The following is a 57,671-nucleotide window of genomic DNA, read 5'->3' as shown; positions in this document are numbered from 1 at the left end:
TCCCCGAAATTTTCCCGGCCATTGTTACGGGCGCTGCCTTGGCGCTGGCCCGCAGCCTCGGAGAATTCGGCACCACGATGACCTTTGCTGGCTCTCTGCCCGGGGTCACCCGGACAATGTCAGTGGCGATCTATCTCGAGCGCGAGATCGACCAAGGGGCTGCCTACATCCTCGCGGCCATTTTGGTGCTGGTCGCCGCTTTTGTCCTGATGCTCGGAAGTCTGCCTGGGCTCTTGCGCAGGCAGGTCGCTGCCCAGGTGTTCCCGACCAACCGTCCTGATGCTCAGCTACTGCGACAACTTACTCAACCCCCGCATGTTTGCGACCTGAGTTTCGGAGGCATCATCCTGTCCTCCGGCAGATTATGCGCGGTGGTGGGCCCGAATGGCTCCGGAAAGTCAACGCTATTGGCCACAGCTGCAGGTCTTGTGCGCGGTGTCGAGGTACACGAAGACAATCGCGCCGTCACACTTAAGGCAGCGCACCAACGCAACAGCGCTCTCGTTACACAGCACCCCAGCCTGCCACGCTCGAGCACGGTGCTTCGCGCTATCACAATGGTGTGCCGCGATAAGGAACGCGCCCGCCACCTGATTCAGGCCGCCGGACTTCAGGAACTCACCAACATTAAGATCAGTGCGCTCTCGGGAGGTCAGGCTGCGCAAGTAGCACTGGTCCGTGCGCTTTCCGCGCGTAAGGCGGTCTTGCTTCTCGACGAGCCCCTTGCCGCACTCGATGTCAAAGCCACCTCTGACTGGCGCGCAGTCATCACCGAGGTGGCACGTGATCGCGCAGTTGCGCTGGTTACTCACGACCCACTGGACGTGGCCACCCTGGCATCTGACGTCGCTGTAGTCAGCCACGGACGAGTGGTTTCGCAACAGACAACAACCTGTGCGATTGAGCAGCCGTCAACGGAGTTCTTCGCCCGCCTGATGGGTAGTTCGCGTCTTATAGGACGCGTCGAGGCTGTTGATCAGACCGCGGCGGATATTCTTGTAGAGGCTCTCCAGATCCGGGGTGTGCACTGCCCTGATGCGTGGACCCCTGGAGACGAGGTCGCCCTTACGGTTCCGGCCTCCAGCATTCGTGTTCGCCCTGCTACCGGCCCCGAAGCCGATGGTCGCGTCGTTGCAACGGAGGCTATTTCCGCTCATCGCGGATACGTGCATGTGGCCGTCGGTAAGCAACGCCTCATCGCGGAGACTTCACTCAGCGATCTGGCCGAGCATTGTGGCCCAGGTAGTTCAGTTTCACTAGACATTAACCCGAGCAGCGTATCGATCTTTTCTTCCCGAAATTCCGCCGAAAGAGTAACGCCATGACATCCCGCTCCCCACAGCCTCCCCGGCCGGCCAGTGAGCTCTTCGAAGAATCGCTGGGCCTAAGCCCCAAGCAACAACTAACCCTGGAAGCCATTCAGAGCTTCCCGCAGGGTGCGCGGGTGTCTGACTTGGCAGAAAAGCTCGGTATGCACGCCAATACGGTGCGCGGTCACCTGGACGAGCTCATTGCCAAGGGAGCGGTGAGTTCAGCACCTGAGTCCACCGGAGGGCGCGGGCGACCCTCCCTCGTGTTCTTCACGCGCGTGCCTGATAACCGAGCTTTGGCCTCGGAATACTCAGCGTTGATCAATATCCTTTCCAACACCCTGTTCGGTGCAAGCGATGATCCGCACGCCCACGATGCGGCGCGTCGCCTAGGCACGGCGTGGGCCGCCGAGATGGCTGCCACGGGGAGGAGCAGCAGTGCGCAGTCGCTGAAGGAGCTCTATGGGCTCCTGCGTGATATGGGTTTTGACCCCTCGGCACCCACAGCTGCAGACCTGCCAGACGGTGAGCCAGACGAGTCCACCTCCACGATCTGCTTGCACGCCTGCCCGTTCGTAGGGCGAGACGGCACGAAGCCGTCGCCATTCGTGTGTTCTATGCACGAAGGATTCCTCAACGAATCGACTCGCTCAGCACTCGAACTGAAGATCACACCCTATTCTGGCGACGGCACCTGCCGGGTCGATGCCCGGCGCCCTGCAGACGAGATCTAATGCCCGCTGGTGGTGGCCTCCACGGATACCGGCCCGGCGATGTCCAGTTCGTGCACCGCGAGCCCGTCCTCTCGAGCCTGGTCAAGAATGCGCTTCTCGATGGGTTCCGTCGACAGCACCATGATGGTTGGCCCGGCGCCCGATAGGTAGGCCGCATAGCCGCGATTGCGCAGTCGGTTGACCCACTCGGCTGTCACGGGCAGCACATCAGCACGGTAGGGCTGGTGCAGACGATCTCGTGTGCCCTCTGCCAGCAGCTCGGGATGATGCTGGAGAGCAACCGTCATGACGGCCACACGAGAAACGTTAAAACGCGCGTCGAGATGCGTCACTTGCTCCGGCAAAACCTTACGCACCGCGTTTGTCGACGCATGGAAATCCGGAACCAGCGCCGTGGCACGGATGCTCGGATGAACATCAATCCCCACAGCCCGGTAAGTGGGCTTGCTTCGCCCGTCCACCGGAATGTCCGTCCAGGAGACGACACCGCCGCCTAGGACGCTGGCTGCCGCGTTGTCGGGATGCCCCTCGAATGCGCTAGCTAGCTGGACAACAGTCTCTGTCGACAGCGGCGAACCGGCCAGGGCATTGGCGGCCACCACTCCCGCAGCAGAGGCTGCTGCTGAGGATCCGAGTCCACGGGACTGCGGAATCGTATTGGTGCAGGTGACTTTCAAGCCGGGCGCGGTCACCCCGGCGGCCTGCAAACCAGAGTGGATTGCACGCACAACCAGGTGCGATCCGTCGCGGGGAAGGTCGTCCGCTCCCTCCCCGAAAATCTCGATTCCTAGGCCGGAGGATGTGACTTCTACCTCGACGGTGTCGTACATGCCCAGGGCCAAGCCAAGGGTGTCAAAACCCGGGCCGAGGTTCGCCGACGAGGCTGGAACGGTGACAGTCACCGCGGTGCCAACGACAAGTTCAGTGCTCATGGGTTCCCACCCTAGCCGTCGAGGCGAATGACGCTGTTGACCTCGCGGACGTCGTCAAGCCCAGAGAGCTCGTCGACGATCGCTTGCAGATCCGCCTCGCGGGCCTGGTGGGTAACCAGGATCAGGCGTGCGTTCTCATGACGCTCCTGCTCCTCCTGGCGCACGGTACGCAGAGAGATTCCATGGGCACTGAAGCGAGCCGCCAGATCGGCGAGCACACCGGTGCGGTCGTTGACCGTCATGTCGATGTGGTAGCGCGTCGGAACCTCACCAAAGTCAGCGACCGGGTAGTTGGCGTAGGTGTTCTCCCCCGGCGCAAGACCACCGTGCACCTTGTTGCGAGCGGCGCCCACCAGGTCGCCCAGAACAGCGGAAGCGGTCGGGGCCCCTCCTGCGCCATTTCCGTAGAACATCAAAGAGCCTGCAGCCTCTGCATCCACATAGATGGCGTTGTAAGACTCGCTCACGCTCGACAGGGGGTGAGAGTTTGGGATGAGCGTGGGGTGGACGCGTGCCGACACAGCTGTTTTCCCCTCAGAATCGGTAATGCGCTCGCAAATTGCCAGCAGCTTGATGGTGTAGCCAGCCTTGGAAGCGGCGGCGATGTCATCCGCGGTGATGTTCGTGATGCCCTCACAGTGGACGTCGTCGAACTTCACTCGGCTGTGGAATCCCAGCGAAGCCATGATCGCTGCCTTCGACGCAGCATCATGCCCCTCCACGTCAGCGGTCGGATCGGCTTCCGCGTATCCCAGGCGGGTGGCTTCCGCCAACGCATCCTCGTAGCTGGCGCCCGTGCTGGTCATGGCATCCAGGATGAAGTTGGTGGTGCCGTTGACGATTCCGGAGATGCGCTGGATTTGGTCTCCGGCGAGAGAACGACGCAGCATTCCCACCACCGGGATGGCCGCAGCAACCGCCGCCTCGAAATAGAGGTCTACGCCGGCTTCGTCGGCAGCTTCTGCGAGCTCATCGGCATGAGCAGCGACCAGGGCCTTGTTCGCCGTAACCACGGATTTCCCGGCCTTCAGCGCAGACAGGACCAGTTCCCGGGGGTAGTCGATTCCACCGATCACCTCGACGACCACGTCTACGTCATCGCGGGTGCACAGAGCGCGAGCATCGTCGGTGAGCAGGTTCGAATCGATGCCCTCGCGAGTCTTAGACAGGTCAGACACCGCGATGCCCTTGATCTCCACCGGACCACCGATGCGGTGGGCGAACTCATCGGCGTTCTCCTGGAGCAGCTGCGCAACAGAAGTACCGACGGTTCCCATGCCCAGAATCGCCACGCCGACTGTCTTGGTGTCGTTTGGATTCAGGTCCGTTACCGTCATGGCACTCCTTGGAAAACTAGCTTCGGGATGATTGCTTGCCACGATAATAGACCGCATGGTTCATTTCCACGAGTGACGAGGTCAATTAAGTTCATCAGCCGGAAGGCGGGGGTTGGAGAACACCTAGTTGAAGGCTTGAAGGAGGACTACCCGTTGCGTGTGGGGATGGTTTTCAGCGTCTCCAAGGTGGGAAGCCCCAACTCTTTGAGGATGGGCTCGGACTCTCTTACCTCGGTCTCAAAATGCTCAAGTCGAGTGAGCTGCTTCTCTGACATTCGCGAAGCTAGAGCTTTGAGCCTCGGATAGCGCCCTGCCAATAGTGTTCCCCAGTAAATCTTGAGGTCCAGTATCTCCTGATTACCGTAGGTAGGCTCTCCCCGATGGAAATCGGCGATGTCGTGCAACTGAGCTTCTAAGAGGTCCAAGTCCATGTCCGCACCGGGCAACCCCTCATCACCGGCATATGTGTCCACACCGGTTTTAATGGTTGCCGGATAGAACCGGCTCAGGGTCAGGGTGTCGCGAGCTTTGACCGGATTGTTCAGCGGCAAGACCTTGGCGCTTGGTTCCCCTAAAAGTTGCTCACGGCTCATGCGAATGAACGTGCCCTCTCCCCCAGCACGCAAGCCGACTCCAAAAGCCTCGAGGTCCTCCGCTTGAACGATCCACCCTAGGTAGCGCGCCCGACGATTGATTTCGAATTCCCGATAACCGTTGAACTCGAAACCGGACGAGGCAATGTACTCGCGAACCCGAGCGACAGCGGCGTCGTCAAGCACAATGTCTTGGTATAGAGGTTTCGACATTTTCTCGTCTCCTAGATCATCTGGATGCGGTCGTAACTACCGGTGTCCTCGAAAAAGCCACCCATGCCATTGCCGATGATGTCGAATCGATTGACCACCTCGATCCGGTCAAGCCACTTGGCGCTGCGAAAACCGGTGGACGTTTCTACTCGCAGACGCACCGGGGCACCATTTTTGATGGGGAGTTCATCGCCGGCGTAGCCCACTGCCAACATCGTTTGCGGTTGCTTCGCTTCAACCATTGGCATGGATTCGTAGTAGTACGAGCCGCTGTAGTTGTCGTCATCGCGGGACATGTTCTGGAAAGAATGCACTACGACATCGGTTGCCCCTTCGAGGGGTTTGACCAGTTCCAAGAGATCCGGGAAGGAAATGCCGTCCCACGCACCGACTGAAGAGAACCCTTGCACACAGTGATGCACGGTGTTCTGGGAGTGCCCTGCAGCAAGCGCCCGCAGCTCAGGCATGGTCAATCGCATCGGACGCTCCACCAAGCCGCCGATTTCGAGGACGTAATCGTCGTCAAAGTCATTGCACATCATCGCTATGTATTCCTCGCTTGCCGGGGGCATTCCGGAAGCGCGGTGCAAGTCTCCCGGGGTCACCTCGTGATCGCGATATGCCTCGTACTGACGCGATGGCATCTTTGAACGCAGGAAACGAGAGAAGGGACGCACGGTAGCGTTGTGGAGCTTCTCGACGACCTTAGGTTTGTACGTGGATGTCAAAGTGGCCCACACGTGGAACGCGACGATCAGGGCGAGACCAGCGGTGAAGATGAGAGCACCTGCCAACTCGTTGTGGGCATGCCCGAACACCATCTTTGAGGTCTCGTGCCCGTACCCGTGCATGACCACCATCAGCACATGAATGACAATAAACGCGACATATGCAAGTAGCCCCAGGAAGTGGACTGTGCGAATAACCTGGCGGCCGCCCATGAGTCGGGAGATGCGGGGGAAGTGCGAGTTAATTGCGGGCGATTGAAATGCACCGGTGACCATCATGATCACCGGCAGAACGAGTACCACGAACCCATAAGACAGCATCTGAACTGCGTTGAATGGGTACCCCTCCATCGCCGGTGGGATCTGAAACGCTAGATAGCTCACCATGTCGTTGAAAGCCTGCGGGAAAACATCCAGATCCGTGGGCACGTAGCGGCGCCATTGGCCGGTGAACAGGAGAAGTGCCCAATAAATAAACATGAGCGCTACCCAGAACATCACCGAGATAAAGTGCCAGTAGCGCCCCTGGCCCAGATCACCGTGACCAGGCAGGGACACGATTGGGCTGTAGTCGTCGTACTCACCGGAAACCGGGTAGTACTTGAGCTTGCGCTTCTTCTTCACGGTGAACTGCGCCCACTGTCCACCAATCGGGGTGTGGACGGAGGTATGCAGCTTAGGAAAAGTTCCCAAGATCTCAATACCAGAGCGAATAAAGAGCGTGATGAACAGAATGTTGACAAAATGTTCCACCCGCAACCACACCGGGTAGCTATTTAAGATCGGTTCCATCATGTGCTCCTAATCGTCAAAGCCCTGGTCGTCGGGGTAAGCCACCAACATCCCGTAGCTCAGAGCCCATCGGATTACTAAGTAGGCAATTGCAGCAAACAGCAGGCTGTTAAAAGTTGCGGCCGTAAAGATCCCATAACCGTTCCACACGAAAGGGGCGGTTCCGAACAAGCTGGCGATGTAAAACACCAAAGCCATGAGTGCAGGAACCATGCCAATCCCCCAGATATCCTTGTGCACAAAGGCGCCAACTACGCAGAAGCCGAATGAGACCGTGGCGATGACGTAAAGCGCGATCGTTCCACCAATAAATGGGGAAATCCCGTCCAAAGCTAATGCAAGGGAACAAGCCCCCAGTGCGGCGATAACGAGCAATGCGATTGCTTTGGTGGTGCGGGGCAGGTTGATACGGATGTAGCGAAAGAAGGGGGCTCGTTTGCGCCCCTTCTTGATGTGAAGTTTGACGTCGTGGATGTTGTTATCGACGCCAACAGGCGTGCTCGCCATGATTCGACGATTCCTCCAGTCGTTCGGATGCATGATTGACAGGACCCGAGCCGACCGGAGAATTCGCCTCAATCCTGTACAAAGACAATGTAAGCAGCAGCATCCCACAAAGCAAGAAAAACCTTGACTCACCTGCAAATTCTGTTCATACGAACAGTATGTTTATTTGGTCAAGCGAACAGTAGTTGATTGGTATTTTCATGCCCTAACATCCAGAAATGAGCCCATCGGATATGGACGCCGGAGAGTCCTACAGCGATGGACGAGATACCACCCTCCTCGCAGAAAGGACCACGTCAGCATGTCTGCAATGGTCATTTTCGGTTTAATTGCATCCGCGGCGCTGCTTTTCGCGTTCGCCATGCTCAACCTCGGGAAATGGAGCGCTGATTCCTACCCGTATCAGATCTTGAACTTCCTCGGTGCGGGCTTCCTCGCCGCATCTGCCTTCGCCCCGTTTAATGCCGGCGTCTTTTGGACGGAACTCATTTGGTCGCTTATTGGCCTTTATGGCGTCATCAAGATTTACCGCAATCGGCGCACCAGCGGCGCGGTTAAGTAAGGAGACGATTTAGGAATGGAACTCGCATACGAGATCGGAATTGTCTCCGGCGTACTCTTCGTTGTCGCCTTTGGACTCATGAATTTCGGAGTGATCAAGGCTGAATCAGTGCTCTATCAAGTGCTCAACCTTTTCGGAGCTCTCGGCTTCACCTACACCGCCATTCAACCTTTCAATCCAGGTTTGTTCGTTACTGAGGCCGTGTGGGCGATCGTCGCAGCGTTTGGTCTGTACAAGATTTTCACCCGCAAGAACGGGCCAGAGCGAAACCTCGCCTAGTATTGGGGCATATGGCCCCGCACAAGTCGTTGCGTCAGATGCTTATCGACGCCGCCCTCGAGGTGATCTCGGAAGTCGGCGCTGAGCGAGCGACCAACCGTATGATCGCCCAGCGCGCACACACCGCGCTGGGCTCGATCACTTATCACTTTGATTCCAAGGACGACCTCTTATGCGAGGCTTTCACGGAATACACTCGTCGATCTGTCGAAACCATCAATCAGCATTTCGCAGCCGTCGATTCTCTAGAAAGCGCGCGGTCGGCCTTGGTTTCCATGGTGGAGCTGACGATCTCCGACACAATTGTTGGCTCAGAGCTTTATGCATTGGCGCTGCGGCGCCCTCGCTATCGGGCGATTCTTCAAGCATGGTCTAGGAAATGCTGCGACATTATGAGGACCTGCTTTACTGCAGACACCGTGTTTATGGTCGATTCTCTCTACCAAGGCGTAGCGCTCCACCGAAACATTTTTGCCCAGGACTTTCCTACTACCCGGATACGAACCGCAGTAGAGCGACTAACACCGGAGCACTCGTATATCGGCCCTGGGAGCAACGCGCAGCACAATCCGATGTAGTAGGTCTTAGTCTCTGTCCAGCGTTATTTAGACTTCAAGCCGCAGCAAGTCATCCACGGTTTCTCGGCGCAACATAAGCGTCGCTTTGCCGTCTTTCACGCTGACCACGGCGGGCTTGGTGAACATGTTGTAATTCGAGCTCATCGCGTAGCAGTACGCTCCCGTGGCGGGGGTGGCAAAGAGATCGCCGGGGGTGATGTCGTCCGGGTATTCCGCCTCGTTGACCAGGATGTCGCCAGACTCGCAGTGCGCTCCCACCACACGCGAGTCCACGTATTCCCCGTCGCAGAGGCGGTTGACAACGCGTCCGTCATATTCGGCCTCATATAGCGCGGGACGGATGTTGTCGCTCATGCCGCCGTCGACCGCGATATACCGCCGGGTGGCAGTCTCCGAAATCTTGATCGTCTTCACAGCCCCTACGGTGTACAGCGTCACCGTCGTTGGGCCGGCGATAGCACGTCCAGGCTCAACAAACACCTCCGGGACGGGAATATCGAGTTCCTTGGCAAGGTCCTCAACCTCGCGCAGCATGCCATGGGCGAGGGTCTTCACATCCAGTGCACGCTGATCTGCGGTGTAGGCGATGCCGTAGCCACCGCCCAAGTCGAGCTCTGGCAAGTCGACACCCAGCTCGGTGTGGATCCGCTCGTACAGGCCTAGCACTCGCTGGCTGGCCAGCTGGAATCCTGGCATGTCAAAGATTTGGGAACCAATATGAACATGCAGGCCCACCAGTTCGAGGTTCTCGGCTTCTACGGCTGCCTGAACTGCGGCAAAGGCTGCGCCGTCGGCGAGGGAGAAGCCAAACTTTTGGTCCTCGTGGGCGGTGGCGATCAACTCATTGGTGTGAGCTTCCACGCCTGGCTTCACTCGGACCATAACGCGCTGTGTCTTGCCTAGTTCGCGGGCCACCTCATTGAGCAAGTCCAGTTCCCCGGAGTTGTCCAGGACGACGTGCCCAACCTGATGTGTCACGCAGGAGCGGAGGAACTCGCGGGACTTGTTGTTGCCATGCACCGTGATGCGCTCGGCAGGAAAGCCTGCCCGCAGGGCGATGGTGAGCTCGTTGAAGCTAGCGACATCCAGGCTCAAGCCCTCCTCATTGACCCAGCGCGCAATGGTCGAAGTCAAAAAGGCCTTGGAAGCGTAATGCACGCGGCGCGGAGCACCGTAGGCTTCAGCCATATCTCGGCAACGGCTGCGGAAGTCGTCTTCGTCGATAATCATCAGCGGGGTGCCAAACTCTGCGGCCAAGTCCGGAAGCGCTAGACCGGCGATGCTCACCACGCCTGACGCATCACGCGCAGCGTTTCGCGGCCACACATGGGCAGGCAAACCGTTGAAATCCTGGTGATTCATCTTCTTTCTCCTACATCCGCTCCGGAGCGCTAATCCCGATTACGTGCAAAACGTTAGCCATGGCCACTCGCGCCGCCCGGGTGAGTGTCACCCGAGCCGACCACATTTCATCCCACGCCTGGCCCGCCTTGGGCAGAACCTGGCACGAAGCGTAGAAACTCTCCCACGCCTGCGCTAGCTCTTCAGCGTATCGGGTAACCCGATGAACCTCTCCCCTGCGGGTTACTGAAGCGACCACTTCGGGTAGATCGCCGAGCACTCGAAGGAGCTCCTCTTCACAGGGATGAGCGGGCAGCTGATTTCCAACAACGGATCCCTCGTACCCCAATGCGTTCGCGGTACGTTCGACCCAGCTCATTCGCGCATGGCAAAATTGCACCCAGTACAGCGGGTTCTCCGTTGACTGCCGTGACCACCGACGCGTATCGGTCCGCGCCGTCGCTCCGGTTCCTGCGTGCACAAAGCAGTAGCGTGCCCCGTCGATACCGAGTTCCTGGACAAGCTGGGCAAGGGTATCGACGTTCTTTCCCCCAGAAAAAGTCAGTCGCGCGTGATTGAGCTGGTGGGCCTCGATTGTGACGTCGCCACCAGAAGTTGATGTGACCGGGACCCCGAGCTCCCCGAGACTCTCCGCAAATTCCGATGTACCGCGCGGTGAGATGACGTATTTTCGTGAAACCCGAGCCCCCGCAAGCTCCAGAGCTCGGCCCAGGGTGTCGGCTACTACGGCTAACTGAGCAGCCCTTAAGTCCCCTCCCGCATCAGCTGGGCTGACCTCGACACATACCGCATAGGAGTGATCCCGAAATTCGGGGCCTTCCCCGTAGGCAGGCCCAGCCTCAAGAATTTGCTTAACCAGCGCATTGTGGGCCAGCGGAGCAATGCTGATGTTAAGGAAGCCAGGCCCAGCCACTGCAGCCCTGGAAATCTCTTCGCGTGAGTTCAGGCCACTAGCGATCCGCTCCGCCAGTTCTACCGATCGCATGCCAGTGCGCGAGGCGATCTGCATTGCGACGTTGGTGGCGTAGTCGCCGTGTGCGGGATTACGCGGTCGCGTTACGACGACCCTCTTTGGCACAATGCTCGGATCTATCCCCTGGGCGACCAGCACCTGATGAGCAACTCGATGCACCAAGTCAGCAAGGTCGGCAGGGGTCATGGGAAGCAGGTTATTCGATGTTTAGGGGACCATCCAGCCCAAGATCGGCGTGGACTGCAGGAACACCAGGAGACACATAAACGCGAGCAAGCACAGCGAGTACAGCAGTGCCTGACCGGTGATCCGCCCTTCCTCACCCTTGATGTTGGCTGATGCTGCAGCGATGGCCACGGTCTGCGGGGAGATCATCTTGCCGGTCACAGCACCTGCCGAGTTAGCACCCACCAGCAGGTGGGGCTCCACACCAATGCTGTGGGCAGAGGTCGATTGCATCTGAGCAAACAGCGCGCTCGACGACGTAGCCGAGCCCGTCACTGCGGTTCCCAGCCAGCCAGCGATGGGGGAAATAAGCGGGAAGAATCGTCCAGCTCCCGCCAACAGCGCGCCAATGGCGGCAGTCTGCCCCGAGAAGTTCATCACGTACGCCAAGCCCATCACCGCGGCAATGGTGAGGTAGGACAACTTCATTCGGTTCAGCCCGGAGAAGAGTTGCCCAAAACCACGGCCAACGCTCAGAGAACGCTCGCTGGTGCTCGTCGCCGAGTAGACGGCGACAGTGATAAGTCCGCACAGGAACAGAATCGTTCCGGGGTTGGACAGCCAGTTGAAGTTGAACATGGTGGCTGACGAGGGCTGCCCAGAGGCAGTGAGCAGGTTACCGTGCAGACCCGGCCACGGGATCTTGATGTCGGTTGATGCCAGCAGTTTAGGAATGTTGACGCCCACGGTCCACAGCTTGGTGATGGCAAAGGCGACCACGATGAGCAGGTACGGGAATAGTGCGAGCACCGTTCGGCGGGCGTCCAGCTCGTGGGCCGTACCATTCGTTGCAGAAGCAGAAGCCTGATCCTCCGGGGTTGTCGGACCCCAGACGCGCAGGAGAGCCACACCGGCGACGAGCGAGATAAGGCAGGCCACCACGTCGGTCAGCTCATAGGTCATGAAGTTGGAGGCCAGGAACTGGCCACCGCCAAAGGCAACACCGAGCATGAGGGCCATCGGCCAGGTCTGTCGCAATCCACGGAATCCGTCCATGATCAGTGCGAGAACGAAGGGCACAACGAATGCCAGGACGGAGACTTGACGACCAACCGTGGCGGCAAGCAGGTTGGGATCCAGCCCAGCCAGGCCGGCGCCGGTGGTGATGGGAATGGCCATTGCCCCGAACGCCACGGGAGCGGTGTTGGCTACGAAGGTGACCAGAATCGCCTTCATGGGCTTGAGGCCAATGCTGACGAGCATCGCCACGACGATGGCCACGGGGGCACCGAATCCAGCCAAAGCCTCCAGAAGACCTCCGAAGGCAAAGCCGATAAGCATGGCCTGCACACGGACGTCGCCACGCCCGATCTTGGAAAAGATCGTGCGGAGATCCTCAAACCGACCACTAGAAACGGTGAGGTCGTAGATCCACACCGCCATGATGATGATGAACACGATCGGGAACAGGCCGAACGTCACACCTTGCGACAGTGACAGCAGCGTCAGCCCGACGGGCATGGAGAACCCGAAGATGGCGATGACGACGGCAATGGCCGCGGAGATGAGGGCTGCAACATGAGCGGGCAATTTCAGGGCCATGAGCAGCAAGAAGAACGCGGCAAGGGGAAGAATTCCCACTAAAGCACTCAATGCGACGCTGCCAGCTACAGCGTCTGTGGCAGCAGTGAAGGTGGAAGTCACGAAGGGCACCACTTTCTGGGACGAGCAGGAAGCGACGTGCCTCCGGCCGCACTTTTTACACCGCGGCTGGAGTACCTCGCATGGACATCTTGAATCCTATTGCAGAGCACGATTTTCAATGACATCTTTCTTCTCACTCGCAAAGGATTTTCAGGCTCAGCCTCTCCTTGTTTTTGAAACAACTTTGTTTCTTTATTCTTCCTGGTCATCGCGGTTTTGGTCATGCGGTAGGTTGAGAAGTAGAACCCTCACAGGCACCACCTACGTGGGCAAAACCTGTGCAAGGCCCTCTATGAACCACAATCAATTGCTGTGAAATGGAGTGACGATGAAAATCGCACTGTTTTCCACCTGCATCGGTGACGCAATGTTTCCGGATGCATCGAAAGCCACCGCCCTCATTTTGGCGCGCTTAGGCCACGAGGTGGTCTATCCCGAAGGCCAAACGTGCTGCGGGCAGATGCACACCAACTCCGGTTACCAGCGCGAAGCAGCGAAGATCGTGGGCACCTATGTGGATGCCTTTAACGATCCTTCGATCGATGCCATCGTGGCCCCCTCCGGCTCGTGCGTGACCAGCGTGCGTAAGCACAACCCCCACGTCGCCGAGCGTTATGGCCGCGCTGGCCTGGCCGAGGGTGCAAAGGAAGTTGCCGCCAAGACCTACGACCTTCCGGAGTTCCTGGTCGATGTGGAGGGTGTGACCGACGTGGGTGCTTTCTTCCCGCACAAGGTCACCTACCACCCGTCCTGCCACGGCCTGCGCATGCTCGGCCTCGGAGATCGCCCGTACCAGCTGCTGCAGGCAGTCGAGGGTATCGAGCTGCGCGAGCTGGAAAACAAGGAGGAGTGCTGCGGCTTCGGTGGAACGTTCGCGATCAAGAACTCCGAGATGTCTGCGGCGATGGCCGTCGACAAGGCCCGCCACGTGCGGGAAGCGGGCGTCGAGTACCTCACCGGTGGAGATTCCTCGTGCCTGATGAATATCTCTGGCGTCCTTTCTCGTCAGCGATCCGGCGTGCGTGCCGTCCACCTCGCTGAGATCCTGGCCTCCACCAAGGAACACCCCTACTCCCCCGATTCCGCTGCTTACACCAAGGAGGCCTCGCTATGAGCCCGGTAACCCTCGGAACCCCTTCCATGCCACCGCGCGCCCCGCACGAGCCCTCGAACCTGCGCTTTCGCAAGCAGAGCTTTACCAAGTCTGCTCACGAGGAGCTGAACAACGCCACCCAGCGGCACAACCTCAACCACGCGACCACCACGATTCGCGCCAAGCGCGCCAAGGTCGTCTCCGAGCTCGACGACTGGCAGCTGCTGCGCAACGCTGGCTCCGCGATCAAGCAGGACGTCGCGGCCCGTATGCCTGAGCTGCTCGAGCAGTTTGAAGCGGCAGTGACCGCCCGCGGCGGGCACGTGCACTGGGCGCGCGACGCTGCCGAGGCCAACGAAATCGCCCTTAACCTGGTCAAGGAGACCGGCGAGGACGAGGTCTTGAAGATCAAGTCCATGGCCACCCAGGAAATCGCCCTCAACGAATACTTCGCTGAGCACGGCGTCCACGCCATTGAAACGGACCTGGCTGAGCTGATTGTCCAGCTAGGAAAGGACTACCCGTCCCACATCCTCGTTCCGGCGATTCACCGCAACCGCGCTGAAATCCGCGACATCTTCGTCCGCTCCATGCCGAACGTTAGCCCGGATCTTCCCGCCAATCCCCCGGAGTTGGCAGAGGCGTCCCGCCTCTACCTGCGCGAGAAGTTCATGCAGGCCAAGGTGGCTATTTCCGGCGCCAACTTTGGCGTGGCAGAGACCGGAACCATCAGCATCGTCGAATCCGAGGGCAACGGCCGCATGTGCCTGACGATGCCGGAGACCCTGATTACGGTCATGGGAATCGAGAAGCTACTGCCTACCTACCAGGATCTCGAGGTATTCCTCCAGCTTCTGCCGCGCTCCTCCACGGGTGAGCGCATGAACCCCTACACCTCGCTGTGGTCTGGCGTGACCGAGGGCGACGGCCCGAAGAACTTCCACCTGATTCTGCTGGACAATGGTCGCACCGCAGCCCTGTCCAACGAGATCGGTCGCGAGGCCCTCAAGTGCATCCGCTGCTCGGCTTGCCTCAATGTGTGCCCTGTTTACGAGCGCGCCGGTGGTCACGCCTACGGTTCGGTCTACCCTGGCCCGATCGGCGCCATTCTCACCCCGCAGCTCGCAGGCATGGAAGGTGTCGATGACGTCACCGCTTCCCTGCCGTTCGCATCGTCGCTCTGCGGTCGCTGCGATGAGGTCTGCCCGGTCAAGATTCCGATCACCGACGTGCTTCTTGAGATGCGGCACCAGAAGGTCGAGCAGTTCCACCCCAAGCCAGAGGCTTTCCTCATGGGCCCGGTAGGAATGCTTATGGCTAAGCCCCAGCTCTGGGACAAGGCCATGCGCCTGATGTCGCTTGGCCGCGTCATGGGTGGCTTCAACGGAACCATTCAGTCTCTGCCGTTGGCTTTCGGTGGCTGGTCCCGAGCTCGCGATACCCAGATTCCGCCCAAGAAGTCCTTCCGCCAGTGGTTCGAGTCCGACGAGGCCCGCACCCTACTCAACCTGCCGTCCAAGGAGGCCTGACGTGTCCACAGCCAAGGAAGAGATCCTGCGGCGCATTCGTTCCGCGCAGAAGATCTCGCACACCGCAGAGAAGGTGGAGGCACCCCGCGAGTACCACCGCGCTGGATCCGTTTCCGGCCCCGCCCTCATCGAGATGCTGGTCGACCGTCTGGTGGACTACAAGGCGGATGTCCACGAGTGCTCCTCCGCCGAGCTCTCCAACACGCTCGCTGAGGTGTTTACCGAGCGCTCCGTGCAGAACCTGGTCTATGCCCCTGGCATCGACCAGGCGGTTCTGAGCGCATTCGAAGGTCAGGCTCGTGCCGACGATGCGGCGGCCAACCCCCGCGAATTGTCGCTTGTCGACGCCGTGCTCACCGAGTCGCTCGTATCCTGCGCTGAAACCGGCACAATCGTCTTGGAGTCCGGTGACCTGTGCGGCCGCCGTGCACTGACCCTGGTCCCAGACCGCCACGTCTGCATTGTGCGAGCAGATTCCATCGTTCATCGCGTGCCCGAGATGATCGAGCGCATGGACCCCACCAAGCCCAGCACAATGATTTCTGGTCCCTCAGCTACCAGCGACATTGAGCTCTCCCGCGTCGAGGGCGTCCACGGTCCGCGTGACCTGATTGTGGTCATCGTGCGCGACTGATGGTGGTTATTGGCCGGTCAGCCACGCTGGCGTGAATCGCCCGGGGTGTGGCGGGGCCGGTTATTGGTAACCGGGTGCGCGGTGCTATTCTTTCCTTGCACCGCGCGTTTAGCAGGGTGCTAAATGTCTCCGTAGCTCAGAGGATTAGAGCACTGGTTTCCGGTACCAGGGGTCGCAGGTTCGAATCCTGTCGGGGACACAACATGGAAGAAGACCCCGCCCGTTTAGAACCTCGTTCTATCTGGGCGAGGTCTTTTGTAGCTCCGAGAACCGAGACTTGAGGGAACTCTAGGTGCTAAACCTCTAAAGGAATGGGCACAAAGGGCAAGAGATTCCGCTTCAAACCTCTAAAGGGCGTGCCCTTTGGTCCTATTCCTTTAGAGCTTTGATGCCCGGTTCGAGAGCATGCCCCAAAACGGACCCCCCACCTTTTCCGTAGGATGGGCCACAATGTGGGATTTTCCCCATCAACAAACGTAGAAAGGTGCCCCGAATGCTTTTTCTCGCCCGTATGGATGTGACGTTCCCCGATCACCTCACCCCGGAACAGGTGGCGGACTTTCAGGCCAGGGAAAAGGAGTATTCCGGAAACCTTCAGCGCGAAGGCATCATGAAGGGCATTTGGCGCGTGGTCGGCGAATACGCGAACCACTCCATTTACGATGTTCGCGATAACGATCATCTTCATGAGGTGTTGGCGGGTTTCCCCATGTACAAGTACATGAAGATCAAGGTCACCCCGCTAGCCAAGCACCCCAATGTCACCGAGGCAGTGGCCTACTAATTAGTAGTCACGCGGCATGATCAGCCATGCCGCCAGGTAGAGCAGGATCTGCGGTCCTGGCAGCAGCATGGAGCAGAGAAACAGGATGCGCATGAGCGCAACGTCAAAGCCGTAGGTCTCGGCGAATCCGCTGAGCACACCGCCCACCCAGTTCTGGGTGGAGGAACGATGCAGTCGACGCGGTTGCTTCTCCACTGCCGTGAGGTCGTACGCAAGGGTGGAATCGTTGATCGGGTACGTCATGGGAATCAGGTCCTTTTTCTATCCGGCGACTTGCTGACACCTCCAAGTACACCGGAATCCGTGATTTCCCTCATCAGGTAGGGCCCTGAGTTCTCCCCGGATTTTCCTCCCCTAAGGGTTATTCCCCTTTGCCGCACAGCGGACCATCGAAGCCTTCGACCCCAGGCACGTTGTCTACCGCCATCACCGCTTCCAGGTAGGCCTTCAGAACCTTGGCCTGTTCGGGCGTCATTGGATCGAACGCTACCCGACGCACGGATTCCACATGCTCCGGTGCCGCCAACTTCAGGCGTCGCATTCCGTCTTCGGTGAGCTTCACCACCACTCCGCGGGCATCGCCTTCACTGCGGGTCTTGGTCACCAAACCCCGTCGCTCCATGCGGCTGACCTGATGGGAGGTCCGCGAACGATCCCAGTCAAGGGCCGCGCACAGGTCACGCAGGCGCATGTCGCAATCCTGCGATTCTGAGAGACTGACCAGGACGGAGAACTCCGAGGAAGACAGCTCGCTGCCGCGCTGAAGGGTCTCATCCATGACGCGCTCGATTTTGCGCCGGCCCGCCAACATGAGCCGCCAGAGCTGTTGCTCTTCGTCGTTTAGCCATCGGGGTTGCTCAGTCACGGCTTTCTACCCTAGCGCGGACCTACAGGATAAATAAATTTCCCACCTCTGAGCTGCATATACAGCCAGTCCCGTTATTTATTTGAAAATTCTAGTTGACACGTCACCAAATGGCGGTAAGGTGGGTATCACCGACGAGGTCGAAAAGGGACCGCGTCGAGAAGCAACAATAAATCTCAAGGAGAACACAATGACTGAATTCAACGGCACCTACGAGCTGGACCCCACCCACACCCGCATTGGTTTCGTGGCTCGCCACGCAATGATCACCAAGGTGCGCGGTGCCTTCAACGACTGGACCGCTGATATCGCAGTCGACGGCGACAACTCGGCCATCAAGGTTGTAATCAAGACTGACTCCATTGACACCCGCAACGCTGACCGCGATGGCCACGTCAAGGGCGAGGACTTCTTCGACGTGGAGAAGTACCCGGAGATGACCTTCGAGTCCACCTCCGTCGATGTAGACGGCGGCAAGGTCACCGGCGACCTCACTATCAAGGGCGTTACCAAGCCGGTCACCCTCGACGTCGACCTGCTGGGTTCCGAGGTCGACCCGTGGGGCAACACCCGCGTGGGCTTCGACGCTTCTACCAAGATCAACCGCAAGGACTTCGGCATCGACTTCCAGGCTCCCCTGAACTCCGGCGGCGTGCTGGTGTCCGAGGAGATCACCATCGAGATCGAGGGCTCGGCCATCAAGAAGTAACCCCACACTCGCACGAGTGCTAGCCCCGGGTGTCACCTCCCCACGGTGACCCCGGGGTTTTGCTTAGCGATTCTTAGCCTCCGTTATCGCTATCTGCGTCTTGGACTGCAGCCAGTCGAAACGCTTGGGATAACAGGTCAAAACAAAGATCTGTGCCGTAGATCCCATCTTGTTCAGCAGCTGATTCATCACCGTCAGCCTCCGCGGGTCGGTAGAGCCCAACGCATCATCGATGAACACGGGAACGCCCACGGTGTGGTCTTCTGCGTGCTTGGCGACGAGCGACGCTATGGCAAATCTGCTCAACAGCGCCAGTTGCTCCTTGGCACCACCAGAGAGCTTTCCCACAGGCACGGTGATGTCGTCGACGGTGCGGTCAACAATCTGCAACTTGTCATTCAGACCGAACCGCACGTTCGCTCCAAATACGGCCGCGGACAGTCTCTCCAGCTCCTGAACATAGGGCTCGGTATAGCGCGCCCGAGCCGCGTCGCGGTGCTTCCGCAAGACCTCATACAGCCGCTTCGCTGCCTGCGCTCGGCGTTCCACGCTGCGCCACTGCCGGTCCAAGTTTTGAGCTCTGGCCGCGGCCTTCTCGTGCCGTTCGGCAATGTCCCCGGCGATCTCGATAGCAGTCTTGAGCTTCGCCTGATCCATCTCCAGTTCATGGATGCGGTGCTTAATCGACTCCACACGCGCCTGGGTAGCCTCACATGCCGCCTTCTTCTGCTCTGGATCCGCCACGCGCTCAGCTTCCTGTGCTTCCGCCAGGTCTGCTTGAGCTTGATCGCGCGCGGTTTCTTCCTCGACCCGTCGCGCCTCTATGGCCTCATCCGACTCCTTGTCGAGCAAAGCCTGGAGCGCAGAAGTATCTTCCAGCACGCGCTGCTCGCTGGCATCGAAGGTGACTCTTGCCTCTACGTAGGTACGTTCAGCCTGCCGCTCCTCCCATGGCTTGAGCTCAGCTTCTGCGCGCTCGAGAGCCGCTGCGCTTTCAGATTCCGCAGCTTCGGCGGTGCGAACCTGTGCGCGCGCCTCTTCCGGGCTGGTTTCCTGGGCTTGGCTAGCTAGCTGTGGTTCGAGCTCGTCCCACCGTTTACCTAGCAGTTCGTGTTCCCTACGTAAGGTGCTCGATTCACGCCCATTGAGCGTCGAGGCGAGCTCGGAGCGCGTCCGGTCAACCTCTCGCTGCAGGCCTTGGTGCTCGGCATGACGCTGTCGTGCCTGCCCCACGGTCTCCAGCCCCAGCGCGGAAAGCAACTCAGCCAGAGCGGCTTGCGTCTGCTCAGCCTTGCGGTGCGCATCCGCACTTGTTCCCGCGCCCCCATGCATGCGCGCAGTCACCTCACCGATGACCACTTCAACCCCGTCAACGACATCGACCCGGACGGGCTCCTGATGCACCTCTTGGGGCTGCCCATCAATCATGATGCTCACCGGAGTAACCGAACTCAGCGTGAGGTGTGAGGTTGCAGCATCGCGCACGCGCTGGGCTACCTCAGCATCCTGAGCTGCCTGGTCGACCTTGCGCACATCCTCATCAGTGAGAGGCCGATCCGGGATAGCCGCTTGGGCCTCGGCCAATGCCGTCTCTAATGCGTCGACGCGCTCTAGTAACGCGCCGAGCTCATCCCAGCGCACCCGATCATCTACCGCCTCGCGCAGAGCGCGTGACATGCGGCTAGTTTCCTTGCATTCCTCGAACTGGCGTCGGGCTTCTGCGCATTTCTGCGCAAGTTCTTTGCGTCGGCCCTCCTCGCGTTCTTTGGCCTCCGCAGCCTCTGCCAGGGACTTCTCTAACGAGAGCAACTCAGCCTTACGCTCTTCTAGTTGCTCCGCTTGCTGGTGCCGTTGGGCGATTGACGCAGCAGTGGCATCGACGATTGCCTGCTTTTGCTCCAGGTTCCTGGCCGCCTGTTCACGACGTTCCACAGCCTTGATCGCAATCGCCAGAGCCTCGTGCGCTGCAGAGGCTTCCTGCTGAGCCTCGGGAAGCTCTGCGATCTCCTGCGCCAAGGCCTCTTCTGTGCGCACAACCTCCTCTACCTGACGGTCAAGCTGGGCACGTTGGCGCTGCAAGTCCTCCGCTTCTTCCACAGCCTTGTCTCGGTCTTGGAGAACCTTGGTCGCTTGTGTGTTCAGCTGACCAGTTTTTTCTGTGTAAAAGCGGCGAAACTCGCGAAACGCTGCATGATAAAGCGGATCGTCCTCCCCCACGTCTACTGCCTCGTCGCCCTGGTTTTCAGCAAGCGCCCGATCCAACGCGGGGATCCCGACTGCTGCAGCTCCCTCTTCCAGCTGATCCTGCCGCAGAAAGAGTGCCGAGAGAAGATCCTGGTCGACGTTGTTTTCCAGGATCTCTTCTAAGACCCGTTCGGCGTCATCATCGACATAATTTCCTGGCCGTGGGGAATGGACCGTCAGCTCAGCCCCCTTGCGCCGAGCCCAGCGCTTGTGGATGGTGAATTCCGTCTCCCCTACAGTCAACCGAGCTGTAACCTCTGGCCCTTCCGATTTGTGAGTCGGGTTGAGCGGCTTGGTGTTCTTCTCTGCGTTCGACCGATAGGTGTAGTTCAGCACGGCATGCAGCGCATCCAGAATGGTGGACTTGCCCTGCTCGTTCTCACCGTGGATGACCACGACTCCGGTGCCCGGCAACTCGTCGATGGTGAGCGAGTCAACCGCTCGGACATTCTTCAGGGTCAGTGAATGCAGACGCATTGTCTAGGCCTCCTGGGAAAGTCGAAAGAGCAGGTGGGCCGCATCGGTGGCCACGTTATCGTCAGGGTCTTCCAGCAACTCCGCTAGAGCCGACGCCGCGACGCCACCGAGGGCAAGATCGGCAATTTCCTCATCCGTGGGCTCAACGTGGAGATCCATCCGCGATTCTCGCTCATAAAGATTGGCAAAAACGTCTTTGCGCGCATCAATTCCCATTTCTAAGCGCCGCGTCTGTTCGAGAGAAAGTGTGCCTTCCAACGTGTACTTGATCACGGTGCGGGACTTTTCCGGATAGGAATCAAGGCGCGCCAAGAAGGCGTCGATGTCTTCGTCGCTGTATATCGTCTCGGTGGGAGCGGCAAAGGTCCACTCGCCCACCCGATGCTCCGTTACGCTCACCTGCGAATCAGAACCGGGCTCCTTCGTGATGTCCACCTGCAGCACTTGCCCTGAATTGTGCTCGCCGCCACCGCTGTCCTCGGCAAAGTCGGTCACCTCCGGCGAACCCGAGAACCACACTCGGCCCGAGTCACCAACTGGCTGCGCCGAGTGAGTATCCCCTAATGCCAGGTAATCCAGGCGCCGCTGCGCCATGGCCTCTTCCACGTATGCCAGGTCGAACCACCCCGCGATGATCTCGCCGGAGCGCGATTCCGCCTGCCCATGTGCAAGGCCAATGCGAATCTTCTCGCTCGCCCCCAAGGGCTCAAGCGCACGTCGCACCAAATCCCCAGTGGGATGCTTACTGAACCAAGGGGCGCCAACTAGCTCGACGCCCGGGGCAACTTCTCGCACCTCCGAATCGTCAACCACGATCACCCCGTCGAGGTCGCCGGTATGGCGAAATACGCTATCGGCCACCAGCGGATCGTGGTTGCCCGGTAAGAGATAAACGGGGACAGGTAATCGCTTCAGCTCGTCAATAACGCGTTTGATCACGCGTGGTGACAAGGCGTTCGCGTCGAAAACGTCTCCGGCGATAACAACGAACTGCGCGTCCGTCTCGGTGGCAAGCTGTCCGATTCGCCGGATTGCGCGGAGACGAGAATCGTCGAAAAGCGCCTGGCCATCGTCACCGAGGAACCAGCGTGTCATTCCCAACTGCAGGTCAGAGGTATGGAGGAAGGTAATGGAGTGCATGGTTTCTAGTCCTATCAAACGGGCCGGACATTGCTATCCGGGAAATCCACAGCGCGTTCGAACACCCGCAGTTACTTAGTCAGGTGGTGGTACAGGTCCTCGAGGTCACTGACCGCTCGCAGCTGATCGATGCTGGTAAATGAGACCACCCGCATGGCCTTGTGCAAGAGCTCCACATCGGAGTCGTCGAGCGCGGGGGCGACCTTGGGTCGAGGCAACTCAGGCAAGTCCCCGGCTTCCCAGAAACGCTCGCTTCCGGCAGTGCTCGATTCCTGAGCGACGTCCTTGGCATGAACCAGTGCCGCCTGCTCGACCGACTGCATGGTCATTCCCCGCAGATGGAATGCCAGGCTGGGATCCGCATCAATGCGTGAAATCAGGCGGTCTGCAAGCGCGATGGCATGCTTGCACACCCCCGCATGATCCGGACAATCGCAGGCGAAGCGCACATCCTGCGGCTCCGCTGCGAGCAGCAAATCGAGGACCTCATCGTCCACATCACCACGGCGCATCCGTGCCAGGCCATTGTGCGATTCCACGATCGTGCGCGTCAGAGTGCTCAGGTCATCGGCGGTTCGGTACGGCAGGATCAGCGAGGTAGTAAAAGGCGAATTCTGCGAACCCGCTACCCGGGCGTGCGCCGCACCATTCTTGATATCAAGCTCAACGACGTTCCCAGCGCGAGCGTACTGTCGCCCCCGATTGATCCGTCCCTGATCCGCCAGCGCAAGCGTCAGAGTGCTCAACCGGTTTGCCACTGGGCACAGCTGTGTTGCCACTGGTCGGCGCGGAATCTCATCGGCGCTGTTCACGCGCGTGCGTGCGCCAAAGTTGGCATAGATGACGTTGCCCTCACGAGGACGCTTCGTATCTGCCATGGGTTAGAACTCCTCCTCCAGTGGATCGTCGGCAGCGGCCTCGCGCTCGCGATAGCTCATCAGCTCCGCAAGCTGCTCCGGCGCCAGCTCCGTGATCCAGCCTTCTCCTTCACCCACGACTGTGCCCGCCAGCTTGGTCTTGCCATCAAGAATGTCCTGTATGGACTCCTCCAACGTGCCTGCAGTGATCATCTTGTACACCGCAACATTGCGGTCCTGCCCAATGCGAAACGCTCGATCCGTTGCTTGATTCTCAACGGCAGGGTTCCACCAGCGATCCAGGTGGATAACCATGGAGGCTGCCGTCAGGTTCAAACCGGTACCGCCAGCTTTCAGCGAAAGCAACATCGCGCGCGGACCCGCGGAGGATTGGAAGCGGGCAACCATGGCATCGCGGGCAGTCTTGGACACGCCCCCGTGGAGGAAGGGGATGTCTTCTCCCAGGCGGTTATCCAAGTAGGGCTTGAGCAGGGTGCCAAACGCTCGGTATTGGGTGAAAATCAGTACCCGCTGGTCGGTATTGACGGCGACGTCGAGAAGCCTCATCAACTCAGCAACCTTGCCGGAGCGATGGTGGCCGCGTTCGGTCACACTCGAGCCATCGCCCAAGTAGTGCGCGGGGTGATTGCAGATCTGCTTGATGCGCGTGATCGTGGCCAGGACCAGTCCGCGTCGCGACATCCCCTCGCGCTGCTCCAGCTCCTCCTGCACTGACTCGGTCAGGGCCGTGTAAAGGGCGGCCTGTTCGTGGGTCATGTTCACGGTGATGATCTGCTCGGTTTTGTCTGGCAGGTCGTCGATTACTGTGGGGTCGGTCTTGAGCCGGCGCAGGATAAACGGTGAGGTCAGCGCGCGTAGACGCTGTGCCATCTCCTCGTCCTCGCCTCGCTCAATGGCTCGAGCGAAGTGGTTGCGGAAGAAACTGGCTGAGCCCAGCACGCCCGGGTTCACAAAGTCCAAGATCGCGCGCATCTCCGAGAGGCGATTCTCCACCGGGGTACCGGTGAGCGCCAGACGATGCCGTGAGCGCAGTGCTCGCACGCTGCGCGCCGCCTTGGTGGCTGCGTTCTTAATCGCCTGGGCCTCATCGAGCACCACATGGTTGAAGTAATGCCGTGCCAGCGCTTGCGTATCGCGCCCGGCGATCCCATACGAGGTGATGATGAGGTCATGGCTTTTCATTGCCTCATCCAGTTCCTCGCCCTTTAAGCGATCAGCCCCGTGATGGACGAGCACCTTAAGGTCGGGCACGAACCGTTGAGCCTCGCGGGCCCAGTTGCCGACCACCGAGGTGGGAGCCACGACCAACGACGGCTCAACCGCCGGATTCTCCGCCCGCTCGATCGCCAGCATGGTCAAGAACTGCAGGGTCTTTCCCAGGCCCATGTCGTCGGCCAGGATCGCGCCCAGGTTGTTGCTGCTCATCCAATACAGCCAGTCCACGCCCCGGCGCTGGTATTCGCGCAGCTGCGCGTGCACTGTCGGTGGGATCTCCTTGCGAGTCGGCGCGGGAGCTTCGGTCCCCACGCCAAGCAGGCTCTCGTGCCAGGTGGAGCCGGTGAAGGCGACGGGCTCGTCCACGGCCGATTCCAGTGCGATTTCCCGCAATTCCGCCAGGGTGACCTTGCCCAGGTTGTCGGTCTCGTCGGCAAGCTCTTGTTTGAGAGCAGTAACCTTTGCTTCGAGTTCACCCGCGTCAGCCAGCCCCTCGGCACGCGCGTACTGTGCAGCTTCTTCTGCCGCGGCGATCTCGGCCAGCCGATGCGCCTTAGAGGACTTCTCCAGGCGCTCCATGTACTTCTTCACCTTGTTCACGCTGGAGGTATCCGCCAGTACCCACTGCCCGCGTAGGCGAATCAGGCCAGTCTTGGAGCGCACCAGCTCCTTCATTTCCTCGGCCGTGAGCTCAGTTTCCCCCACCGACAACTGCCAGTCGTAGGCCACCATCTTGTCCAGCCCCAGCTTGGTCTCAGTCGCAGATTCGGAGACTTCACGAGCCCGCACCGTCGCAGTCGTCTCCGCTGTGGACCAGGCCTTGGGCAACATAACTGTGAAGCCGGCGCGCTTGAGCTTGGGTGCGTCCTTGGCCACAAACGTCATGATCTCCTCGGTGGTGAGATAGACGTCCCAGTCCCCCTCACGCTCCCCCGAAACAGACGGTAGGTATGTAGTCGCCCCCATGGGGTGACGATGGGGATCTACGAGCGAGGTTTCGGTGATGGCGCGTTCTTGGGATTCTTTGAGCTTCTCGACGCTCGCTGCATCCATCAAGTTGAGACGAACCGGGCGCGGTGCGTCCGTGCCCGAACGCACCTGTACGCGCACCGGCCAGACCGCTGTTGCGGGATCCCCTTGGTCGTCCTCGTCGGGCTGTTCCACAATGAACACCAGGTGCAGGTTTACCGCCGTGATGGAATTGCGCCAGTCTTTCAGGGCGCGCAGCAATCCTGTTCCTCCCCGGCGCAATGGTCGACTCTTGAGCAGTGCCTCGACGAAGTCGTGCCAGGGGTAGGGACGCGGTTGGCTGGTCAAGGATTCCAGGCGGGCCGTGGCAATCCAGTGCGTCAAGTGAGAGGAGACGTCCTCATCCAGCGTGGGATTGTTTGCGGTGAGCACGCCCGGGGCGGCAGCGATCATCTGTGCGAGCCAACCGCGCTCCCCCAGTCCATCAGCCAGCTGCCACTGCGGCCACCACATTCCATCATTGAAGCCCAGACGGATGGTCAGACGCCCAGCTTTGACAAAGCGATCCAAACCAACATAAAGCCGGATGAGCCAGTAGAGATCCGCTGCGATGGAGGCTCGTTGCGCGGCCGTGGCGGCCGGGGATTCCTGATCCAAAAATGCCATCTGGCTGAGCACACGCACCGTCTTGTCTGGCCCCAGGGACGCGGTGGGAATGCGCAAGCTGAGGCGCTTTCCCTTAGGCGTTTGCATCTTGACCCCCGCGCGCGTGCGGAACATGGAGTCGTCCAGCATGCGCTCAATCACGGGCGGGAAGGTTCCCTCCGGCACTGCCGACGGCAACACGATGCGGTGTCCTTCCACCTGCTCCACCCATAGGTTGAGGCCGGACTCCGGGAGCCAGAGTCCGTGCAGGAGGAAAGAAGGCATAGGAACATTTGTACCACTGGGCTTGCGCTCAGGCTGCGCGTGCGCCTCCTCTTGGCCTGCCCCACCCCACCGTGCATAATGTGGTCTAGTTCACTTCAATAACTAGGTTGTGAGAGCGTCGATACGCGACGGTAGTCCACGAGAGAAAGGGAACGGATGCAGCAACAAGCGTGGTTCATCCTGGCCATTGTGTTGTATTTGCTCGTCATGGTCGGGATCGGCATTTGGGGATACACCAAGTCGAGCGAATACGAGGACTACACCGTTGGCGGTCGTGGACTTCCCCCGTTCGTCGCTGCACTGTCTGCAGGTGCATCCGACATGTCCGGCTGGCTGCTCATGGGGCTACCCGGCGCGTTGTTTGTTACCGGGCTCAGCGAGGCATGGATCGCCATCGGGCTCACCATCGGCGCGTGGGCCAACTGGAAGTGGGTAGCTCCGCGCCTGCGGGCATACTCCGAGGTCGCGGGCAATTCCATCACCCTGCCCAGCTTCTTTGAGAATCGCCTTCACGACCAATCGCGACTCCTGCGGATCGTCTCCGCCGCGATCATCATCTTCTTCTTTGTCTTCTACGTCGCCTCCGGCATGGTTGCCGGCGGGCGTTACTTCGAGGCGACGTTTGATGGTAGCTACTTCACCGGCATGCTCATCGTGGCCGCGGTGACGGTGCTGTACACGCTCATCGGAGGCTTCCTGGCAGTCTCGTATACCGATGTGGTGCAGGGCATTCTTATGTTCTCCGCGCTCGTCATCGTTCCCATCATGGCACTGATGTCGCTGGACAACCCGTCCGATGTATTCACGTGGGCGACCACCCATTCTTATGGTCCCCACCCCGAGGGCAACCCCACCTATTTCAGCCTGTTTGCGGGAGTGTCTGCTTCAGTGATCATCGGCAACCTTGCCTGGGGCCTCGGTTACTTTGGCCAGCCTCACGTGGTGGTGCGCTTCCTGGCACTGCGCACCCCGGGCGATGCCCGAGCGGGTCGATTCTGGGGCATCAGCTGGATGGCGCTGTCCATGCTGGGCGCCGTCGTTGTTGCAATGGTGGCCACCGTCTACTTCTCTCAGAACCCGGATGTCGCAGTCACGGACCAGGAGAACTTTGAGACGGTGTTTCTCGATCTGGCCCGCATCCTCTTCCACCCGCTGATCGCTGGCATCGTGCTTACCGCCGTACTGGCCGCCATCATGTCGACGATGTCTTCCCAGATGCTGGTTGTCTCATCCTCCCTGGTGGAGGATCTCTACCGCGTCGTGGCCAAGAAGCGCCCCAGCAACAAAGTGCTGGTGCTGTTCTCTCGCCTCGCAGTCCTGGGGGTTGCCCTCATCGCCTTCGCCATGTCTATCCACCCCAACGAATCCATTCTGGGCCTGGTGAGCTTCGCCTGGGCAGGCTTCGGTGCCGCGTTTGGTCCCGTGGTCGTGGCCTCGCTCTACTGGCCCCGCCTGACCTCTGCGGGCGCCCTGGCCGGCATGATCACCGGCGCGGTCGTAGCTGTTGGCTGGAAGCTTGCCGGCTGGTCCTCCCTGATCTACGAGATGGTCCCGGCGGTGGCACTCTCCGCGGCGGCACTGCTGATCGTCTCGCTGGTCACCCGCCCGCCGCAGGCCGCGCAGGAGGAATTTGTCCGCGCCCAGCGCCTGGCAGCTGCTTCCTAAGCACAGGCGGGGAACCACAAGCAGGACTTCACCAGTCTAAGACTGTGTGCGAATCTCCCTGTATCAGCTATACGTCCTGCTCCTCAGCCTGTGCACTCTCGCTGCCGCTATTGCCTGGGTGCTACCCCGCACCAGGACTTCGCTTAACGACGCACTCCCGCCCACCGCAACGCTCTTGAGCAGCGTAAGAATCGTCGACCATCGGTACCCCGTCCCCGGCTACGAGCGAGAAGCCTTCGGCGATGGGTGGGGAACCCGAGCCGGATGCACCACGCGCGAAGCCATCTTGGCCTCGCAGTTTCCAGGTCAGGGGTGCGAGGCCAGCGGGACGACGACTGGGATGTACACCGGGGCGTCGATAAGCCCCCACACCAGCGACATCGACCACCTCTTTCCGCTCGCTGCTGCCTGGGACATGGGTGCTGCGAATTGGGATGAGAAGCGCCGTGTGGCCTTTGCCAATGATCCACTCAATCTCATCGCCGTCGATTCCACCGCCAATCGTGAAAAGTCGGACCAGTTGCCGTCTGAGTGGCTTCCGCCCCTGCAATCGTCGCGGTGCTGGTACGTCCGGAGGGTCTTTTACATCGCGGCAACGTACCAGTTGGCGCTCACCCGCGCGGATGCGTGGGCTTTGCGACGCGAGTGCTTTCTCAGCGATCTCACGCATCTGAACTACAGTGGTGGCCGACCTGAATAATCCTTGAAAACGAAAGTGAGGGACTGATGTTTAACATCCTCCTCCTGCTCCACGTCGCTGCCGCAATTCTCCTGCTGGGCCCGGTCGCCGTGGCAGTCTCCGCATTTGGAGGCTCTGCACTGAAGGCTTCGCAGGGCGATACCACCCATGCCGGCATTGCTCGCTTCACCCACCGCATCACGCAGACCTACGGAATGGCTTCCATCCTGGTTCCGCTGCTGGGCGCGACACTGCTGTTCAGCAACTGGTCGTCCTTCAAATCCCAGCCGCAGTTCCACATCGCTATCGTGTTGGCCCTGGTGGCCTGGGTTCTGCTGTTCGTGGTCATCGTGCCCAAGCAGAAGAAGCTGGTCTCTCGCCTAGGGTTGCTCTCCCCGGCAGATTCTGACCCGTCGGATGCGAACATCGATCCGGTGAAGACCAAGAAGCAGCTCGCCATGTTCGGCGGCATCTTCAACCTGCTGTGGGTCATCGTGTTCATTCTGATGTACGTCTAGGTACCCTGACCCGAGATAGCACAACGCTCCGGCTCCCCTTCCCCCTCACCTAGTGAGGGAAGCGAGAGCCGGAGCTTTAGCTTTTCTGCTTAGTCGCGCCAGCGGCCTCCGCGTCCGCCGCGGTCATCACGACCACCACGTCCGTTATGGCCACCTCGATCGTCGCGATCTCGGTTCCAGCCGCCGCGGCCTCCGCGTCCGCCGCGGTCATCACGTCCACCACGTCCGCCGAAGCCACGTCCACCGCGGTCTCCACGATCGCGCGGGGGTCGGCCGTGATCGCGCTCAATGTTGATGAGCTGACCGGAGATGCGGGTATCAGCCAAGCGATCCAGCACCGAGTTGTCGAGGCCCTTAGGCAGCTCAACCAGGGTGTGATCCACCGCAATGGTGATGCGGCCGAAGTCGCGCGAGTTCAAACCGCCCTCGTTGGCCAGGGCACCAACGATGGCGCCCGGACGCACGTGCTGTCGCTTACCCACGGCAAGACGGTAGAGGTCGAAGTCTCCATCGTTGCGACGCGGACCGCGCTCGCGGCCGCGACCGCCCCGGTCCTCACGATCTCGACCTCGGCCACGACGGTCGTCGCGGTCAAAGCGGTCGCGCTCGCGACGCTTCTCCGGCGGCGGCTCCTTCATCAGGAAGTCCTCGCCCGACTGCGCCTGCGCCGCGAGTGCAGCGGCGATGTCCTCCATGGGGACGTCCTTGGCTTCGGAGTAGGAGCGAACCAGGGAGCGGAAAATCTCCAGCTGGTCAGATTCCAGGGACTCCGTCAGCGAGTCGGCGAACTTGGCCTTACGAGAATCGTTGACCTCGTCCACGGTCGGCAGGTCCATCTCTTCGAGCTTCGCGTTGGTAGCGCGCTCGATGGAACGCAACATGCGACGCTCACGCGGGGTAACAAAGAGGATGGCCTCGCCGGAACGACCCGCACGGCCGGTGCGACCAATGCGGTGGACGTAGCTCTCGGTGTCGTGCGGAATGTCGTAGTTGAGCACGTGGCTAATGCGATCAACGTCCAGACCACGAGCAGCCACGTCGGTAGCAACCAGGATGTCCAGGCGGCCGTCCTTGAGCTGATCCACTGTGCGCTCACGCTGGGCCTGCGCGATGTCACCATTGATGGCCGCTGCGCTGAAGCCGCGAGCGCGCAGCTTCTCAGACAGCTCCTCGGTCTCGTTCTTGGTGCGCACGAACACAATCATGGCCTCGAACTCGGACACCTCGAGGATGCGGGTGATCGCATCGAGCTTGTTGCGGTGCGCCGTGAAAAGGTAGCGCTGGGTGATGTTCGTGTTCGTACGAGTCTGCGCCTTGACCGTAACCTCAACCGGGTCGTTGAGGTACTGGTGCGAAATGCGACGAATGCCGTTGGGCATCGTTGCGGAGAACAGGGCCACCTGCTTGGAGTCCGGGGTGTCCTCCAGGATGCGCTCGACGTCCTCTTGGAAGCCCATGTTCAGCATCTCATCGGCCTCATCCAACACGAGGAAGCGCAGGCCGGTGATGTCCAGGGATCCCTTTTCCAGGTGATCGATCACACGGCCTGGCGTGCCGACGATGATCTGTGCACCGCGACGCAGGCCGGACAGCTGAATGCCATAAGCCTGGCCACCATAGATGGGAAGAACGTTGATCTTGCCCAGGTGATCTGCAAATGACTGGAACGAGTCCGCAACCTGCAGTGCGAGCTCGCGGGTCGGCGCCAGCACCAGCGCCTGCGGGCTGCGCACAGAGGTGTCAATGCGGTCCAGGATCGGCAGCGCGAACGCCGCCGTCTTACCGGTACCGGTCTGCGCCAGACCCACGACGTCCCGGCCCTCCATGAGGACAGGGATAGTTTCGGCCTGGATCGGCGATGGCGACTCAAATCCAACGCGCTTGACGGCGGTGAGAATTGCGTCGCCCAAACCGAGGTTGTCAAACCCGGAGCCCTGCTCGTCCTGGGATGCTTCAGTGTGTGCTTCTTCTACATCGGTGGCAGCGGAGGGGGCGTGAGATGCGGAAGCGTCGCCCTGGTCGCTGTTATCCGACTGGTCAGTGTCCGATACCTTGATATCGGAGCCGGTGTCCTCAGAGCGGTTCGCTTCCCCGGTGACCTGTTCCGACGCCATGTCGGCGTGGGCGGCAAATGCCGCGTCACCCTGCGAATTGTTCTGAGATTCCGACAGATTACGGTCATCCGGCTCGTTCACGCCGCCGGTCGCGTTATCGGTAATGCTCATTGCCACCCGACACTACGCCACTGCCTGCGATAATGCTATTTGTGTAGCCACCGTCACGATCGCACGACGCACTGCCTCACCTGGGCGTACGTCGAGACCTCAGCCAGGAAATCTTCATCGTGGCATGTCAGTACCAGTGCCGCACCATTGCGCAACGCGTCGGCGATGATGCGATGCACCCGTTCTCGGCCTGGTAGGTCCAACCCGGTATCGGGTTCGTCGAGAAGCACGATCTCCCTGTTTGCGCCACATACGCTGGCAACTTGAGCCACCCGCAGGTCTGCCGAGTGCGCATCCAAGGGGTGCTGCTCAGGATCAAGACCGAGGCTGCGCGCGCGATCGTCGCTAGCGAGCATCAAACCAAACGTGTGGTGCAGGACTTGATCGCGCGCTCGCTGGAAAGCAAGCACTGCCGGGACGTGATGCACGGGTACATCCAGGCCGGCCAAGGCGCGCAGAAGGGACGTCTTTCCCGCACCGTTTGGCCCAGCAAGGTGGGTGACCGCCCCAGGCTGAACGGGGATGTCGATCGGCCCGATCACAGGTTCAGCGGCGAGCTTGCGCCACCACCGCTTCTTGCCTGCAGGATGGGCTTCCACGGACTTGACCATGCGCAGCGGTGCGGAAGGCTCAACCTCCTCAGGTAGCGCCAGGGCGCGGTGATCTCCTCCTATCCAATGGGGCTCGATCCCCAACTCGGGTACTCCCCGAAGCTCGATAATCCATACATCTTCGGGCCAGCGACGACATAGACAGGCCAACGCTTGACGGGAGTGAGCATCCAGCCCTTCGAAGCACCGATCAAGAACGAGCGGGCCCGTATGCCAGGCGAGCACGCTGGCCAATGCCAGCCGTCTGGTTTGGCCGCCGGATAAGGTCCGCGGATCTTTTTCTGCGCAATCCGCCAGATCCACCAATTCCAGGGCTCGGCGCGCGCGTTGCGCCAGTTGCTCCGGTGCAATGCCCTGCTGTTCTAGCCCATAGGCGACTTCCTCGATCACGGTTGCCCGCAGTAGAGAAAGGTGGCAGGCGGCATCGGGGAAAACGTGGATCGCGTTGGGAAGAGCAGAACACAGTTGCTCGGCCAGCTCCCCGATCCCATCGGCGAAGGTTCCCACGCGGTGATGCACACTCACGCTACCCACCGCCCCGCAAGAGCAATTCCTACGGCCACGACAGGGAGAAGCCAGCGCAGCGCCCGCTGCAGGCGACTATCGGGGACGGGTCGAAGCAGGGTGCGCGGACCCGGATTATCTATGCCGAGTTGGTGTAGCGCCTCGGCTCGCTGAGTAGATTCCGCGAGCATGTGAGTCATCACCATGAGCGCTTGGCGCGGCACACGCAGTACCTGCGAACGTTCGTCCTTTTCGATGCTCACCTGCACCCGATCTGCGCCCTTGACCCTGGAGGCAGTCTCGCGGGCCGTTCCCACAACCTGGAAGGATGCCCCGACAACGTAGGCCCACCGCGCACCGCCGGAAGTGACCTGGAGTGCTTTGGCCATTTCGGTAGAGCTCGTCCATGCCATTGCTCCCACAACTGAAGCCACCAGTGCGCTGAATCGTAGCCCGAGGTGAAGCGCCTGCCCTAGCCCGTCTGCTGTCAGCAGGGGCGCCAGGGGCACATCTCCGTACGGGGCGTAAATGACCACCATCGACAACCAGGTGGGCAGGCTCAGTCCAGTAACTGCGAGGGCCGGCGCCCAATGCCTTCGCAGAGCTGGCGCAAGCATCCCCAGGGCGATGATCGTGGCGTTGATCCACTCGGACTGCCCCAGCAGCACCAGCACAAAGCCGCTCAGCCCGAGACTCAGGGCAGTCCAAGGATGAATCATGCGCGAGAGTCGTTGGTCTTTCGTGGCGTTACAACGGAGCGCGGAAGCCGCGAGACGCACAGGTAGACCAGGGCGAAGACCAAGGCCTTATCCAGGGGGTCGGACACGAAGGACTGCAGGGTGACCGATTGCAAGAGAGAGGCCCCGATTTCCCGGAAAGCAGAGACCAAAAAGCCCGTCCCTACTCCCGCGGTGCCTCCATAAACGAAGGCTGCCACCGGTGCTGCAATCGCACCGGCAACAAGCCCCACTACTGCGCCCGAGACCACGGCCTGCCACAGCGCAGACATCCAGCCACGATCTTTGATCCAACCGGCTGCCCATCCGATGAAGGCGGAGCCGGCAGCAAAGGGCAGAGCTGCGGGGTTAAGCAGGCCCCACACCACAGAAGACAATGCGCCCGTCGCCATCCCGGCAGCAGGTCCTGCCAGCACGGCGACCAGCACCGTTCCCACCGAATCCAGATACAGCGGGATGCCGCTCTTTCCGATGATCTCGCCGATCACAATGTTGAGCGCCAGCGCAATGGGGATGAGAACCAGGGCGCGCGAAGAGATTGAAGGCAGGGCCGAGGCGATAAGCAACAGCGCACCGCCGACATATCCGACCAAAGTGATCAAGGCAGGGGTGCTGGCGCCGACGGATTCCCAATCGACTGGCCTGACGATGACGAGGTAGAGCCAGGTGGCAATGATGAGGCCTGCACCGCAGAGCGCGAAAATGCGCGTGCGGACGGCCGAGGAGCGAGGTGACGGGGTCGCACTGGTCACGGCGGAACCTTTGAAAACCTTTCAATTCTGCCCAGTGCGCACAGCACTGAGCGCGCCCCCTATGTCACCTCGGGAAGCTGCAGTCATTTGTGTACGAAAAGCAAAGCTAGCACGTACCGTGCCCCTCTCCCCCGTTCGCGGTGAAAAGAGATGATGGGCTAACTCGCTAAAATCTGCGCAGCACGGCGAAGTTCTCGATGCGCTTGGGCATAATCCGCCTGCGTGAGCAACGCACAGTTTTTCGGCTTCCCCCAATGGCCCCGCAAATCTGCCACGCTCGTTCCTCGCATAAGAGGTGAGTCTGCCTCGACTGCCACGGTGGTTTCAGTGGTGCGAACGTCTACGGTTCCCAATGCCGCCATGATTGTGAGCGCATCGTGTATTTGCGCCTGATAACCCTCACCTTGCATGCGGTGGAATTCAAAGTAAAAGCGCACAATCTCGGGCAGGTATTCCGCTAAGGGCACCTCGGCCAGATCCTGCACAATAGTGTCCAGCTCCGTAGGCCCGACGAGAAATCCCTCCGTGACATTCAACGGGCACAGCAAAAAAGGTTCCTGTGCTACTTCGAATGCTCGAGCTGCCGCGTGGGGATCAACCCAGAAATTCCATTCCGCGGTGGGAGTAGTGTTTCCGCGGTAGTTAATCGCACCACCCATCACGGCGACCTGGGAAAATCTGTTCAACAATTCGCCTGCTTGGGCTGCGTTGGTCATGGGGCCAGTAATGATTAGCTCCGCAGGTCCTTGGTCCAGGCACTCGCGCCACAGGCTGACCCAATCGCGTCGATAAGCCCGCGGCGGAGCCTCGCAATACCCCAGTCCGGCATGGCCGTGCGTTTCCGGAGTTGTCACCAACTCCACACACTTCGGCCCGTTCTCTCCCGCCGCCACCGGCACTTCTGCCCCACACAGCTCCAGGACCCACGCCGCATTGCGTGCGGTGGTATCGACATCGACGTTTCCGGCTGTGGTGCTCACCCCTACCAGCTCGATCTCCCCAGCTCGATGAAGACCAGCCAGGTACATCAGCGCCAGGGTGTCATCGATCCCGGGGTCGCAGTCCAGAATTACGCGGCGTGGGGTCATAGCTTTTCGACGGCCCTAAGAGCTGCTTGGGGAGTCGTCCCCGGATGGTGGCGGAGCACCATGCGCGCGAGCTCGTCAGTGCTTTCTCCGCGTGCGCGCCGGATGCGCAGCTCTTCTCTTTCCACAGTCGATAGCGTTACCGGGGTCGTCGGCCCATTCACCATCATGAAGATTGCCGCCAGGGCGATGACAGCCAGAGAAAGGTAAGACACAACCGCCAAGGGGGAATCTGGCTCGGGGGCCAAGAGAATGATGGCAACGGACAGAGTGACCGAAAGTGCTGGAAACACGAGATAAGCGTGTCGGCCCATGTTCTTCCTCCTCGGTCACCGAGATCTCCAACCGTGGTTCATGCCTTTCAATTAGTCACACTGAGACATGTCAACCAATAAGCGTTTACTTAACGTTAACCGCTGAGGCATCTGATCTCCACCGAAACCAGGAATTTTGGGTACTCTTGCCCCTCACTCGTAGGCGATACTTTCCACTGCGATGCTTAACAAAATCGTGCTGAGCTAGGGGGTGTCTCAGCGACTTCCCAACGTCTCCCGAGCCGGCAACCAGGCCACCAGAGCCATTGCTGCTACAAGTGCACACAAGGCGAAGGCGTAGCGGAAGCCAAAGGCATCTGCCGCCCAACCCACCAAGACCGGACCGACGATCTGACCTGCGTCCATTGCCATTTGGTAGGTCGAGAGCACAGTTCCCCCGGAGCGCTTGTTACCGATGACATCGGCAAGAACCGCTTGTTGGGAGGGATTAAGCAATCCGGCAAAGGCTCCAGCACACAGCGACATCGCGAGCAACCCAAAGACAGTTTCGACCCAACCCATTGCACCAACGAATATTGCGCTACCGAAAAGCCCCCACACGATGAGAGGCTTCCTCCCGTATGTATCGGCGAGCGTGCCAGAAAACTGGAGGCACAGCGCATTGCCGGCCGCGAATGCAGCTAATGCTAGACCCGCCATTGCTCCGCCGTGGACAAAAATTCCCGCGGCAAACAGGGGCAGAACGGACACTCGCACGCCCATATTCACCCAGCCGTGCGCCATGTTCGACGCCAGAGCCGCGCGAAAGGCTGTGTCCTTCCAAGCTTCACGCACTGTCAACGGCGCCAACGCCTCGCGCTGGGCAGGCCTCTTATGAGAAGTGGCAGGCATGAACCGCATGACCACCCCGGCGGCTGCGCACACCCCGATCGCATAGATGATGAATGGCCAGCGCATACCCAGAAAGGACAGTGCTGCACCCACTACAGGTCCAATTACGTTTCCCAGCAGGAAAGCAGATCCGTACACCGCAGAAGCCCGACCGCGAGCTTTGGGCGGAGACAGGCGCACAATGAGGCCCATCGCCGAAACCGTAAACATCGTGGAGCCGACGCCTGCGATGGCGCGCAAAGCCAAGATGTGCCAATACTCCTCCGCAAACGCAATGAGACCAGTGGCGATGGCAACGGTGAACAAGCCCGTCAGGTAGACCCGACGAGAGCCAACGGCATCAATGAGCCGGCCCGAGACGGGGGCAAACACCAGCCGCGACACAGAGAAAACGGCGACTACCAGTCCCGCTGCCGCCATGGTGACATCGAAACTGACCACAAATTGCGGGAGAATCGGTGCGATCAGCCCGTATCCCACCGCAATCAGAAATGCGGCGCTGACCAGAATCCAGATCTCGCGTGGCAGTGCTGTTGTCGTCTTAGCGGGTGTAGCGAGATCAGTACCACCTTCGTCCATTGCGGCAACCACCTTTAATCACATCTGCAAGCCAGCCTGGCGTTCGAACATTTGTTCCAAACCGTGACGGGCCATGCCCACCACGTCTTCTACATTCACCAGCTATGAACGCACCACAAGCCGTAAACCTTCCCTACTACCTGACGGAGACGTACCACGAGGAACTGGCCCGACTGCGCTCCATCATCCCTCACCCACGAAGCCTGGCGAGAGCACAGGCTAGCTGGCGACCACCCGTGGTCACCTTGCCCAAGGTGCAACATCAAGGCTTGCGAGCCTCGGTTACCCGGCACCGCGTGGGCCCACGGGCCCGGGCAATCGTGCATGGCTATGGCGAAGAAGAACTTCCCGCCTACGTCATCGCCATCCGCATGACAGACCCGTTAGGGGCCCGTGTAGATACCGATGTCGCTGAAGGATGGGTCCGCGCGCTCCTCGGCAACTCTCAGGTGGAGTGCGTGCACGTCATCGGCGAGCGCCATGCCCCGACTTTTGTGTGGCTTGCCGACGCCAACTACCAGCCCCTACGCTCCCCCGCCTCACTGTTTGCGCACGCGAGCGCAGCATAGGCCTCGATCAAAGGGCAGCCGTGGCTAGCTCTCGGGGAGGTCGCCTTCGTCTTCGTCGTCCTCTTCACCCTCACCGAAAAGGTCATACACATCGGGTTCGTCGAAGTCTTCCTCGTCAAAAGGATCGAGCTGACTTTCCCACGAGTCCGCCTGGTCTGCGGCAAGAGACAAGACGTCAAAAAGCTTGTCAAAGTCGGTGAACATGCCCAGACTCAAAACCTCATCCGTGGCCTCGCTCTGCGCATCCAGGAAGAGCTGCTGCCGGTCCTCCTCGGACAGCACAGCGTCTCCATCCGACTCCCACAGCTCCTCGATGGCGTCATCGAGCACATCGTCGTAGCTCGCCCCCACCACGACGAATTCGACCCGAGCGCTGGGTACCCCATTGATCACTTCCACGAGGACGAGGAGTTCACTGCCCTGTCCCACTTCGGCGCGCACCAAGTGGGGATCAATAGCATCCTGGAAGAACTCCAGGTCCGAAATCCGCTCATCGGTCCCCTCGAGCAGATCGCGCAAGACAGTAACCACTTGATCCGTGGCTACATGGCGCGCGACAGTGGCCACCGCATCTTCAACCGAAAAGATGACCGACACCAAGACGGCTTCGAATTCCTCATCCCCCTCGTCAACGTCAGCTGCGGCGATGTAGACGTTCGCGGCAGGCAGGACAGGATCGATTTCGACGAACTGGATCTCCAAGTCCGAGGTAATGGGCACGAACATGACATCGTCGTTGACCCGCGACTCAATACCTTCCGCATCAAGTGCGGTAGCAATCTGCTCGAAAAAGCTCATGGCCTCGTACGATTCCTTCCGGTGACAGTGGGACGCGTCGCCAACAAGGCCGGCGACGATCGTCCCCAGCCTAGCCACCGGAAAGCAAACGCGCGCGCAAACAACACTCGGGCTTGCGCCTCTATAACGCGCTAACGCCTAACTCGGCTGTTAGCTCAGGCCGGCCCAAGCCCCACGACGTCATGTGGAACTGCCCCCATGCCTGCCGTTTAGCAGGCTTTGGGTCGTCGATCACGCTCGATTGCGTATCGAAGATCATCGTCTCTCGCCGGCCCTTTTCACCCACGCTGTAGGTGGGCCACGTGTCCAGCGGAGTGCCGTGGTGGAAGAAGTGAGCCCAGTGGGACTGCATGTGCTCGACTACTTCGTCGTACCCCTGCATGCCTCCCAGCTTGGCAATGGACCCGGAGCGGGACGAGTGCGGATCAGCAAACACTGCGGAAAGCTCCACCGTGTGCATCGCCCCCAGCCCCAACACCCGCAGGGCTTGCGGAGCGTAGTCGAAGCGATACATCCAGGTGTCGTTGTGCGCGGCATGCTCTTCCGCGGCCCGAATAGTCGGTCCCCAGAACATGGCGTCTGCCAGCAGGTCAGCAAACTCTTCTCGCGTTACAGCCCCGTCGTACGCGTCCAGGACCTCCTGCGAACCATTGGGGTCGTAGGCATTGAGGAATCGCTGCGCGGCACGCGTGCGACGCGATGTGCGCTGGTAAATGAATTTGCCAAAGCTCGCTTCGTCAGCATTCGTGCCGATGATGAGCGGCACCTGCGCCTGATCCCCGCGGTCAAACGTGGTCAGAGGGTGCGAGACCAGCATCTCCCCATCGACTGTGGGAGCGAAGCAAGAGTTTAGGTGCCACAACTCGCCCCCACGCCACATCATCGACTGTCCAGCCCGTACAAGGCTGGCTAGCTCCACGTCTCGCAACTCCTGCAGAGAGGCGTGTGCGGGTAATCCGAGGCGCTGCAAAAGGCGTTTGGTCCACATGTGCGACTGAGCACGTGAGTGAACCTGAGCCAGCGGTGGAGATTGCGCGACAGCTCGATGAAAGAGGCCGTTAGCTGGGGGGCAGGCCATGAGCGAGGCCACGGCAGCAGCACCTGCGGACTCGCCCATGATGGTCACGTTGCCGGGATCGCCCCCGAAGGCCTCAATGTTCTCGGCTACCCATTGCAGTGCCAGAAGTTGGTCGTGGAGCGCGGGCGTGGCTACGCAATCGTCACCCTGAGTTCGCATGTCAAGGTAGCCCAGAACTCCCAGGCGGAAGTTGACGGAAACGTAGACCACATCCATGCTGCGCACCAGGTTGTGCCCTCGAAGCACTGGTTCGAAGGACGAACCGATGACAAACGAGCCACCGTGAAAGTAGACCACCACAGGCAAGCGATCGTCAGTGTGGGGTCGCACGACATCGAGGTTTAGGCAGTCCTCGCTCCCCAACACTTTGTCGTTCCATGAATAGGTCGGCTGCGGGGCTGGCGCTCCATATTCAGAACAGTCCAGCTCTTCACTCCAAGGGCTGGCGGGCTCTGGCTTGCAAAAACGACGAGCTCCGGAAGTCGGAGCCCCGAAAGGGATCCCCCGCCAGGTTCGCACGTCCCCGTCTACTACCACTCCGCGAACCACACCTGTAGAGATGCGTGCGGTAGGGCGAGATGAGTCATGCGTGGTCATGTTTCCCAATGTAATAACAGCACCGTGCACCATGCTGAGCAGCCCGCAACTGCCAGGCCAGCGCCGCAGATCTGGGAGCCAACTGACGGCTTACTTAGCGGGAATGAGGTCAACGCCATTAGCGTTATGTGGCACGATAAAGACAATTCATCAAGAAATTTTTACTTCCCAGTCCCAAGGAGGATTAGGTCCCAATGGCTACCAACAACGATTCGGTTATCGACGACCTCGGAGCTGACCACAAGGCAATCGCCGAGAATGTGGGACCGGTAGGCCGCGCACTGCTTACTGCTCTTGACCGTGCGGTTTCTATGCAGGCCTCGTCCATCGAGAACTACGTCAATTACCTGCGTCGCCGTAATCCAGACGCCTCCCCTGCCCAGATCCAGAAGATCCTGGACAATCACTTCTCACGCCTGGCCACCGGTTCCGGCGCTTCGGTGGGCGCTGCTGCCGCCATCCCGGGCATCGGTTTTCTCACTGGTAGCGCTGCCGTCGCCGGCGAGTCCATAGTATTCCTGGACGCTGCGGCCTTCTACACCGTAGCCAGCGCTTATGTACGTGGCGTGGACATTCACGACCCCGAACGTCGCCGCGCTCTGGTCCTGCTGGTTCTCCTCGGAGCTAAGGGCATCGCTGTCGTCGACGTCCTGGTCGGCGACCTGGCGGATCCCAAGAACCCGCTTGCCGCGGCCCGCGCGCTGGGCAGCTTCTCCGGCCCAAAGCTCGCTACCGTTAACAATCGCCTCATGCGGATGGCGATGCGCCGAGTGACCAAGCGCTTGATGCGCGGTTGGATCGGCAAGATCATGCCGCTGGGCATCGGTGCGGTTGCCGGCACCATCGCTAATCGACGCCTCGCCGGCGAGATCACGCAGAACATGCGTGAATCCCTGGGAGACACCCCGCAGGCATTCGCCAATGACGTTCCTCCCGCTCCCGCCAAGGACAAGTCGGTTCAGGCCGACGGCAAGGACGCTCAGCAGGGCAACGTGGTCTCCCGCCTTCTGGCCCGCATTCGTCCCGGCAAGAATTCCGATTCCTTGACCGGAGACGAGGCGGATGATCAGAAGCTGGATCAAATGGCACTCGATGCCATGGCCCAGGCACACGCTGATGCTGACAAGAACGCCGCCGCCGACCAGGCCGCCCGCGAATTGGACGACACCGACGGTTCTTCCTCTAACGCATCGTGAGTCGTGGCGCCCGGCTGATCGCGGCGCGCATCCGCCGCCATCCTTTAACGGCCGCTGCCATCGTGATAGCAGCCATTCTGGCCGTAGCAATGGGATCGGCAATTCCGCTGCTGACCGGGCGCGCCATCGACAGTGCCCTGCACCCGGGTTCCCCGGCGGGGTCGGGGCCCATCGAACTTCGGTGGATCATCGCCGGACTGGTCGCTCTTGCCTTGGTGGAGTACGGCCTTAATTTCGCACGGCGTTATCTTGCCGCGCGTCTTGCGGCCAGCGTTCAACACGATGTGCGCACAGACGCATTGCGCAGCCTGCAATCCCTCGATGGCCCTGGCCAGGATGCGGTGGTCACCGGCCAGGTCGTCTCCCGGTCTATCTCTGACCTCAGTGCGGTCTATTCCGTCGTCGTCACCTTGCCTATGGTGCTCAATCGGCTTACGCAGCTGATTTTCACACTGGGCGTGATGGTGGTGATCTCCCCTTCGCTCACCGTGATCGCGCTAGGTCTAACTCCCGTCCTGGTTGCTCTTGCCTTGCGTTCCCGCCGCCACCTTTACGCTGCTACCTGGTCCGCACAGCAGGCAGCTGCCGAGGTGGCCACCCACGTGGAGCAAAACGTCTCCGGTGTGCGCGTGGTCAAGGCCTTCGCGCAGGAAGGCCGCGAGATCGAGCGCCTAGATGGGTTGAGTCGCACCTTGTACGCCGCCAAGATGCGCTCTGCCAAGATCTCGTCCCGGTTTCAGCCGCTGTTGAGTGAGCTTCCGCGCGTGGGCCTCGTCCTCACCATTGTGGCTGGATCCATTCTGGTCACTCGTGAGGCGCTGACCTTGGGAGCCTTCTACTCGTTTACGGTCTATCTGACCACCATGACCTCAGCGGTATCTATGCTGGCCTCGCTGTACGTCAGCATCGCCATAAACATGAGTTCCGTCGAGCGCATCGACGACGTGCTCGCCCTCCGCCCGACCTACCCCGAGGCAGCTGAACCTAGCTCCGTTATCCCGGGAAAGAAGGGTTTGGTGTTCGCCGATGTCCACTTCGGCGACGTAGTTCGGGGCCTCAATCTCTCGATACAGCCCGGCCACGTCACGGCGGTTGTTGGCCCTGCGGGTGCTGGTAAGAGCGTGGCAGCGCACCTTGCCGCAGGCTTCTACCGTCCAGATAAGGGCCGCATTTGTTTTGCTACCAACGAGGGTTTGCAGGACACGCGGGAGCTTTCCTTAACTGATGTCCGCCGACATGTACGGTGCGTTTTCGACGAGGCGGTGTTGATGTCATCGTCGATACGCGACAACATCACCCTCGGCCGAACCGCAACGGACGAACAGATCCAACGAGCCGCGCAACAGGCGTGTGCACACGAGTTCATCGCCCAGTTGGATGAGGGATACGAGACCGTCGTGGGCGAGCGTGGCCTCACCCTGTCCGGCGGCCAGCGCCAACGCATTGCCTTGGCACGAGCGCTGCTGGACGCTCCCGAGGTGCTCATCCTTGATGACGCCACCAGCGCTGTCGACGCATCGACGGAATCCCGGATTCTGAGGGCAATTCGCGATCACAGCCCGACCACCGCCATTATGCTCATCGCGCACCGGGAGTCTTCGCTGGCTTTGGCTGACGATGTGGTGGTTATGGACGAGGGGCGAATCGTTGACCACGGCGCACTCTCCAGCGTGTCCTCGAGACCCGCGTATCGGTCCCTCATGGATAAGCGGGACTCAGATGACCAGACCTTCTCCCCCGCGGACCTCTGGCCCGAGGCCACGGACTCCCCCGCGGACACCGAACCTGACGGAATGAGCGATCAGCTGCGGCAGCGCATCGATAGCCTGCCACCCGCCACAGAGCAACCCGGTATCGCTCTGCCTAGTGATCACACCGCCAATTCCCAGGTCCGACTCGTTGACCTTTTCCGACGTGTTACTGGGCTTATCGTGGGCTCTATCGGCCTCATGCTGATTGGCGTGGCCGCCTCCCTGGTCTTCCCGCAGTTGATGAAGCTCGCAGTCGATCGCGGGGTGAGTTCGGGTCAGGCTTCCGTCCTTGGCTGGCTAGCGGTGGCTGGCCTCACCGTCGTCATCGGGGCATGGCTGGCTGGCGTATGGCAGACGATTCTGACCGCGCGCTCTGGAGAGCGCCTGCTTTATGGCCTGCGGATTCGTGTGTTTTCTCACTTGCAACGGTTGGGGCTGGACTACTTTGAGCGCACTCGATCGGGCTCGATCATGACGCGGATGACCACGGACATCGATACCCTTTCAACCTTTCTGCAGACGGGGCTGGCCAATGCAGTGGTGTCGCTGGGAACCCTGGTCGGTGTGTTGGTCATGTTGGTTGTCACCGCGCCGTCCCTGGCTGGCCTCGCTGCGGGCATCATTCCCGTGGTGCTGGCAGTTTCTTTGCTCTTCCGCAGAGTGTCCCGGCGCCTGTACTCCGCAGCTCGTGAGCAGGTCTCTGTGGTCAACGCGGAGTTTCAAGAAAACGTCACCGCCCTTCGGCTCATCCAATCCTTTGGGACGAGTCACACCATGCATCGCCATTTCTGCGATTCCTCGGCGCGCTACCGAAAGCTGCGCATTCGCGCCCAGACCGCGGCCGCGGCATATTTTCCGGGAATGCAGGCCCTATCCAAACTCGCATCCGCTGGAGTTCTCGGGTTGGGTGCCAGCCAGGTCGCCCGTGGTGAGCTCTCTGCAGGAACGCTCATGGCGTTTCTGATGTATCTCGGCGTGTTATATGGGCCAATTCAGCAGTTGGGAATGGTCTTCGACTCGTACCAGCGCGCCCAGGTTTCGTTGAACCGGCTGCGTGAGTTTCTGTCCACCCCAGAATCGGTTCCTGACAGCGGGCGCCTCTCCCAAGCTCAGCAGGCGTCAGGGGACACCCTGTCGTTTAATGACGTCGCCTTTGCCTACTCCCCTGATTCCCCGCCTGTGATTGAGGGACTCCAACTGCAGATTGATCCCGGTGAAACGGTCGCCGTCGTGGGAGCAACTGGCGCAGGAAAGTCGACGTTGGTCAAGCTGCTCGCCCGAATGTATGACCCGTCCTCTGGAGTCATCCGAGCCGGGCAGTCCGACATCCGAGACTTCCCGGTACAGGAGTGGCGACGCAGCATGGTGCAGGTTCCCCAGGACGCCTATTTGTTCATGGACTCGGTGGCAAACAACATCCGCTATGGGATGCCCGAGGCCTCCGATGCAGACGTTGAGGACGCGGTGCGTCGCCTCGGGGCCCTGCCAATCATCGCCAAGATCCCGGGAGGCTTCCGCCACCGCGTCAGCGAGCGTGGACGCGAACTCTCCTCTGGACAGCGCCAGGTCATTGCTCTCGCTCGTGCTGAGCTGCTGCGTCCCAGGGCGATGCTTCTCGACGAAGCAACGGCGACCCTCGATCCGGCAACCGAGGCCACATTCCTTGATTCGGCAGAACGCATCACTGCAGGCCGTACGTGCGTGATGGTGGCACATCGACTGGCCACCGCCCGGCGGGCCGATCGTGTACTTGTGGTCGAGCAAGGGCGCGTCATTGAAGACGGAAGCCATGATCAGCTGCTCAGCCGAGGTGGGGCTTACGCCCATATGTGGTGGGTGCAGTCACAGGTTGACTGACTCGACCTCGTACACTTGGGGTGTCATGGTGACTAGCCCGAGACACCCCCAGATTCGTGCGGTCGTGCACCTCCGGTTCAGGGGTGGGGCACGCTGTTTCGGCTAAGGTAGAACACCACGAAGAACGCATACATAACTCACAGCATTTAGGAGACCCTCTTCCGTGAGCAGCGCGAGTACGTTCGGCCAAAACCAATGGCTGGTCGATGATATGTTCCAGCAGTTCCAGAAGGACCCTGAGTCGGTGGACAAGGAGTGGCGCGAGCTTTTTGAAAAGCAGGGAGCTCCCTCGTCCAGCTCTGAGAAGTCCGCACAGCCGAAGAAGGCAACGAATTCTTCGAGCTCCTCCGAGTCCACGAAGTCCTCTGCACAGTCGGCTTCTAACAAGGGCAAGGCCGGAACGGGACAGGAAACCCCCGAAGGCGGCGAGGACCAGGACGCCGACGCCGGAGCACAGGGCAAGCCGAGCGATGCGCAGGCCCCGAAGTCCCCGAAGACTGCTACCGGCGATCACCAGGCAAAGGCCGTCGCGGAAGAAAAGTCCGCAAAGAGCGAGAAGGCTGTGCGCAAGCAGCCGATCTCGCCTTTCGAGGCAGCCAAGGACGCCCCCACCCCGGGAGCCAAGCAGCTCAAGGGCATGTTCAAGGCAATCGCTAAGAACATGGACGAGTCGCTGGAGATTCCTACCGCCACCACTGTGCGCGACATGCCGGTGAAGTTGATGTTCGAGAACCGCTCGATGATCAACGATTACCTGGCCCGCACCAAGGGTGGCAAGATCTCGTTCACCCACATCATTGGCTACGCCATCGTGCGCGCAGTGATGAACCACCCGGACATGAACCTGCGCTACGAATTGGATGAAAAGTCCAAGCCGCAGGCTGTTACCCCGGAGCACATCAACCTTGGCCTGGCCATCGACCTCCCGCAGAAGGATGGCTCGCGAGCCCTGGTGGTGGCTGCCATCAAGGAATGCGAGAAGATGGACTTCTCCCAGTTCGTGGAGGGGTACGAGGACATCGTAGAGCGCGCCCGCAAGGGCAAGCTCGGCCTCGAGGATTACCAGGGCGTCACCATCTCCCTGACCAACCCCGGTGGCATCGGAACCCGCCACTCCATCCCGCGTCTGACCAAGGGACAGGGCACCATCATTGGTGTGGGTGCCATGGATTACCCGGCAGAGTTCGCAGGCACCTCCGAGGATCGCCTGGCAGAGATGGGCGTGGGCAAGTCCATGACCGTGACCTCCACCTACGACCACCGTGTCATCCAAGGTGCAGAGTCCGGTGAGTTCCTGCGCACCATTTCTCAGCTGCTGGTCGACGCCAAGTTCTGGGATCACATCTTCCAGTGCGTTGGCGTCCCCTACACCCCGATGCGTTGGGCTCAGGACCTCCCGGATGCGGGCATCGACAAGAACACCCGCGTCATGCAGCTCATTCAGGCTTACCGCTCTCGCGGTCACCTGATTGCAGATACCAACCCGCTGGGGTGGAACCAGCCGGGTCTGCCGGTCCCCGATCACCGCGACCTGGACCCCATGACCCACGGCCTTACCCTGTGGGACCTGGATCGCACCTTCAACGTTGGCGGCTTTGCTGGTCGCGAGACGATGACCCTGCGCGAGGTTATGTCCACCCTGCGCAAGGCCTACACCTTGAAGGTGGGTACTGAGTACACCCACATCATGGACCGCGACGAGCGAGAGTGGATGAAGGAGCGCCTGGAATCAGGTATGCCCAAGCCCACTAACGCCGAGCAGAAGTACATCCTGCAGAAGCTCAACGCTGCCGAGGCTTTCGAGAACTTCCTGCAGACCAAGTACGTCGGCCAGAAGCGCTTCTCCCTCGAGGGCGCCGAGTCCCTCATCCCGTTGATGGACGCTGTCATCGATACCGCGGCCGGCCAGGGCTTGGACGAGGTCATCATTGGCATGCCGCACCGCGGTCGCCTCAACGTGCTCTTCAACATCGTCGGTAAGCCGCTGGCCAACATCTTCAACGAGTTCGAAGGCCGCATGACCGGAGGCCAGGAGGGCGGCTCCGGTGACGTGAAGTACCACCTCGGCGCCGAGGGTGAGCACATTCAGATGTTTGGCGACGGGGAGATCAAGGTATCTCTGACCGCCAACCCGTCTCACCTTGAGGCCGTCGACCCGGTCATGGTGGGTATGGCTCGCGCTAAGCAGGACATGCTGGACAAGGGTGAGGACGGATTCAGTGTCGTCCCGCTGATGCTCCACGGCGACGCTTCCTTTGCGGGCCTGGGCATCGTCCAGGAGACCATCAACCTGTCTCAGCTGCGTGGTTACAAGGTGGGCGGCACCATCCACGTCGTGGTGAACAATCAGATCGGCTTCACCACCACCCCAGACTCTGGTCGCTCCACCTACTACGCCACCGACCTGGCCAAGGGCTTCGACTGCCCGGTCTTCCACGTCAACGGTGACGACCCGGAGGCAGTCGTCTGGGTTGCCCAGCTGGCTACCGAGTACCGTCGCCGCTTTGGCAAGGACGTGTTCATCGACCTGATCACCTACCGTCGCCGTGGCCACAACGAGGCGGACGACCCGACCGTGACGCAGCCGGAGATGTACACGCACATCACCGATCGCGAGTCGGTGCGCGCCAAGTACAACGCCGAGCTCATTGGTCGTAACGACCTCACCGAGGCTGAGGCCGAGGCTGCTGCTCGTGACTTCCAGGATCAGATGGAATCTGTGTTCGCGGAGGTCAAGGAAGAGAAGTCTGGCCCGCAGGAGCAGACCGGCATCGCCGATTCGCAGACTCTGTCCAAGGGCCTGGACACCTCTGTTACCCAGGACACCCTGGACGCGATTGGGCAGGCCTACGCCAACCCGCCGGAGGGCTTCAACTACCACAAGCGCGTTAAGCCGGTGGCTAAGAAGCGCGCCGAGGCCGTTACCAAGGGCGGGATCGATTGGGCTTGGGCTGAGCTGCTCGCTTTCGGTTCGCTGGCAGCCGAGGGCAAGATGGTCCGTCTGGCTGGTGAGGATTCCCGCCGCGGTACCTTCACCCAGCGCCACGCAGTTGCTTTCGACCCGGAGACCGGCGCGGAGTACAACCCGCTCCACGAGGTGGCCGAGGCCTCGGGCAACGGCGGCAAGTTCATGGTGTACAACTCGGCGCTGACCGAGTACGCGGGCATGGGCTACGAGTATGGCTACTCCGTCGGAAACATCGACTCTGTGGTTGCTTGGGAGGCCCAGTTCGGTGACTTCGCCAACGGCGCACAAACGATCATCGACGAGTACGTCTCCTCTGGCGAGGCGAAGTGGGGTCAGCTGTCCAACCTGATCCTGCTTCTCCCCCACGGTTACGAGGGCCAGGGCCCGGACCACTCCTCCGCCCGCATCGAGCGCTTCCTGCAGCTGGCCGCAGAGGGCTCCTACACGGTCACCCAGCCGACGACTCCGGCGAACTACTTCCACCTGCTGCGTCGCCACGCTCTGGGCACCATGCGTCGTCCGCTGGTGGTGTTCACCCCGAAGTCGATGCTGCGCTCCAAGGAAGCAGTGTCCTCCCCACAGGAATTCACCGAGATCACCAAGTTCCACTCCGTCATCAACGATCCCCGCCTGGTGGATCTGGATGGCAAGGCTGTGGGCGACACCAAGAACGTCAAGAAGATCCTCCTGTGCTCCGGCAAGATCTACTACGACTTGGAGAAGAAGCGCCAGGAGCTGGGACGCGAGGACATTGCCATCGTGCGTCTCGAGATGATCCACCCGCTGCCGTTCAACCGCCTGGCAGATGCGTTCTCCGCATACCCCAACGCCGTGGAAATCCGCTACGTGCAGGATGAGCCGGCTAACCAGGGTGCGTGGCCGTTCGTCAACGAGCACCTGCGCGAGGCCGTTCCGGATCTGCCGAAGCTCAAGCGCGTTTCCCGCCGCGCCCAGGCTTCCACCGCAACCGGCATCGCCAAGGTTCACCAGATGGAGCAGCGTCAGCTTCTCGACGAGGCCTTCGCCGACTAGTACTGCGGATGAAGCACAAAGCCCCGTGCGTTGACCGAAAGGTCAGCACACGGGGCTTCGTCGTTAAGCAAAATTGACGGCAGCGCCAGCGCTATTTCTCGGGCGACTCCCCGATTCCCTTGTTGGTGTCGTTCTTCTTAGAGTTCGACTGGCTATCGGCGTTGGTAGCCAGCGAAACCGAGCCGAACCATGCTTCCACGGCTTGCTGCGCCGAGGTCTTCTGGGCCTTTTCGACGGTGCGATCCAACTCCTCGTTGGTAACCACCTTGGTTAGATCCGTGACCAGTTTGAGCTCGTTGCGGTCAAACAGGGACTTTCGGAACACCGGCATGATGCTCTGCGGGAGAGAATCAGCCGGGCTTTCCGTACATCCTTGGGCGCTGGACGAGTCTGTCGAGGTGATGTGGGTCGGCAGGGATGCCATCGCAGCCTCATAGGTGGCCACGATGAGGTCATCGTCATTGGGATCAACCACTCCGGACGAATCATCTGCCTCAGCGGCAACCTGTTCTGCCGAGTTCGGGTTGATCTGAGCGAGCAGATCCCCGCTGCAGGCCACCACGAAGTCTGTGGAAGCATCATTAATGCTCTCCAGACTGTGGCTGCGCTGCCTTGATACCAGCACGACCTCAGCATCTCGCTCTTGAAGGCTCAGCGCCTGAGCGTACATTTCTGCCAATACCTGCTGCGTCAGATCGTCCTCCGACGCAGAGATGCGCACTGTTCGCGTCGACTCTGGGCTGATGTGGCCGTGGGGTTCTTGCGCAGCGCATGCGCAAAGGCCGGCGCCACTGAGGACGCCGGCACACAGAAGTGAAATGGCGCGAATAGGGATCATGATCCTCCTGTTGATTCGCGCCTAGCGTACTACTGCTTAACGCTGCTCCGGAAGCTGAGTCTGGCTCTGCCCCAAGGACTCCTCGTGTGCGCCGGCGCGCTCATCCAGCGGGCGAGCCAAGCCCATCTGGACAATCATGTCGCGTGCCTTGGTCGCGTGATCCGGGTGGCAGATCACGTCGTAACGCCCTGCGACAATCGCAGTCTGCGAGGTGAAGTCACGGCGACCACCGAAAACCCCATAGGAGACGGCCGCCATGATGGTGCCAAAAATCGCACCCATCAGAATGCCCCAGAGCAAAGCGTTGAGCATCGGCCCTCCCAGGATGGAGAAGAGCAGGCCGAAAAAGAGACCCAGCCACGCGCCGGATGCGGCGCCACCGAGCAGCACCTTTCCCCAGCTGAGACGGCCCAGAACATTTTCCACCTCGATGAGGTCGACACCGATGATGGCGAGGTGCTCGACCGGGAACTTCTCGTCAGACAGGGCGTCCACTGCCTTCTGGGCCTCGGCGTAGGTGCCAAAACTTCCGACCGGCCAACCCGAGGGGCGCCCGCGCAGGTTCATACGTTGTGCATTCGGTTGAGACGTAGCCATGTAAAACTCCTAATGAATTCGATGAGGAAAAATCGCTACCAAAGGGCGGAAAACCAGGTGCTACCTTTTCAACGCAGGAGGTAGAAATTTAGTTCCCACAGGGTGGCTAGACTGTCCTGTTATGAGTGTCGTGACAAAGGTTTTTGCGGGCCGCCTCGTTGGCCTCCAGGTCCGCGGGCCTGACTTCACCGTTGTGGGGCGCGTCCGCGACGTCGTGGTCAACGTGCGCCCCGGCAGCGTGTCGCGCGCGCTCGGACTCGTGGTCGAGTTGGCAAACAAGCGCAAAATCTTCGTCCCCATGCTCCGCATCGCGGCCATCGAGCCAGGCAACGTCACCCTGGTGACCGGATCGGTGTCCATGCGCACCTTTGCCACCCGAACTGCAGAACTGACCGTCATGGGCGACCTCGTCGGATCCAAGGTCCACACGGACGACCCGGACTTTGCCCGGTTGCATTCCAAGGCACTGGAGATTGCCGACGTCGAGCTCGAGCGCACACGTACCCGGGATTGGGTGATCTCGCGCGTGGCCGTATTCGAAAGCCGACCGTCGTTTGGGCGCGCTCCCGTGTTGCGCACTATTGAGTGGCAGTACCTGCACGGGCTGACTGCCTCCGGAGTGGGAGACGCCTCCCCCATCGCGGAGATCATCGCCGCTTTCGACGACATGCGCCCGGCAGACATCGCCAGCTATGTCCACGAGCTCACTCCACAACGACGCCACCTCGTAGCGCGCGCCCTTGACGACGAACGCCTGGCGGACATCCTCGCCGAGTTGCCGGACGACCACCAGGCCGAACTGCTCGAAGCCCTCGACATCGAGCGCGCTGCCGACGTGCTGGAAGAGATGGACTCCGACGACGCCGCCGATATCCTGCAGGTCATCGACGATGCCAAGGCCGAAGTCCTCCTGGAGCTGATGGACCCCGAGGAGTCAGCTCCCGTGCGTCGCCTCATGAGCTTCGCTGACGACACCGTCGGTGCGCTCATGACGCCTGAGCCGCTTGCGCTAACCCCGCAAACCACTGTGGCAGAGGCACTCGCGCTCGCGCGCGAACCCGACCTGCCGACCTCCTTGGCCTCCCTGATCTTCGTCGTGCGCCCGCCCACGGCCACTCCGACCGGCCCTTACCTAGGTTGTGTTCACCTCCAGAAGCTGTTGCGCGAACCACCCTCGACGCTGATCGGCGGAATCCTCGACCCGGACCTTCCTCCCTTGTATGCCGAGGACACCCACGAGACTGCGGCCCGTTACTTTGCCACCTACAACCTGGTGTGTGGGCCCGTCGTGGATTCCAATAATCACCTGCTCGGAGCCGTCGCAGTGGACGACCTGCTCGACCACCTGCTCCCAGAAGACTGGCGCGAGACCGGATTCCGCCCGGAGGTAACCCATGGCTGATAACAATCGTCACGCACTTGATACCCCCGTAGCGGGTAAGAAGCGCTCGTTTTTCTCGCTAGACGACGAAGCGATCGGCGACGCTGCCGAGAAGGTGGCACGATTCTTTGGCACTGGGCGCTACTTGATGTGGCAAACCGTCATTGTGGTCATCTGGATATGCCTCAACGTGGGCGGATTCTGGTGGAACTGGGACCCCTACCCATTCATCCTGCTCAACCTGGCGTTTTCCACTCAGGCGGCATATGCCGCACCGCTGATTCTTCTGGCACAGAACAGGCAGGAAGACAGGGACCGCGTCACGCTGGCCGCCGATCGGCGCCGCGACGAGCTCACCAAAGCTGATACTGAGTTCCTAGCCCGCGAGTTGGCTAGCGTGCGACTGTCACTGGGTGACACCGTCTCCCGCGACTACCTGCGTCGCGAGCTCGAGGACGTGAAGTCCCTTCTCGAACGCGTGGAAGCCAAGTTGGACGACGCTGCTGCCGATAGCGCCAATACCCCCGAGGATCTGCGTGATCCGATCCAGGGCGATCTCGAGGAGGATGCTCACCGGGACTAGGGTGAGAAAGCACTATGTCTATTACTGAAGCACAGGTACGCGAGGCGCTGGCACGCGTCGACGACCCGGAGATCGGCAAGCCCATCACCGAACTCGGCATGGTTAAGTCCGTCGAGGTCAACGGCAAAGATGTGGCGGTTGTCATCTACCTAACCATTGCGGGCTGCCCGATGCGCACGACCATCGAAGGCAACGTGCGTGCCGCGATCGAGGAAATCGACGGCGTGGGCAATATCTCCATCGAACTAGACGTGATGAGCGACGAGCAACGACGTCAGCTCCGGCAGAATCTCCAGGGCGTTAACGAGCCGGTGATCCCCTTTGCCCAGCCAGGGTCGACGACGCGAGTTTTCGCCGTGGCGTCAGGTAAGGGCGGCGTGGGTAAGTCCTCCATGACGGTAAACCTGGCTGCTGCTCTGGCAGCTCAGGGCCTACGCGTGGGCATTCTCGATGCCGACATCTACGGCCATTCCATCCCCGGCCTCCTAGGCTCAGACCAGTCTCCCACCGTGGTCGACGAGATGATTCTGCCGCCTGTCGCGCACGGCATTAAGCACATCTCCATCGGACAATTTGTGGAGGGTAACGCTCCTGTGGTGTGGCGCGGTCCCATGCTGCATCGTGCCATTCAGCAGTTCCTGGGCGACGTGTTCTGGGGAGACCTCGATGTCCTGCTCATGGACCTTCCCCCGGGAACCGGCGACGTGGCGCTTTCGGTCGCCCAGCTCGTTCCCAACGCTGAGCTGCTCATCGTCACCACCCCGCAGGCTGCGGCGGCGGAGGTCGCAGAGCGTGCCGGATCCATCGCCCAGCAGACTCGACAGCGGGTCGCCGGAGTCATCGAGAACATGTCGGCCATGGTCTTGCCGGACGGAACCACTATGGAGATCTTTGGCTCCGGCGGTGGCGAACAGGTCGCCGAACGTCTGTCCGCGCTGACCGGGCACTCGGTTCCGCTGCTGGGGCAGGTTCCCCTCGATCCCACGCTGCGCGAGCGCGGTGATTCCGGCACCCCGGTGACCGCGGCTGAGGCCAAGGCCGACTCTCCGTCCTCTGCCGCCATCACGGCTATTGCGGAAAAGCTGGCGGTGCGGCGCGAGTCACTAGCCGGCAAGCCGCTCGGACTCGGGGTTCAGCGCTAGAGCACATCCTCCCAGGAAAACTGGGCTTTCTGCGGCTTCGGGGGATTCTGGGGGTTGTAGCCAGTATTACCTGCAGGATCAGCGGGTCCCGCGCTGGCGGCCGTCGAGCCCTGCGCGCGCTCGGCCTGCTCAAGCGCATCCGCCTGCTTGCGCAACCGGCGGGCAGCCTGCGCCGGGGTCTCCCGCGTGGGATCGATACCAGTTTCAGCGAGTATGCGACGCGGATCAAAGTCGTCCAGTGCGCTATCGTCGCCGTCGAAAAGCGCCCTCGTGATGGCGCGCTTGGGGCCCAGACGCCCCCATTCGGCGGCTTGCGCGATGGGCTCGCGGAACTCGGCAAACTCGTCACCGAAAGTCCCGTCGAGTTCGGCCCGGGCGTTGGCAATGCCCTTCCGAGCAGCATAAATCGCTGCGCGCACGTCCTTGAGCAGGCCCGGAAGCCGCTCAGGTCCGACCACGATGACCGCGACGATCACCAGGACGGCGATTTCTACCCAGCCGATATTGTCAAACACACATACACCTTAGGCACCTAGGGGTTTGCCTGCTTGCTTTGGCCCGCAAATATCTAGCGGTGTGAAGGACGAAACAGGCCGCGAACGACATGATCTACCCGGTCAAAAATATCCTCGGGATGACCGTGCGTAGCCGATTCCGCTCCGGGTCCCGGCCCCACTGAACTGCCGGAAAGCCCGCAGAGGCGATTGAGCAGATCTGGAGGGGTGCACACCTGATCCGCGTCAGCCTGTTCTTTCACCAACTGCGATGCCTTGCGTTGCGCTACGACTTCTCTGCGGCACTCCTCACAGTGGATAACGTGCATCCGGGCCCGCCTTTGCGCTGTGGCAGAAAGCTCGCAGTCCACATAGGCCGCCACTGCCTCCGGGCTGAGGTGCTCGACGGAATCGTATGTCTTCTCCCGCTTCTTGCGCGAGCGGTTCGCCGATGGCTTGATCATGTGCATCACCGAGCCGGAAGAAGTGCTCGCACTTCTTCGTTGTTTTCAGCCGCGGTCTCAATGAACGCTCGCAGTTGCATTCGCCCTCGGTGGATCCGTGAACGCACGGTTCCCATCTTCACGCCCAGGGTGTCCGCGATTTCGTCGTAGCTCATTCCCACCACATCACAGAGCACCACAGCCACGCGGAAATCAGGGCTCAACTCGTCGAGCGCTGCCTGCAGCGTCGGGTCCAGTCGGGTGGTGGTGTACACCTGCTCCGGCGTCATATCTGAGCCGGGGACGCGATCGTAATCCTCCGGGAGTGCTTCCATACGAATCGTCGCGCGGTGACGGACCATATCCAGAAACAGGTTCGTGGTAATACGGTGCAGCCAGCCCTCGAAGGTTCCCGGCTTGTACTTCTTCAAGCTGCGAAAGACGCGCATGAAGGTCTCTTGAGTGAGGTCCTCCGCGTCGTGCTGATTACCGGATAAACGAAACGCCAGGCGGTACACGCTGTCGGCGTGCTCGGCCACCAGATCAGCCCAGGCGGGCATGTCCCCAATCCCGGCGTCAAAATCAGCCGTAGAGGAAGAAACAGGGGACCCAGAAAAACTCATGCGAACCATTGTTCCTGATACCTCTGGCAAAGGAAACACGCACAGGGCATCAAAAGAGTAACGGTTACCTTGCTAAGGCATAGACTGTCCCTGTGACTGAAACGGTGAAGGCGGCCATCGCCGCACAGGTGGACTACATCAACGCTACGACCGCGACGGATGAGCACATCGAGCGCGCCCGCACCACGGCGGCCGAGTTTGGAGTGCAGTGCCCGGACGAGGCAACCGGAAACTTGCTGAGCACTCTGGCAGCAACCGGTCGCAACGCCCATACCTCCGGCGCCGTGATCGTTACCCCCGCAGCTGGCCTGGTCGGCCTTCACGTACTGCGCGGCCTCAACGACCGCCAGACCCTGACCTGCATCGACCCCGAGGCGGAGCATCATCACAGCGCTCGCGAGCTCTTCCGGGCCGCCGGTTTTACGGGTTCACGCTCCCGCTTCCTGCCCTCCCGCCCCCTGGATGTCATGGGCCGCCTGACCAACGGCGCCTACCACCTCGTGTACCTCGACGTTTCCGGGATGGACATGGTCGCAGCTGTACGCGCCGCCTTCCCGCTCCTGAGCGTGGGGGGCACCATCGTGCTGGCGGACTCGCTTCTCGACGGCACCATTGCCGACCACACTCGCCGCGACCAGGACACTCTGGGTGCTCGGGCGGCTGACGAGTATGCCCGAGAGCTAGAAGATGCCGTTGTCTCGCGTATCCCGCTCGGTGCCGGCCTGACGTTGATTACCCGCACCGCCTAGAGCCGGCGGGCTCGAGGTGGCTACACCACCTCGTTCTTGCCCACCACCACGACTCCGCCCGGGGACACCTTGAAGCGGGACTCGTCCCGGTTGGGATCGACTCCGATGATCTCGCCCTCTCGGACTACGACGTTCTTGTCCAGGATGGCGTGGCGCACCACGGCCCCCTTGCATACCCGGACACCGGGCAGAAGCACGGATCCCTCGACCGTCGCCCCCTCTTCAATGTGCACACCAGTGGCTACCACCGAGTTGCGTACGGTTCCGCCGGAGATAATCGAACCCGCAGCCACCATCGAGGATTGGGCGATTCCGCCGTTGACGAACTTGGCCGGCGGCAAGTTGGAATCATCCGTGGCGTGAATCGGCCAACGGGTGTTGTACAGGTTGAACACCGGGTGCACCGAGATGAGGTCCATGTGGGCCTCGTAGTAGCTGTCGATGGTTCCTACGTCGCGCCAGTAGCCAGAATCACGCTCGGTGGAACCTGGGATCTGGTTGCCGGAAAAGTCATAGACGTGGGCGTCGTTGTTGCCCACGAAGTACGGGATGATGTCTCCACCCATGTCGTGGTTGGAATCGTCGTTCTTCTCATCGCGCAGCAGGGCATCCACTAGTGCCTCGGTGGTGAACACGTAGTTGCCCATGGAGGCATACGTCATCTCAGGATCATCGGGGGTTCCCGGAGGATCAGCCGGCTTCTCCAGGAATTCCGTGATCGTGCCATCGGCCTCAGCCTGAATGCACCCAAACGCGGTTGCCTCGTGGCGGGGAACGCGAATACCGGCCACGGAGGCGGACTTTCCAGATGCGATGTGGTCGTTGAGCATCTGCGACGGGTCCATGCGATAGACGTGGTCCGCGCCGAAGACGATCACGTAGTCGGGCTTTTCGTCGTAGATCAGGTTAAGTGACTGCACGATGGCGTCTGCGGAGCCGTTGTACCAGCGCTTGCCGCGGCGCTGCTGGGCGGGAACCGAGGCGATGTACTGATGCGTCGGCCCAGAGATGCTCCATGCCTGAGAGATGTGCCGGTCCAGGGAGTGTGACTTGTACTGAGTCAACACTGCGATCTTGGTAAAGCCAGCATTGACAAGGTTAGACAGGACAAAGTCGATCAATCGGTATGTTCCGCCGAAGGGGACGGCGGGCTTGGCACGATCTTCAGTCAGGGGGAACAAGCGCTTGCCTTCACCGCCGGCAAGCACGATGGCTAGAACGTTGGGCTGCGTTTTCACACTTTCCAAATTAGGCGCACGGCCGAGCTTTCGCAGCAGAAAAATTTCCGAGTTCCGCGCAGGGTTCCGCGCAGGGTTCCGCACAAGGTTCTGCATAGCGTTCCGGGCAGGCATCTGCACGGGCGGACGACGATCATTACTCTCGTGGACATGAGAGTCGGAATGATGACCCGCGAGTATCCGCCCGAGGTCTACGGCGGTGCTGGCGTCCACGTCACAGAACTAACCCGTTTCTTGCGTCAGCTCGACGGAGTAGACGTGGACGTGCATTGCATGGGCCAGCCACGCACCGAGGACAACGTCTATGTCCACGGCGTCGACCCCGCCCTGGAGGATGCGAACGGAGCGCTGAAGACGCTGTCCACTGGCCTGCGGATGGCCCATGCTGCCACCGGCCTGGATGTAGTCCACTCCCACACTTGGTACTCCGGTCTCGGCGGACACCTGGCCGGCACGCTGCACGGTATCCCGCATGTGGCCACCGCTCATTCGCTTGAGCCCCACCGCCCGTGGAAGCGCGAGCAGCTCGGCGGCGGGTATGACGTCTCCTCTTGGTCGGAGCAGAACGCGATGGAACACGCGGACGCCCTGATTGCCGTTTCTGCGGGCATGAAGGTTGCCATTGTGGATGCGTACCCGCGTATCGATGCCGACAAGATCCACGTGGTTCTCAACGGCATCGATACGCAGCTGTGGTCCCCGGTCGAAACGTTCGGTGCAGGCTCATATCTGAGTACGTTGGGCATCGACCCGGATCGTCCCATCGTTGCGTTTGTCGGGCGCATTACCCGCCAGAAGGGTGTGGAGCATCTCATCGCCGCTGCCGCGGATTTTGACGAGGACGTCCAACTCGTTCTGTGCGCCGGCGCACCGGATACGCCCGAGATTGCGGCCCGGACGGCAACGGCCGTCGAGAAGCTTCAACAACAGCGCTCCGGTGTGGTGTGGGTGCAGGAGCACCTCAGCGGCGAACACATTCG

Annotated in this window: 51 protein-coding genes and 1 tRNA gene (1 of these 52 running past the window's edge); 23 read left to right on the top strand and 29 right to left on the bottom strand. The window is 60.7% G+C overall.

All coding sequences use genetic code 11. The features are described 5' to 3' along the window. On the top strand, window positions 1–1,325 hold the 3' portion of the coding sequence (locus tag FHE74_RS01365; protein WP_139464634.1) for an ATP-binding cassette domain-containing protein. 568 nt of this gene lie to the left of the window's left edge; 1,325 of the gene's 1,893 nt are visible here — the last part of the coding sequence; its start codon lies beyond the left edge, outside the window; the stop codon is at window positions 1,323–1,325. Continuing rightward, complete coding sequence (locus tag FHE74_RS01360; protein ID WP_139464633.1) at window positions 1,322–2,044, top strand: helix-turn-helix transcriptional regulator; 723 nt, start codon at window positions 1,322–1,324, stop codon at window positions 2,042–2,044. Before FHE74_RS01365 ends, FHE74_RS01360 begins: the two co-directional genes overlap by 4 nt. On the opposite strand, the gene thrB is transcribed toward FHE74_RS01360, so the two are convergent. From thrB to FHE74_RS01335, 5 genes are all read right to left on the bottom strand, one after another. Then, window positions 2,041–2,976: a homoserine kinase gene (gene thrB / locus FHE74_RS01355; RefSeq protein WP_139464632.1), complete on the bottom strand. Its 936-nt coding sequence runs from the start codon at window positions 2,974–2,976 to the stop codon at window positions 2,041–2,043. The genes FHE74_RS01360 and thrB overlap by 4 nt on opposite strands. 11 nt (window positions 2,977–2,987) lie before the next feature. After that, entirely contained in the window at window positions 2,988–4,313 is a 1,326-nt protein-coding gene (locus FHE74_RS01350) for a homoserine dehydrogenase (RefSeq protein WP_139464631.1), read from the bottom strand. Between the two features lie 146 nt (window positions 4,314–4,459). Continuing rightward, window positions 4,460–5,119, bottom strand: a complete 660-nt coding sequence (locus tag FHE74_RS01345) for a hypothetical protein (protein ID WP_139464630.1) — start codon at window positions 5,117–5,119, stop codon at window positions 4,460–4,462. Between the two features lie 11 nt (window positions 5,120–5,130). Continuing rightward, window positions 5,131–6,642, bottom strand: coding sequence for a molybdopterin-dependent oxidoreductase (locus tag FHE74_RS01340; RefSeq protein WP_246049123.1), 1,512 nt, complete (start codon window positions 6,640–6,642; stop codon window positions 5,131–5,133). Window positions 6,643–6,648: 6 nt separating this feature from the next. Continuing rightward, entirely contained in the window at window positions 6,649–7,146 is a 498-nt protein-coding gene (locus tag FHE74_RS01335) for a hypothetical protein (RefSeq protein WP_139464629.1), read from the bottom strand. Window positions 7,147–7,447: 301 nt separating this feature from the next. On the opposite strand from FHE74_RS01335, the gene FHE74_RS01330 reads away from it, so the two are divergent. The 3 genes from FHE74_RS01330 to FHE74_RS01320 are packed head-to-tail and all read left to right on the top strand — an operon-like array spanning window position 7,448 to window position 8,565. After that, a complete protein-coding gene (locus FHE74_RS01330; RefSeq protein WP_139464628.1) occupies window positions 7,448–7,708 on the top strand; it encodes a CBU_0592 family membrane protein in 261 nt (86 codons plus the stop codon). Window positions 7,709–7,723: 15 nt separating this feature from the next. Further along, entirely contained in the window at window positions 7,724–7,987 is a 264-nt protein-coding gene (locus tag FHE74_RS01325) for a CBU_0592 family membrane protein (RefSeq protein WP_139464627.1), read from the top strand. Window positions 7,988–7,998: 11 nt separating this feature from the next. Next, the gene (locus tag FHE74_RS01320) at window positions 7,999–8,565 is read left to right on the top strand and encodes a TetR/AcrR family transcriptional regulator (RefSeq protein ID WP_139464626.1); all 567 of its coding nucleotides are present in this window, start codon (window positions 7,999–8,001) and stop codon (window positions 8,563–8,565) included. 27 nt (window positions 8,566–8,592) lie between these two features. Here FHE74_RS01320 and lysA read toward each other — a convergent pair whose 3' ends face one another. From lysA to FHE74_RS01305, 3 genes are read right to left on the bottom strand one after another with little or no spacing between them, the layout of a single operon-like run. Next, window positions 8,593–9,927: a diaminopimelate decarboxylase gene (gene lysA / locus FHE74_RS01315; protein WP_139464625.1), complete on the bottom strand. Its 1,335-nt coding sequence runs from the start codon at window positions 9,925–9,927 to the stop codon at window positions 8,593–8,595. 10 nt (window positions 9,928–9,937) lie between these two features. Continuing rightward, complete coding sequence (locus tag FHE74_RS01310) at window positions 9,938–11,086, bottom strand: DALR anticodon-binding domain-containing protein (RefSeq protein ID WP_139464624.1); 1,149 nt, start codon at window positions 11,084–11,086, stop codon at window positions 9,938–9,940. A 21-nt stretch (window positions 11,087–11,107) separates the two neighbouring features. After that, window positions 11,108–12,769 carry an L-lactate permease gene (locus FHE74_RS01305; RefSeq protein ID WP_139464623.1) on the bottom strand — a complete coding sequence of 554 codons (1,662 nt, stop codon included), beginning with the start codon at window positions 12,767–12,769 and terminating at the stop codon, window positions 11,108–11,110. 328 nt (window positions 12,770–13,097) lie between these two features. Between FHE74_RS01305 and FHE74_RS01300 the strand changes: the two genes are divergently transcribed. The 5 genes from FHE74_RS01300 to catC all read left to right on the top strand — a co-directional run bounded on the left by FHE74_RS01300 (window position 13,098) and on the right by catC (window position 16,809). Beyond that, window positions 13,098–13,883 (top strand): (Fe-S)-binding protein, encoded by a 786-nt coding sequence (locus FHE74_RS01300; RefSeq protein WP_139464622.1) that lies wholly within the window; start codon window positions 13,098–13,100, stop codon window positions 13,881–13,883. Continuing rightward, the gene (locus FHE74_RS01295) at window positions 13,880–15,391 is read left to right on the top strand and encodes a lactate utilization protein B (protein WP_139464621.1); all 1,512 of its coding nucleotides are present in this window, start codon (window positions 13,880–13,882) and stop codon (window positions 15,389–15,391) included. Before FHE74_RS01300 ends, FHE74_RS01295 begins: the two co-directional genes overlap by 4 nt. Before the next feature lies 1 nt (window position 15,392). Then, window positions 15,393–16,025, top strand: coding sequence for a LutC/YkgG family protein (locus FHE74_RS01290; RefSeq protein WP_139464620.1), 633 nt, complete (start codon window positions 15,393–15,395; stop codon window positions 16,023–16,025). Window positions 16,026–16,150: 125 nt separating this feature from the next. Then, window positions 16,151–16,224, top strand: a tRNA-Arg gene (locus FHE74_RS01285). 294 nt (window positions 16,225–16,518) lie between these two features. Further along, a complete protein-coding gene (gene catC, locus FHE74_RS01280) occupies window positions 16,519–16,809 on the top strand; it encodes a muconolactone Delta-isomerase (protein WP_139464619.1) in 291 nt (96 codons plus the stop codon). Here catC and FHE74_RS01275 read toward each other — a convergent pair whose 3' ends face one another. Both FHE74_RS01275 and FHE74_RS01270 read right to left on the bottom strand, forming a co-directional pair. Next, complete coding sequence (locus FHE74_RS01275) at window positions 16,810–17,052, bottom strand: PspC domain-containing protein (protein ID WP_139464618.1); 243 nt, start codon at window positions 17,050–17,052, stop codon at window positions 16,810–16,812. A gap of 118 nt (window positions 17,053–17,170) precedes the next feature. Next, window positions 17,171–17,674 (bottom strand): MarR family winged helix-turn-helix transcriptional regulator, encoded by a 504-nt coding sequence (locus tag FHE74_RS01270; protein WP_281279380.1) that lies wholly within the window; start codon window positions 17,672–17,674, stop codon window positions 17,171–17,173. A 190-nt stretch (window positions 17,675–17,864) separates the two neighbouring features. On the opposite strand from FHE74_RS01270, the gene FHE74_RS01265 reads away from it, so the two are divergent. Continuing rightward, a complete protein-coding gene (locus FHE74_RS01265; protein WP_139464617.1) occupies window positions 17,865–18,383 on the top strand; it encodes a YceI family protein in 519 nt (172 codons plus the stop codon). 63 nt (window positions 18,384–18,446) lie between these two features. Here FHE74_RS01265 and FHE74_RS01260 read toward each other — a convergent pair whose 3' ends face one another. The 4 genes from FHE74_RS01260 to FHE74_RS01245 all read right to left on the bottom strand — a co-directional run bounded on the left by FHE74_RS01260 (window position 18,447) and on the right by FHE74_RS01245 (window position 26,236). Further along, a complete protein-coding gene (locus FHE74_RS01260) occupies window positions 18,447–21,104 on the bottom strand; it encodes an AAA family ATPase (RefSeq protein ID WP_139464616.1) in 2,658 nt (885 codons plus the stop codon). 3 nt (window positions 21,105–21,107) lie between these two features. Continuing rightward, on the bottom strand, window positions 21,108–22,244 hold the full coding sequence (locus tag FHE74_RS01255; protein ID WP_139464615.1) for a metallophosphoesterase family protein: 1,137 nt from the start codon (window positions 22,242–22,244) through the stop codon (window positions 21,108–21,110). A 71-nt stretch (window positions 22,245–22,315) separates the two neighbouring features. After that, window positions 22,316–23,122 (bottom strand): SWIM zinc finger family protein, encoded by an 807-nt coding sequence (locus tag FHE74_RS01250; protein WP_139464614.1) that lies wholly within the window; start codon window positions 23,120–23,122, stop codon window positions 22,316–22,318. 3 nt (window positions 23,123–23,125) lie between these two features. Then, window positions 23,126–26,236 (bottom strand): DEAD/DEAH box helicase, encoded by a 3,111-nt coding sequence (locus FHE74_RS01245; RefSeq protein ID WP_139464613.1) that lies wholly within the window; start codon window positions 26,234–26,236, stop codon window positions 23,126–23,128. Window positions 26,237–26,392: 156 nt separating this feature from the next. Here FHE74_RS01245 and putP point away from each other — a divergent pair, with 156 nt between their 5' ends. The 3 genes from putP to FHE74_RS01230 are packed head-to-tail and all read left to right on the top strand — an operon-like array spanning window position 26,393 to window position 29,098. Further along, the gene (gene putP / locus FHE74_RS01240) at window positions 26,393–27,901 is read left to right on the top strand and encodes a sodium/proline symporter PutP (protein ID WP_139464612.1); all 1,509 of its coding nucleotides are present in this window, start codon (window positions 26,393–26,395) and stop codon (window positions 27,899–27,901) included. A gap of 46 nt (window positions 27,902–27,947) precedes the next feature. Further along, entirely contained in the window at window positions 27,948–28,601 is a 654-nt protein-coding gene (locus FHE74_RS01235) for an HNH endonuclease family protein (protein WP_139464611.1), read from the top strand. Window positions 28,602–28,627: 26 nt separating this feature from the next. Then, window positions 28,628–29,098: a DUF2269 domain-containing protein gene (locus FHE74_RS01230; protein WP_139464610.1), complete on the top strand. Its 471-nt coding sequence runs from the start codon at window positions 28,628–28,630 to the stop codon at window positions 29,096–29,098. An 89-nt stretch (window positions 29,099–29,187) separates the two neighbouring features. Here the strand turns inward: FHE74_RS01230 and FHE74_RS01225 are convergent, their stop codons facing one another. The 7 genes from FHE74_RS01225 to FHE74_RS01195 all read right to left on the bottom strand — a co-directional run bounded on the left by FHE74_RS01225 (window position 29,188) and on the right by FHE74_RS01195 (window position 36,757). Beyond that, window positions 29,188–31,323 (bottom strand): DEAD/DEAH box helicase, encoded by a 2,136-nt coding sequence (locus tag FHE74_RS01225; protein WP_139464609.1) that lies wholly within the window; start codon window positions 31,321–31,323, stop codon window positions 29,188–29,190. Between the two features lie 53 nt (window positions 31,324–31,376). Next, on the bottom strand, window positions 31,377–32,459 hold the full coding sequence (locus FHE74_RS01220; protein ID WP_139464608.1) for an ATP-binding cassette domain-containing protein: 1,083 nt from the start codon (window positions 32,457–32,459) through the stop codon (window positions 31,377–31,379). Next, on the bottom strand, window positions 32,456–33,157 hold the full coding sequence (locus FHE74_RS01215; RefSeq protein WP_139464607.1) for an energy-coupling factor transporter transmembrane component T family protein: 702 nt from the start codon (window positions 33,155–33,157) through the stop codon (window positions 32,456–32,458). The genes FHE74_RS01220 and FHE74_RS01215 overlap by 4 nt, the downstream gene beginning before the upstream one ends. Then, window positions 33,154–33,927, bottom strand: coding sequence for an ECF transporter S component (locus FHE74_RS01210; protein ID WP_425456310.1), 774 nt, complete (start codon window positions 33,925–33,927; stop codon window positions 33,154–33,156). Before FHE74_RS01210 ends, FHE74_RS01215 begins: the two co-directional genes overlap by 4 nt. Window positions 33,928–34,085: 158 nt before the next feature. Next, a complete protein-coding gene (locus FHE74_RS01205) occupies window positions 34,086–35,015 on the bottom strand; it encodes a nucleoside hydrolase (protein WP_139464606.1) in 930 nt (309 codons plus the stop codon). Beyond that, the gene (locus FHE74_RS01200) at window positions 35,012–35,326 is read right to left on the bottom strand and encodes a hypothetical protein (RefSeq protein WP_139464605.1); all 315 of its coding nucleotides are present in this window, start codon (window positions 35,324–35,326) and stop codon (window positions 35,012–35,014) included. The genes FHE74_RS01205 and FHE74_RS01200 overlap by 4 nt, the downstream gene beginning before the upstream one ends. A 216-nt stretch (window positions 35,327–35,542) precedes the next feature. Then, window positions 35,543–36,757 (bottom strand): MFS transporter, encoded by a 1,215-nt coding sequence (locus FHE74_RS01195; RefSeq protein ID WP_139464604.1) that lies wholly within the window; start codon window positions 36,755–36,757, stop codon window positions 35,543–35,545. A 104-nt stretch (window positions 36,758–36,861) separates the two neighbouring features. Between FHE74_RS01195 and FHE74_RS01190 the strand changes: the two genes are divergently transcribed. Then, on the top strand, window positions 36,862–37,326 hold the full coding sequence (locus FHE74_RS01190; RefSeq protein ID WP_139464603.1) for a hypothetical protein: 465 nt from the start codon (window positions 36,862–36,864) through the stop codon (window positions 37,324–37,326). A gap of 24 nt (window positions 37,327–37,350) precedes the next feature. On the opposite strand, the gene FHE74_RS01185 is transcribed toward FHE74_RS01190, so the two are convergent. Both FHE74_RS01185 and FHE74_RS01180 read right to left on the bottom strand, forming a co-directional pair. Then, window positions 37,351–38,124 (bottom strand): hypothetical protein, encoded by a 774-nt coding sequence (locus FHE74_RS01185; protein ID WP_139464602.1) that lies wholly within the window; start codon window positions 38,122–38,124, stop codon window positions 37,351–37,353. A 121-nt stretch (window positions 38,125–38,245) separates the two neighbouring features. Then, window positions 38,246–39,799 (bottom strand): carboxylesterase/lipase family protein, encoded by a 1,554-nt coding sequence (locus tag FHE74_RS01180; protein ID WP_139464601.1) that lies wholly within the window; start codon window positions 39,797–39,799, stop codon window positions 38,246–38,248. 194 nt (window positions 39,800–39,993) lie between these two features. Between FHE74_RS01180 and FHE74_RS01175 the strand changes: the two genes are divergently transcribed. The 3 genes from FHE74_RS01175 (at window position 39,994) to FHE74_RS01165 (ending at window position 48,603) form a co-directional block, all read left to right on the top strand. Beyond that, window positions 39,994–40,995, top strand: a complete 1,002-nt coding sequence (locus FHE74_RS01175; protein WP_180339641.1) for a hypothetical protein — start codon at window positions 39,994–39,996, stop codon at window positions 40,993–40,995. Further along, entirely contained in the window at window positions 40,992–44,603 is a 3,612-nt protein-coding gene (locus FHE74_RS01170) for an ABC transporter ATP-binding protein (protein ID WP_139464600.1), read from the top strand. Before FHE74_RS01175 ends, FHE74_RS01170 begins: the two co-directional genes overlap by 4 nt. Before the next feature lie 163 nt (window positions 44,604–44,766). After that, window positions 44,767–48,603: a multifunctional oxoglutarate decarboxylase/oxoglutarate dehydrogenase thiamine pyrophosphate-binding subunit/dihydrolipoyllysine-residue succinyltransferase subunit gene (locus tag FHE74_RS01165; protein ID WP_139464599.1), complete on the top strand. Its 3,837-nt coding sequence runs from the start codon at window positions 44,767–44,769 to the stop codon at window positions 48,601–48,603. Window positions 48,604–48,694: 91 nt separating this feature from the next. Here the strand turns inward: FHE74_RS01165 and FHE74_RS01160 are convergent, their stop codons facing one another. Together FHE74_RS01160 and FHE74_RS01155 are read right to left on the bottom strand one after the other, a co-directional pair. After that, complete coding sequence (locus FHE74_RS01160) at window positions 48,695–49,441, bottom strand: type 2 periplasmic-binding domain-containing protein (protein ID WP_139464598.1); 747 nt, start codon at window positions 49,439–49,441, stop codon at window positions 48,695–48,697. 36 nt (window positions 49,442–49,477) lie between these two features. After that, window positions 49,478–50,038: a YflT domain-containing protein gene (locus tag FHE74_RS01155; RefSeq protein ID WP_246049122.1), complete on the bottom strand. Its 561-nt coding sequence runs from the start codon at window positions 50,036–50,038 to the stop codon at window positions 49,478–49,480. A 121-nt stretch (window positions 50,039–50,159) separates the two neighbouring features. Here FHE74_RS01155 and FHE74_RS01150 point away from each other — a divergent pair, with 121 nt between their 5' ends. Genes FHE74_RS01150 through FHE74_RS01140 form a run of 3 tightly spaced genes read left to right on the top strand, consistent with a single transcriptional unit; the run spans window position 50,160 to window position 53,144 of the window. Beyond that, a complete protein-coding gene (locus FHE74_RS01150; RefSeq protein WP_139464597.1) occupies window positions 50,160–51,440 on the top strand; it encodes a magnesium transporter MgtE N-terminal domain-containing protein in 1,281 nt (426 codons plus the stop codon). Further along, entirely contained in the window at window positions 51,433–52,002 is a 570-nt protein-coding gene (locus tag FHE74_RS01145) for a DUF1003 domain-containing protein (RefSeq protein WP_139464596.1), read from the top strand. Before FHE74_RS01150 ends, FHE74_RS01145 begins: the two co-directional genes overlap by 8 nt. Window positions 52,003–52,016: 14 nt before the next feature. Beyond that, entirely contained in the window at window positions 52,017–53,144 is a 1,128-nt protein-coding gene (locus tag FHE74_RS01140) for an Mrp/NBP35 family ATP-binding protein (protein ID WP_139464595.1), read from the top strand. On the opposite strand, the gene FHE74_RS01135 is transcribed toward FHE74_RS01140, so the two are convergent. The 3 genes from FHE74_RS01135 to sigE are packed head-to-tail and all read right to left on the bottom strand — an operon-like array spanning window position 53,141 to window position 54,704. Then, complete coding sequence (locus FHE74_RS01135; protein WP_139464594.1) at window positions 53,141–53,659, bottom strand: twin-arginine translocase TatA/TatE family subunit; 519 nt, start codon at window positions 53,657–53,659, stop codon at window positions 53,141–53,143. The two genes, FHE74_RS01140 and FHE74_RS01135, sit on opposite strands and share 4 nt — an antisense overlap. Before the next feature lie 53 nt (window positions 53,660–53,712). After that, on the bottom strand, window positions 53,713–54,102 hold the full coding sequence (locus FHE74_RS01130) for an anti-sigma factor family protein (protein WP_180339640.1): 390 nt from the start codon (window positions 54,100–54,102) through the stop codon (window positions 53,713–53,715). A 5-nt stretch (window positions 54,103–54,107) separates the two neighbouring features. Next, window positions 54,108–54,704: an RNA polymerase sigma factor SigE gene (gene sigE / locus FHE74_RS01125; RefSeq protein ID WP_246049121.1), complete on the bottom strand. Its 597-nt coding sequence runs from the start codon at window positions 54,702–54,704 to the stop codon at window positions 54,108–54,110. Between the two features lie 92 nt (window positions 54,705–54,796). On the opposite strand from sigE, the gene FHE74_RS01120 reads away from it, so the two are divergent. Continuing rightward, window positions 54,797–55,453, top strand: a complete 657-nt coding sequence (locus tag FHE74_RS01120; RefSeq protein WP_139464591.1) for an O-methyltransferase — start codon at window positions 54,797–54,799, stop codon at window positions 55,451–55,453. A 20-nt stretch (window positions 55,454–55,473) separates the two neighbouring features. Here FHE74_RS01120 and glgC read toward each other — a convergent pair whose 3' ends face one another. Continuing rightward, window positions 55,474–56,691: a glucose-1-phosphate adenylyltransferase gene (gene glgC / locus FHE74_RS01115; protein ID WP_180339639.1), complete on the bottom strand. Its 1,218-nt coding sequence runs from the start codon at window positions 56,689–56,691 to the stop codon at window positions 55,474–55,476. Window positions 56,692–56,841: 150 nt separating this feature from the next. On the opposite strand from glgC, the gene glgA reads away from it, so the two are divergent. Next, window positions 56,842–57,671 (top strand): glycogen synthase (gene glgA / locus FHE74_RS01110; RefSeq protein ID WP_139464589.1); only part of this gene is annotated, 830 nt, incomplete at its 3' end.

Source organism: Corynebacterium tapiri (assembly GCF_006334925.1).
Lineage (GTDB): Bacteria > Actinomycetota > Actinomycetes > Mycobacteriales > Mycobacteriaceae > Corynebacterium > Corynebacterium tapiri.
Note: the sequence above shows the minus strand (reverse complement) of the source record. Positions and strands in the feature narration are given on the sequence as shown.

Coding starts and splice junctions, on each gene's coding strand:
- FHE74_RS01360 (WP_139464633.1), top strand. CDS start 1,322: ATGACATCCCGCTCCCCACAGCCTCCCCGGCCGGCCAGTGAGCTCTTC.
- thrB (WP_139464632.1), bottom strand. CDS start 2,976: ATGAGCACTGAACTTGTCGTTGGCACCGCGGTGACTGTCACCGTTCCA.
- FHE74_RS01350 (WP_139464631.1), bottom strand. CDS start 4,313: ATGACGGTAACGGACCTGAATCCAAACGACACCAAGACAGTCGGCGTG.
- FHE74_RS01345 (WP_139464630.1), bottom strand. CDS start 5,119: ATGTCGAAACCTCTATACCAAGACATTGTGCTTGACGACGCCGCTGTC.
- FHE74_RS01340 (WP_246049123.1), bottom strand. CDS start 6,642: ATGATGGAACCGATCTTAAATAGCTACCCGGTGTGGTTGCGGGTGGAA.
- FHE74_RS01335 (WP_139464629.1), bottom strand. CDS start 7,146: ATGGCGAGCACGCCTGTTGGCGTCGATAACAACATCCACGACGTCAAA.
- FHE74_RS01330 (WP_139464628.1), top strand. CDS start 7,448: ATGTCTGCAATGGTCATTTTCGGTTTAATTGCATCCGCGGCGCTGCTT.
- FHE74_RS01325 (WP_139464627.1), top strand. CDS start 7,724: ATGGAACTCGCATACGAGATCGGAATTGTCTCCGGCGTACTCTTCGTT.
- FHE74_RS01320 (WP_139464626.1), top strand. CDS start 7,999: ATGGCCCCGCACAAGTCGTTGCGTCAGATGCTTATCGACGCCGCCCTC.
- lysA (WP_139464625.1), bottom strand. CDS start 9,927: ATGAATCACCAGGATTTCAACGGTTTGCCTGCCCATGTGTGGCCGCGA.
- FHE74_RS01310 (WP_139464624.1), bottom strand. CDS start 11,086: ATGACCCCTGCCGACCTTGCTGACTTGGTGCATCGAGTTGCTCATCAG.
- FHE74_RS01300 (WP_139464622.1), top strand. CDS start 13,098: ATGAAAATCGCACTGTTTTCCACCTGCATCGGTGACGCAATGTTTCCG.
- FHE74_RS01295 (WP_139464621.1), top strand. CDS start 13,880: ATGAGCCCGGTAACCCTCGGAACCCCTTCCATGCCACCGCGCGCCCCG.
- catC (WP_139464619.1), top strand. CDS start 16,519: ATGCTTTTTCTCGCCCGTATGGATGTGACGTTCCCCGATCACCTCACC.
- FHE74_RS01275 (WP_139464618.1), bottom strand. CDS start 17,052: ATGACGTACCCGATCAACGATTCCACCCTTGCGTACGACCTCACGGCA.
- FHE74_RS01265 (WP_139464617.1), top strand. CDS start 17,865: ATGACTGAATTCAACGGCACCTACGAGCTGGACCCCACCCACACCCGC.
- FHE74_RS01260 (WP_139464616.1), bottom strand. CDS start 21,104: ATGCGTCTGCATTCACTGACCCTGAAGAATGTCCGAGCGGTTGACTCG.
- FHE74_RS01255 (WP_139464615.1), bottom strand. CDS start 22,244: ATGCACTCCATTACCTTCCTCCATACCTCTGACCTGCAGTTGGGAATG.
- FHE74_RS01250 (WP_139464614.1), bottom strand. CDS start 23,122: ATGGCAGATACGAAGCGTCCTCGTGAGGGCAACGTCATCTATGCCAAC.
- FHE74_RS01245 (WP_139464613.1), bottom strand. CDS start 26,236: ATGCCTTCTTTCCTCCTGCACGGACTCTGGCTCCCGGAGTCCGGCCTC.
- putP (WP_139464612.1), top strand. CDS start 26,393: ATGCAGCAACAAGCGTGGTTCATCCTGGCCATTGTGTTGTATTTGCTC.
- FHE74_RS01230 (WP_139464610.1), top strand. CDS start 28,628: ATGTTTAACATCCTCCTCCTGCTCCACGTCGCTGCCGCAATTCTCCTG.
- FHE74_RS01225 (WP_139464609.1), bottom strand. CDS start 31,323: ATGAGCATTACCGATAACGCGACCGGCGGCGTGAACGAGCCGGATGAC.
- FHE74_RS01215 (WP_139464607.1), bottom strand. CDS start 33,157: ATGATTCATCCTTGGACTGCCCTGAGTCTCGGGCTGAGCGGCTTTGTG.
- FHE74_RS01205 (WP_139464606.1), bottom strand. CDS start 35,015: ATGACCCCACGCCGCGTAATTCTGGACTGCGACCCCGGGATCGATGAC.
- FHE74_RS01200 (WP_139464605.1), bottom strand. CDS start 35,326: ATGGGCCGACACGCTTATCTCGTGTTTCCAGCACTTTCGGTCACTCTG.
- FHE74_RS01195 (WP_139464604.1), bottom strand. CDS start 36,757: ATGGACGAAGGTGGTACTGATCTCGCTACACCCGCTAAGACGACAACA.
- FHE74_RS01190 (WP_139464603.1), top strand. CDS start 36,862: ATGAACGCACCACAAGCCGTAAACCTTCCCTACTACCTGACGGAGACG.
- FHE74_RS01185 (WP_139464602.1), bottom strand. CDS start 38,124: ATGAGCTTTTTCGAGCAGATTGCTACCGCACTTGATGCGGAAGGTATT.
- FHE74_RS01180 (WP_139464601.1), bottom strand. CDS start 39,799: ATGACCACGCATGACTCATCTCGCCCTACCGCACGCATCTCTACAGGT.
- FHE74_RS01175 (WP_180339641.1), top strand. CDS start 39,994: ATGGCTACCAACAACGATTCGGTTATCGACGACCTCGGAGCTGACCAC.
- FHE74_RS01160 (WP_139464598.1), bottom strand. CDS start 49,441: ATGATCCCTATTCGCGCCATTTCACTTCTGTGTGCCGGCGTCCTCAGT.
- FHE74_RS01155 (WP_246049122.1), bottom strand. CDS start 50,038: ATGGCTACGTCTCAACCGAATGCACAACGTATGAACCTGCGCGGGCGC.
- FHE74_RS01150 (WP_139464597.1), top strand. CDS start 50,160: ATGAGTGTCGTGACAAAGGTTTTTGCGGGCCGCCTCGTTGGCCTCCAG.
- FHE74_RS01145 (WP_139464596.1), top strand. CDS start 51,433: ATGGCTGATAACAATCGTCACGCACTTGATACCCCCGTAGCGGGTAAG.
- FHE74_RS01140 (WP_139464595.1), top strand. CDS start 52,017: ATGTCTATTACTGAAGCACAGGTACGCGAGGCGCTGGCACGCGTCGAC.
- FHE74_RS01130 (WP_180339640.1), bottom strand. CDS start 54,102: ATGATCAAGCCATCGGCGAACCGCTCGCGCAAGAAGCGGGAGAAGACA.
- sigE (WP_246049121.1), bottom strand. CDS start 54,704: ATGAGTTTTTCTGGGTCCCCTGTTTCTTCCTCTACGGCTGATTTTGAC.